Source organism: Amycolatopsis sp. NBC_01286 (genome assembly GCF_035982555.1).
In the GTDB taxonomy this organism is placed as follows: Bacteria; Actinomycetota; Actinomycetes; order Mycobacteriales; family Pseudonocardiaceae; genus Amycolatopsis.
In genome coordinates, this window is record NZ_CP108428.1 from 3,954,237 (window position 1) to 4,009,591 (window position 55,355).

The window sequence follows — 55,355 nt, forward strand, 5'->3', positions numbered from 1 at the left end:
CAGCCTGACAACGATGTCGGCCGCCTCCGGGCTGAGTCCCGCCGACTTCGTCGATCCCCTCATCGGCTCGGCCGGGGACGGGAACACCTACCCCGGCGCCACCGCGCCGTTCGGGATGGTCGCCTGGAGTCCCACCAGCACGCGCGGGGACCAGACCAGCACCGGGGCCGCCAACGGCTACCAGTACGACACGACCCGGATCCGCGGCCTCAGCCTCACCCACGTCAACGGCGCGGGCTGCAACCCGGGCGCCGCGGGGGACGTGCCGATCCTGCCGTTCGCCGGGGACGTCACCTCGTCGCCGACCGCCGACACCACCGACGCGATCTACGCGAGCAACTTCAGCCACGCCGACGAAGCCGCGACGCCGGGGCGCTACAAGCTCGGGCTCGCGAACGGCGTCACCACCGACGTCGCCGCCACCGAACGCACCGCGATCGGCGCCCTGCAGTACCCGGCGGGCAAACCCGCGAGCCTGCTCTTCCGGACGTCGAACTCGCTCAACGGCAGCGAGGACGCCGAGACGCACCTCGACCCGGCGAACCGCAAGGTCACCGGGTCCGTGCTCACCGGCGCGTTCTGCGGCCGCCGCGCGAACGGCGGCGTCAACAACCGCAAGTCCTACTACCGCCTGTACTTCACCGCGCAGTTCGACCAGCCGTTCGCCGGCACCGGGACGTGGAAGGACGCGACGCTGCAGCCGGGCGGCCTCGACCAGACCGGCGGCGAGGGTTACGCGACCGGCAGCGACCGCGCCGGCCGGGGCTCCGGCGGGTACGTCACCTTCGCGCCCGGCAGCAAGGTCACCATGCGGATCGCGATCTCGTACGTCTCGCTCGACGGCGCGGAGCGCAACCTGCGGGCCGAGCAGCCCGGTAAGTCCACTGTGGACAGCGTGGCCGCCGGGACGAAACGCGCGTGGAACACCGAGCTGAACCGCGTGGCCGTCAGCGGCGGCACGGCCAACCAGCAGGTCACCTTCTACACCGCGCTCTACCACGGCCTGCAGCAGCCGAACCTCGTGAGCGACGTCGACGGCCAGTACCTGGGGATGGACCAGAAGCCTCACCGCGTCGCCCGGGGGCAGGACGCGCAGTACTCCAACTTCTCCGGCTGGGACCAGTACCGCGCGCAGGTGCAGCTCCTGGCCCTGCTCGAACCCCGCGTCGCCGGGAACTTCGCGCAGTCGCTCTACAACTACGCGCAGCAGAACGACGGCGTCTGGGACCGCTGGGTGCACGTCAACGGCGCGACGCACGTCATGACCGGCGATCCGACGGCGGCGACGCTCGCGACGTTCTACGCGATGGGCGTCCGCAACTTCGACTACCGCGGCGCGTTCGATTCGCTCTACAAGCAGGCGACCGTGCCGCGGCCGGAAGGCCTGCAGGACGGCGGCTGCCCCGGCCAGTGCGTCGGCCAGCGCCCGAACCTCGCGCAGTACCTGACCTCGCACTACGCGCCCAACGACGTCTGCCACTGCTGGGGCGGCGCGGCGGAGACACTCGAAGACGCGGTCGCGGACTACGCAATCGGACATTTCGCAGAGCTGCTCGGACGCACTCACGAAGCCGCGGAGCTGCACGCCCGGGGTGCGTACTGGCGCAACGTCTTCAACCCGGGGACCGGTTACATGCAGGCCCGCAACGTCGACGGCAGCTGGTTGACGCCGTTCGACCCGGCGAGCGACCGCGGTTTCGCCCAGGGCAGCGCGGCGGCCTACACCTGGATGGTTCCGCAGGACGTCTCCGGCCTCGCCGACGCGATGGGCGGCAAGGCGACCGCCGTCACCCGCCTCGACGGCTTCTTCCACGACGCGAACGGGAACTGGCTGCTCAAGGGCGGCGGCCCGCTCAAGTACGACCCGACGAACGAACCCGACATTCACGCGCCCTGGTTGTACAACGAGCTCGGCCGGCCGTGGAAGACGCAGGAGACCGTCCGGCAGCTGGTGAACTCGGTGTACACGACCGGGCCGTCGGGCCTGCCCGGCAACGACGACCTCGGCACGATGTCCGCCTGGTACGTCTTCGCCGCGCTCGGCATCTACCCGCGCACGCCCGGCTCGGGCGAGCTGCTGCTGTCGAGCCCGCTGTTCCCGAGCGCCGTGATCCGGCCGGCGGCCGGGGCCCCGATCCGGATCACGACGTCGGGCAGCGGCAAGTACGTCGCGGACGTCCGCCGTGGTGGCCGGCCGCAGCGGGACTGGAAGCTCGACGCGTCCTTCCTGCGTACGGGCGGCGCCCTGGACTTCCGCCTGTCCGAGACGCCGACGACGTGGGGGAGCTGACCATCACCCGATCGGGCTGAATGCATCCAGCTCTCGTGTCGTGGCCGGTCTCCTCGCCGTGAAAACGGGTCTGTACCGGGCTTTGAAGGTGGCGTTCCGTGAATCCGGCGTGCGCTGGCGCAAACTGCGGTGCGAGGGGACCGGCGACGGCTTCTTCCTCCTCGCGCCCGCGTCGGTGCCCAAGTCGGTTTTCGTGGAGCGCGTTCCGCACGTCCTGGCGGAGCTGATTCGGCGGTACAACGCCGGTCAGCGGGAGCAGGCGCGGATGCGGATCCGGGCGGCGCTGCACGCCGGCGAGGTCGTCCACGACGCCCGCGGGGCGACCTCGCCGGCGATCACCAAGGCGTTCCGCCTGCTCGACGCGGCCGAGCTGAAGGCGGCGCTGGCCGGATCCGAAGGCGAACTCGCGCTCATCACGTCCGATTGGTTCTACGCCGAAGTGGTCCGGCACAGCATGGCAGCCGAGACCTACCGGCCGTGCCGGGTGCAGGTGAAGGAGACCTCGGAAGCCGCCTGGTTCGCGTTGCCGCGGGCGTCGTACCCGCCGAGGCCGGCGCGGACTCCGATGTGGCTGTGGGGCTCGGTGGCCGGCGCGGCCTCGGCGCTCGTCGTCGCCGGTGCGGTGTTCGCTCCCGCGCGTCCGGCGGCCGCGCCCGGCGAGTCGATCGTGGGCGCGCCGCGCACCGCGGACCCCTGCGCCGTGACCTTTCCCGACGCTCTCAGCGGCTACGGCGTGGTCGAGCAATCGGACGACTTCGGGAACTTCAACCGCTGCGACGCTCTCGTGTACCCGTCCGGGGACCGCGCGGACTACGTCGACGTCAGCGTCGAACTCGCCACCGGGACGCGAGAACCCATGCCGGTCCAGTGGGACGGCGAGTTCGGTGTCCAGTGGCCGCCCGCCGAACCGGGCCACTGCACCAGGATCCTGCTGCTGCCGGACGCCGGGACGCAGGTGGTTGTCGGCGCGGACGGCGACCCTGCGGCGAAGCACGACTTCTGCGGGATGGCCGAGGCGGTCGCCGCCCGCGCCCGGACGGCTTTGGGGCGCGGCCAGATCCCGCGGCGCCAGCTCCCCGCGGGCTCCTTGGCGAGCAAGGACGCCTGCGCGTTGCTGGACACCGCGGCGACCACCGAGGCGCTCGGCGCAGGCCCGGTGGAGCGGATTCCCGGGTTCGCGAACTGGGCGTGCGACTGGAGCTACCCCGACCGGCCCGGGCTGGTGAAGGTCCTGTTCGACCGGACCGCCGCCGAGATCCGGCAACCGGGGACGCCGGTGCAGCTGGGCCGCTACTCCGCCCGGGTGCAGGCGCGGGAGCGCGGTGACACCAGCTGCACCGTGACCATCGTCTACCGCACCTACGTCGACACCAAGCACCAGCAGACGGACGAGCTGGCGGTCGTCGACGTCGACAAGAGCGACGCGCGGCCGGAAGACCTGTGCGCCCCCGCCCGGAGCTTGGCCGCCGCGGTGGCGACGCGGCTCTGAGTCACGGTTCCAGCGCGACGTGCGGGAGCCGGCGGTCCAGCCCGCGCGGCAGCCACCAGGCCCGCGCGCCGAGCAAGCGCATGATCGCCGGGACGAGCAGGCAGCGGATCAGCAGCGCGTCCAGCAGCACCGCCACCGCCAGGCCGAGCCCGAACTGCGCCAGCATCCGCGACGGGTCGAGCAGGAACGCGCCGAACACCAGCACCATGATCGCGCCGGCGGCGGTAATCACGCCGCCGGTCGCGGCGAGCCCTTCGCGCACCGCGAGGCGCGCGTCGCCGGTGCGCCGCCACTCCTCGTGCATCCGCGACACCAGGAACACCTCGTAGTCCATCGACAGCCCGAAGACGATCGCGAAGATCATCACCGGCACGAACGCCTCGATCGGGCCGGACTGCGCGCCGAACCAGCCGTCGCCGAACACCAGCGTCATCACGCCGAGCGAGGCGCCGATGCTCAGCAGGTTCAGCAGCGCCGCTTTCAGCGGAATCAGGATCGAGCGGAACACGACCATCAGCAGCAACGCCGAGAGCCCGACGACGACCAGCACGAACAGCGGCAGCCGAGCGGCGACGGCGTCGGCGAAGTCCGTCGCGGCCGCGACCGAACCGCCGACCAGGTAGTGGCCCGGCAGGGACGGCAGGACCTCGGTCCGCAGGCGCGTCACCAGTTCGGCGGTCGCTTCGTCCTGGGGAGACGTCGTCGGGAACGCGAGCACGGTCAGGCCCGTCGGCGGCAGCGCGCGGGCGATCCCGGGGGTCGATGCGAGCCGTTGCTGCAGCGCGACGGGATCGCCGTCTTCGGTGACGACGGCGAGCGGTCCGCTGAAGCCCGGCCCGAACCCTTCGGCCATCAGGTCGTACGCCTCGCGCGTCGTCGATCCGGCCGGGTCCGTGCCCGAGTCGGCGAAGCCGAGCCGCATGCCCGCGGCCGGGATGGCCAGTCCGATGAGCACGATCAGGCCGATCGCCAGCGGGGCCAGCGGACGACGCTGGACGCCGTCGGCGAGCCGCCGCCAGGCGTTGCCGTGCTCGCGCGGTGCCGTCCGGAGCTTCGTCCCAGGCCCGGACCCCTTCGAGCGTTTCGCGGCGTGCTTGCGGATGCCGCGTTCGAGCCGCTTGCCGAACAGCGACAGCAGCGCGGGCAGCAGCGTCACCGACGCGAGCATCGTCATGAGGACGGTGAGCGCGACGGCCAGCGCGACGCCCCGCAGCCCGCCGAGTCCGAGAGCGAGCAGGCCGAGCAGCGCGATGATCACCGTCGTCCCGGCGAACAGCACCGACCGCCCGGCGGTGTCGAGCGCGCGGCGCGCCGCCGTGTCACGGTCGTGGCCGGCGAGGATCTCGCCGCGGTAGCGGGAGAAGATGAGCAGCGAGTAGTCGACGCCCACGCCGAACCCGACCAGCATCATCAGCGGCGACGTGTAGCTCGCGATGCCTACGTAGTGCGAGACGAGCGTGATCGCGCCGAGCGTGCTGCCGACCGCGAACACCGCGGTGATGACCGGCAGTCCCGCCGCGAGCAGCGAGCGGAACAGGAACACGAGCACGACCAGCGCGGCGAGCAGGCCGACGCCCTCCGCCGGGCCGCCGCCTTCGGAGACCCGCTTGATCGGGTCGCCGGCGAGCGCCACCTGGACGCCGTCGGCCGCCTTCGCGGTGTCGACGACCTTGACGATGTCGTCGTAGGGGAGGTCGGCCGACGCGGCGTCGAACGCGACGGTCGCGTAGCCGATCCGGCCGTCCCGCGAGAGGGTCGCCGGGCTGTCGAACGGGCCGGTCACCGACCGCACGTGCGGCTGCAATCGGACATTTGCCAGAGCGTTTTCGACCGCTGCACGCCTGGCGGCGAGCCCGCTGTCGGACTTGAAGACGATCTGCGCGTCCGCCCCGGACTGCGTGGTCGTCTTCAGGAGGTCGACGACCTGCTGCGACTCGGTGCCCGGCAGTGAGTTGTCGTCGTGGAAGGCGCTCCCGGTGAGCCGGGAGGTGAACGTGATAGCGAGGAGGACCAGGGCCCAGAGTGCGACGGCGAGCCACCGGTGGCGTTGCGCCCAGCCGGCCAGGCGCGCCAGCCGGCCGCCGGTGGTGCGGGTGATGGTGTCCATGGTGGACAAGAATCGCGAGTGCGGGCCTACTGCGCGTCGCGCTCCGGAGGGCACTTCACGTGCACCCAGCGGTGTCCCTTAAGGCCTTTCCCGTACTCCCGCGGGAGTACGGCTCAGGGGGTGAGCCAGCGCGGCGTCACCGCGCCGGACTCGTAGGCGAGGACGACGAGCTGGGCGCGGTCGTGCGCGCCGGTCTTGGTCATGATGCGGCTGACGTGCGTTTTCGCCGTCGCCGGGCTGAGCGTGAGTTCGCGCGCGATGTCGTCGTTCGACATGCCGGCGGCGACCAGGGAGAGCACCTCGCGTTCGCGGTCGGTGAGCCGGTCGAGCGCCGGTGACGGCGTCGGCCGGGTGACGCGCGCGGCGAACTCGGAGATCAGCCGCCGCGTGACGGACGGCGCGAGCAGCGCGTCCCCACGGGCGACCACGCGCACCGCGTGGATCAGTTCGGCGGGCTCGGTGTCCTTGACGAGGAACCCGCTCGCTCCCGCGCGAAGGGCGCCGTAGACGTCTTCGTCGAGGTCGAACGTGGTGAGGATGACGACCTTGGTGCCGGTCATCCCCGAGTCGGCCAGCAGGTGCCGGGTGGCGGCCAGGCCGTCGAGCACCGGCATCCGGATGTCCATCAGCACGACGTCCGGGCGGTGGTCGTGCGCGGCCTGCAGGGCTTCGCGCCCGTCGGCGGCTTCGGCGACGACGTCGATGTCGTCCTCGCCGTCCAAAATGGACCGGAAGCCGGCGCGGACGAGCCGCTGGTCGTCGACGAGCAGGACCCGGATCATCGGCCCATCATCGCACCGGAAGCCGGGCACGCACGCGGTAGCCGCCACCTTCACGGGGCGCGGCGGTCACTTCGCCGCCGAGCGCCCGCGCGCGCTCGGTCATGCCGCGGATGCCGTTGCCCGCCGGGGCGGTGCCGCCGCGCCCGTCGTCGTCGACCTGCACGGACAGCTCGGTTTCGCCGTAGCCCAGCCGGACGACGACGGTCTTCGCGGCGGCGTGCTTCGCGACGTTCGTCAGAGCTTCCTGGACGACGCGGAACGCGGCGTGCTCGACGTCCGGCGGCAGGTCCCGGGCGACGCCGTCGATCTCGGTGCGCACGGTCAGTCCGGACGCACCGGCGGATTCGGCCAGCTCCGCGACGCGGGAAAGCGCGGGCACGTTGTTCTGGCGCAGCATGCCGAGGGTCGCGCGCAGCTCCTGCAACGCCGTCTTGCTCGCGTCCTTGATCGCCGCGAGCGCTTCTTCCGCCTGCTCCGGATCACGGCGGTGCAGCGCGGCGCCGGCCTGGACGTTGATCAGCGCGAGGTGGTGGCCCAGCGCGTCGTGCAGCTCGCGCGCGATGCGGAGACGCTCGTCTGTCCGTGCCTCGGCCGCGCGAGTGCGCTCGGCCGCGGCGCGGAAGTGCGCGACCGCGCCGCCCGCGACCAGCGCGACGAACCAGCCCGTCATCAGGAAGAACGCGAAGTTGTCGACGTGCCGCCCGGACCGTGAGCTGATCTCGCCGACCACGACGCCGGCCATCGCCGCGACGACCAGCAGCGCGGCGCCGCGGATCCGCCCGGCCGCGGCGGCCGTGTAGAGCGTGTACGCGAAGGCCAGCAGCACCAGCCCGTCCGGGTCGGTGAGCGGGTAGTAGAGCGCGCAGCAGACCAGCGCGAACCCGGCGACGCCCAGCGGGTACCGGCGGCGCAGGAACAGCGCGGCGCAGCAGGCGATGGTCAGCACCCAGCCGAGCACGACGTGGTTCCCGGGCTCCGCGGTGTCGCTCAGGACGGCGAACAGCGAGCCCGCGAGCACAGCGACGGTGACCGCGAGTTCGGCGGCGTACCGCCGTAACCAGGACATCCGGCGAGTCTAGGACGGATTCAGGCCAGCCCGTCGAGAGCGGCGCGCAAGCGTTTGCCGGCGTGCTCGGTGAACGGATCCATGTGGCCGAAGCACGCGATGTCGACGTCCAGCGCGGCCAGCCTGCGGAACGACTCCAGCAGGCGCGGGCGATCCGTGTTGAACACGCCGGGGATGGCGACGCCGTCCATCTGCGAGACCGAGTCGCCGGTGAACAGGACGCCGTGCGCCGGGAGGTGGATCGCGATGCTGCCGTCGGTGTGCCCGGGGATCGCGAGGACCTTCGCGCCGCCGCCGAAGCCGAGTTCGTCGCCGTCGGCCAGTTCGCGGTCGACGACGCAGGGCGGCCCGGTGAGCCCCTTGGTCTCGGCGCCGGTCTGCTCGTACAGCGGACGCTCCCAGTCGAGCAGCACCGGCGGGGTGGCGGGCTGCTCGCCGCGCACCACCGGCGCGTCCGCCCCGTGCGCGAGCACCTCGATCCCGCCCGCGGCGCGGAGATCGGCGGCCGCGCCGGTGTGGTCGGAGTGGTAGTGGGTCAGCACGATCCGGCGCAGCTCACCGGGATCGCGGCCCGCGGAGCGGATCGCGGCGGTGATACCGGGCGCCCAGCCGGCGAGGCCGGTGTCGATCAGCGTCAGGCCGTCGTCGTCCTGCCAGAGGTAGGCCTGGACGAAGGCGTCCCGGATCAGGTGCAGCCGCGGGGTGATCTCGACGAGCTCCATGTCGCGAGATTAGAGGTGAGCACGTGGGTGCGGGGCGGGATTTGCTCACAGCGTAACGGACTTCGCGTGCGATTTTCGCTGTAACAAACGGTTTCCGGTCACCGACTAGGCGGCATTGATTCGCTTGGCTGAGGAGTGGCAGTGGGTAAGAAGCTCGGGTTGGTCCTGGCGGCGGGACTGCTGGTCGCGGGCTGCGGCGCGGGTCCGCAGCAGTACAAGGACACCGGCAACGTCGGGGTGATCGCGCCGACGACATCGAGCTATTCGACGCCGACGTATTCCGTTCCGGTCACGACCGAAGCGCCGGCCACCTCCGCATTGCCGACGACGTCCGACGTGCCGGTCGCCACGACGGTTCCGGCCGCGCCGAATACCGTCGCACCCAAGGCCGTCGCGCCGAAAGCCGTCGCGCCGAAGACGACCGCGGCGAAGGCCCAGGCGCCGAAGACCACGGCCAAGCCCGCGCCGCAACCGGCCGCGTGCGGTGCCGACTACTACCGGAACGTGGACGGCAACTGCGTGCACCGGCCCGGCAGCAGCCCCGCAGGCGCGACAGCCCTCTGCAAGGACGGCACCTACAGCTACAGCCAGAACCACTCCGGGACCTGCTCGGGGCACGGTGGAGTGCGCACCTGGCTGTGAGATGTGCGGCATCGAGCACGAATGGATCGGAATCCCCCAGCACGTAGGTACAGTGCATGAAGTTGCATGATGCGTACTAACTACACATCTGGGGGTGTGGTGTCCCGTCCCGAAGGGTCCGGCCGCGCGATCGTCGTCGTCCTCGCTTCGTGCGGGCTGGTGGCGTCGTTCATGCAGACCCTGGTCGTGCCGCTGATCCCGGTGTTCCCGAAGCTGCTGCACGCGTCGGCCGCCGACGCGTCGTGGGTGGTCACGGTGACGCTGCTCGCCGCGGCGGTGATCACGCCGGTCAGCGGCCGGCTCGGGGACCTCTACGGCAAGCGGCGGATGATCCTCATCAGCCTCGCCGTGCTCATCGCCGGTTCCGTCGTGTCCGCGACGACCAGCGCGCTCGCGTTCCAGATCCTCGGCCGCGGGCTCCAGGGCTGCGCGATGGGCGTGATCCCGCTCGGCATCAGCATCATGCGTGACGAGCTCCCGCCCGAACGCGTCGGCGGCGCGATCTCCCTGATGAGCGCGACGCTCGGGGTGGGCGGCGCGATCGGGCTGCCGGTCGCGGCGCTCGTCGCCGAGAACGCCGACTGGCACGTGCTGTTCTGGACGGCCGCCGGGCTCGGCCTGGCCTGCGCGCTGCTGATCCTCACGGTGGTGCCGGAGTCGTCGCTGCGCACGCCCGCGCCGTTCGACTACTTCGGCGCGTTCGGCCTGGCCGCAGGCCTGCTCTGCCTGCTGTTGCCAGTGGTGAAGGGCGGCACCTGGGGCTGGACCAGCGCGCCGACGCTCGGCCTGGCCGCGCTGGCCGTCGTCATCCTGGTCGGCTGGGGCGCCTACCAGCTGCGCCGCCGCGACCCGCTGGTCGACCTGCGAGTCTCGTCCCGCCGTCCGGTGCTGTTCACGAACCTGGCGTCGATCATGGTCGGCTTCGCGTTGTACGCCATGGCGTTGTCGTTCCCGCAGCTGCTGCAGGCTCCGTCGTCGACCGGTTACGGGCTCGGTCAGACCATGGTCGAGTCCGGGCTCACGCTCGCGCCGAACGGCCTGGTGATGATGCTGCTCTCGCCGGTGTCGGCGCGGCTCATCACCCGGTTCGGCCCGCGGCCGACGCTGATGAGCGGCGCGCTGGTGATCGCCGTCGGCTACGCGTTCGCGATCGTCCTGATGGACAACGCGCTCGAGCTCATCACGGCCTCGGTGATCATCGGCGCCGGCGTGGGGATCGCGTACGCGGCGATGCCCGCGCTGATCATGGGCTCGGTGCCGGTCACCGAAACGGCGTCCGCGAACGGCCTGAACGCCCTGATGCGTTCGGTCGGCACGGCGGTCTCGAGCGCGGTGATGGCCGCGATGCTGGCCCAGCTGACGATCAGCGTCGGCGGCCTGGCGGTGCCGTCGCTGGGTGGCTTCCGCGCGACGTTCGCGGTGGCGGCGTGCGCCGCACTGGCGGGCGTCGCGCTCGCCGCTTTGGTACCGAAGACGAAGGTGGCGCCGGTCCTGGTCGGCGTCGCGTAACCGCGGGTCCGGGTGGCGAAACCCGGACCCGCGGCGCACGCCGTCAGTTCTTGCGCGCCACCAGCGCCAGCCCGCCGCACTCCGTCGGGTCTTCCGGCATGTCGTCGGCGGCGTCCGGGCGCCACTGCGGGATGAACACGACGCCGGGGTCGACGATCTCGAAGCCGTCGACCAGGGCACGCAGCTCGTCGGCCGAGCGCGGGATCACCGGGTTGGAGCTCTTCTTGTACATCGCCACCGCGCGCGCGGTCTCGTCGCTCTGCCGCTCGTGCGTGGCCGACGACAGCGCCAGGTAGCTGCCGGGCGCGAGCGCGTCGCGGTAGGCCGCGAGCAGCCGGGCGGGTTCGCGCTCGTCCGGGATGAAGTGCACGAACAGCGCCATCACCACCATCACCGGCTGGTCCAGGTCCAGCATCATCTCGGTGGTGTCGTGCTCGAGGACGTCGTCCGGGAACTCGGCGTCGGCGTACACCATCGCCGCGTTCTCGTTGTCCTCCAGCACGATCTCGCTGTGCGCGACCGCGACCGGCTCGTTGTCCACGTAGACGACCCGGGACGTCGGGTCGGCGGCCTGCGCGACCTCGTGCACGTGCCCCACGGTCGGCATGCCCGAACCGATGTCGAGGAACTGCCGGATGCCCTGGTCCATCCCGAACCGGATCGCGCGGCGCAGCCACTGCCGGTTGAGCTGCGCGCGCTCCCGCGCGTTCGGCTGCGCCGTCAGCACCTGCTCGGCGAACATCCGGTCGACGGCGTAGTTCAGCTCGCCGCCGAGGATGTAGTCGTACACACGCGCGGCGTTCGGCTTGTCGAGGTCGATGCCGCGCCTAGCGAGTTCGTCTTCGGTCATCCGCCGCTCCCGGGCTCAGGTGTGACGCGAGAATAGCCCGGCCCGCGTCAGGCCTTGCGCGCCACCAGCGACAGACCGCCGGACAGCGCGGGCGGGTCTTCGAGCGGCCCGTCCGGGCGCCACTCCGGCGTGAACACGACACCCGGCGGCAGGACCTCGAACCCGTTCACCAGCGCGCGCATCTCGTCGGGGGAGCGCAGGGTCAGCGGCGTGCCGCTCTTCTCGTACAGCGCGACCGAGCGCTGCGACTCCTCGCCCTGGCCTTCCCACGTGCCCGACGACAACGCCAGGTAGCTGCCCGACGGGAACGCGTCGAAGTACTGCGCGATCAGGCCGGCCGGATCGCGGGAGTCGGGGATGAAGTGCACGAACGCGGCCATGATGATCATCACCGGCTGGTCGAAGTCCAGCATCGACTCGGTCGTCGGGTGCTCCAGCACGTCGTCCACGTACTCGGCGTCGGCCTGCACCATGGCCGCGTTGTCGTTGCCCTCCAGCACGATCTCGCTGTGCGCGACGGCGATCGGCTCGTTGTCGACGTACACGACCTGTGACTCCGGGTCGATCCCCTGGACGACCTCGTGCACGTGCCCGACCGTCGGCATGCCCGAGCCGATGTCGAGGAACTGCCGGATGCCCTGTTCCGCGCCGAACCGCACGGCCCGGCGCAGCCACGCCCGGTTGACCACCGCCATGTGCCGCGCGTTCGGCAGCACGCCCAGGACCTGGTCGGCGAACATCCGGTCGACGGCGTAGTTGAGCTTGCCGCCGATCATGTAGTCGTACACGCGTGCCGCGTTCGGGCGCTCGAGGTCGATGCCACGCTGCGCGTGCTGGTCGGTCATCGCCGCTCCTCGCCGTCGGTTCGACGGCGAGGATAGCCCGGTTCAGAGCAACGGCGGCACCGCGGCGTCGATAAGGTGCGGCCCGGGTTCGGCGAACGCGCGCTGCAGTTGCTCGGCGAGCTCCTCGGCGGTCGTCGCGCGGGTCGCGGGCACGCCCATGCCCTCCGCGATCTTCACGAAGTCCATGTCCGGCCGCGAAAGGTCGAGCAGCTCGTTCGCCTTCGGGCCGCCCTGCGCCCCGACGCGCTGCAGCTCCAGCCGCAGGATCGCGTACGCGCGGTTGTTGAGCAGCACCGTCGTCACGTTCAGGTTTTCGCGCGCCTGCGTCCACAGCGCGGAGATCGTGTAGAGCGCGCTGCCGTCGGACTGCAGGTTGAGCACGGGACGGTCCGGCGCCGCCACGGCCGCGCCGGTCGCCACCGGCATGCCGTAGCCGATCGCGCCGCCGGTCAGCGTCAGGACGTCGTGGCGCGGCGCGCCCGCCGTCGCCGTCGGCAGCATCAGGCCGGACGTGTTCGCCTCGTCGGCGATGATCGCGTTCTCCGGCAGCAGCGCGCCGATGACGTCGACCCAGTTCTGCGGGGTCAGCGGGCCGCTCGGCAGGGCGGGCCGGGACGCCTGCTGCAGCACCGGCTCGGTGTCCGCGGCGACGAGGTCGGCGACCTCGGTCAGCGCGCGCGTGACGTCCTGTCCGAGCGACGCAAGCGTGTGCACCTGGGCACCTTCCGGCACCAGGTCGCTCGGCTTGCCCGGGTAGGCGAAGAACGACACCGGCGCCTTCGTGCCGGCGACGACGATGTGCTTGATCCCGTCGAGCTGGTAGGTGACCTGCTCGGCGAGGTACCCGAGCCGCTCGATCGTCGGCAGTCCCTCGCCGCGCTCGAGCCGGGACGGGAACGTCTCGACGAACGCCTTCGCGCCGGTCGCGGCCGCGATCCGGCTGGCCGCGCGGAGTCCTTCTTCGTGGCACGCGGCGCCGCCGATCAGCAGGGCGACGGGCTCGCCGGTGCCGAACACCGCGGCGACGTCCTTGACCGTGGTCGCGTCCACCGCCTGCGGCACGCGCGGCGGGATCGGCGCGCACGTCTCGCCGCCTTCGCCCCACGAAGCGTCCGCGGGGAGGATCAGCGTGGCGACGCGGCCGGGCGCGTCCTGCGCCGCGGCGACCGCGGCGGCGGCGTCCGCCCCGACGTCCTTGGTGTGCTCCGAGCGGCGCACCCAGCCTTCGAGCGAGCTCGCGATGGACTCGATGTCCGATTCCAGCGGCGCGTCGTACTGCTTGTGGTAGGTCGCGTGGTCGCCGACGACGTTGACGATCGGCGTGTTCGCGCGGCGCGCGTTGTGCAGGTTCGCCAGGCCGTTGCCGAGGCCCGGGCCGAGGTGCAGCAGCGTCGCGGCGGGCTTGCCGGCGATCCGCGCGTAACCGTCGGCGGCACCGGTGACGACGCCCTCGAACAGCGCGAGCACGCCCCGCATCTCCGGGACGGTGTCGAGTGCGGCGACGAAGTGCATCTCCGACGTGCCGGGGTTCGCGAAGCACACTTCGACGTCGGCGTCGACCAGGGTGCGGATCAGGGACTGGGCGCCGTTCAGCTCGCTCATGCGGTTCCTTCGGTGAAGAGAACGCCGGGGTTGAGGATCCCGGCGGGGTCGAAGCTCTGCTTGATCCGGCGCATCAACGCGATCTTCGCCGGGTCTTCGAGTTCCTGGTAGTAGCTCGCCTTGGTGCGGCCGAGGCCGTGCTCGCCGGAGATCGCGCCGCCCAGTTCCATGGCGTGCGCGAAGATGTCGGTGAGCAGCTGCTTCCGCTTGTCGGTGTCTTTGCAGAAGATCCCGAGGTGCACGTTGCCGTCGCCGGCGTGCCCGCAGCCGATCGCGCCGCCGCCCGCGGCCATCGCGAGCTCCCGCGCCTTCTTGATGAACTCCGGCATCGCGGTGCGCGGCACGACGACGTCGATGACGTCGTCCGCGCCGGCCGCCTTCGCGGTCCAGAAGGCCTTCTCGCGCGCTTCGATGAGCTTGCGCGCGGCGGCGCCGTCGAGGACGTAGACGTCGGTCGCGCCGAGCTCGCCGAGCAGCTCGCCGACGGTCTCGACGTCCTGCTCCAGCCGCTGCGCCTCGCGGTTCTCCAGTGCGACGACGAGGTACGCCTCCGTCGTCTCGCGGATCTTGTCCGGTACGCCGAGCTCGAGCTTCTCGTTGTAGACGATCGCCGCCATCGTCAGGTTGTCGATGTATTCGAGGATGTGCGGCGCGAGCCCGCTGGAGAGGATCTCCGGCACGGCGGCCATGACCTGGTCGAAGTTGCCGAACGGCGCGAGCACCGTGGCGCCGTGCGTCAGCCGCGGGTGCAGCTTGACGATGACCTCGGTGGCCAGCGCGAGGGTGCCTTCGGAGCCGATGATCAGCTGGGTGAGGTCGTAGCCGGTCGACACCTTCGACGTCTTGCCGCCGGTGCGGAGGATCTCGCCGGTCGGCAGCACGGCCTGCAGGCCGAGGACGTTGTTGCGGGTGACGCCGTACTTCACCGCGCGCATCCCGCCGGCGTTGGTGCCGACGTTCCCGCCGACGCTCGCGCTCAGCTCGCCGGGGTAGACGGTGTAGCTGAGCCCGGCTTCGGCCGTCTTGACGTCGAGTTCGGCGAGCGTGACCCCGGGCTGTACGACGGCGACGTGGTTGCCGGTGTCGATCTCGAGCACGGAGTTCATCCGCTCGAAGGAGATGACGAGGCCGTCCTCGCGCGGCCGCGCGGCACCGGACAGCCCGCTGCCGGAGCCGCGTGCGGTCACCGGGATGCTGTGCTCTGTAGCCGCCTTCAGCAGCTCCGCGACTTCTTCTGCCGTTGCCGGCTTCGCGACGTACGCGGGCTTCTGCGGCTCCGCCGTCAGCGCTTCGTCGTGCGCGTAGTCCTCGGAGATCGCCTCGCCCGTGAGCAGGTTCTTGTCCCCGACGATCTCGGCCAGCTGTGCCGCCACGTCGCCCATCGAGAGTCTCTCCTCCGCGCCGTTGCTGTGGTTACCGCAGCGTAGTACGTACCGCCAGTACGCCGCTATGAAGATGTTTCACATTTGGCGGGTGGGTCAGAATTTAGCTCAGGCTAAATCTCTGGTGGGTGACGGCCGGCGGGGCGAGGCTTCCGGCATGACATCGACGTACACCTTCGACGACGGCTTTTCCGTGCGGCGCCTGGGGTTCGGCGCCATGAGGCTGACCGAGTGGGACCACGTTCCGCCGGGGAGTGCGGCCGTTGCGCGCCGGGCGGCGGAGCTCGGCGTGACGTTCTTCGACACCGCCGATGCCTACGACCTGGGGCGGAACGAGGAGCTGCTCGCCGAGGCGCTCCACCCGTACCCGGGGCTGCTCGTGGCGACGAAGTGCGGGCACGCGCGCCCGAGCCGCGGCGAGTGGGTCCCGCTCGGCCGGCCCGAGTACCTCCGGCAACAGGCGGAGCTCTCGCTGCGACGCCTGCGCGTCGACCGCCTGGACCTGCTGCAGCTGCACCGGCTCGACCCGCAGGTGCCGCTCGCGGACCAGGTTGGCGCGCTCGCGCGGCTGCGGGAGGAGGGCAAGGTCGCGCGGGTCGGGCTGTCCGAGGTGAGCGTCGCGCAGCTTGAGGAAGCCCGGGCCGTCACGCCCATCGCGAGCGTGCAGAACCGCTACAACCTGACCGACCGGGCGTCCGACGACGTCCTCGACCACTGCGCGCGCGAAGGGATCGCGTTCATCCCGTGGCTGCCGATCGCGAACGGTGGGCACGCGACGGCCGGCGGGGTGCTCGGAAAGGTCGCGGCCGATCTCGGCGCGACACCCGCTCAGGCGTCCCTCGCCTGGCTGCTGCGCCGGTCCCCGGTCGTCATCCCGATTCCCGGGACGTCGTCGCTCGAACACCTCGAAGAGAATTGCGGTGCGTCGAAAATCGAGCTTTCCGACGACGATTTCGTGCGGCTGTCCGCGAGCGCGTGAAACGGCCCGGCCGCGGTTTCCCGCGACCGGGCCGTTCGGTCGCCTAGGTCAGACCAGCCAGCCGAGGACGTGCGCCAGGTGCGCGAGAACGCCCGTGAGGATGTCGTGGGCGTGGTGCGCGTGCTGGGCGAACATCTGCATGGAAAGGCTCCTTAATGAATGATTCCTGATTCCCTGGAGTTGCTCTCGCGAGGAGCTGAATCAGGTTTTCACCGTGCTGGCGACCTGTCAAAGAGCCGAATTCCGGGAATCCTGCCGTCGCGGAATCTTCCCATGCTAAACACGTAATCCCTTCGTGTTTGCCGCCGGGGTGCCCTGGTCGGCGGTCAACCACTCTGGGTAGCAACTGGACCGATCATCACTGTCGGTGATGCCGGGCTTGATCCGGCAACCTGGGCTGTTGCGTAGCTCGATCTGGTGATCACCGGCCACGAAAGGTGAAACTCCGACGATCACCCTTTCGAGTGGCGGAAGGCGCAAAAAGGGAACGCCGGGTGCGGTATTCGCACCCGGCGTCCCCTTGGCGGGTAAGGGTTTCAGGCCCGCGCGAACGAGAGCGTCTCGCCCTCGACACCCCGTAGCCAGAGGTCCTGCGCGGCGGCCGCCATCTCGGCCAGACCCTCCTCGATCGTGGCGAACACGTTGCCCGGCACCCAGCCCGCATCGCCGTTGATCAGCAGGTTGTTCCGCCCGTAGAAGATCGCGAGGTCGGTCGCACCCTGGTCGCTGTGGGCCTCGCTGCCGTCGTCGTAGCCGTACGCGGGGTTGCCGATCTCCCACGCTTCGAAGCCGAAGTACAGGACGTCCCCGGGGATCGGCGTGATCGTCGGGTTCTCCCGCCCCGGCTTCGGCTCCGCGAACGGCGGCACGAGCGTGTAGACCTCGTTGCGCGCGTACTTCGCGTGGTAGGCGGAACCGCTCTGCGGCAACGCGTCCCACACCGCCTTGCACGTGCGCGGCGCCTCGTCGTCCAGCAGCCGGGCCCGGCAGGCGATCCCGCGTTTGTCGAGGGTGATCGTGACGTACCGGGCCATCCTCAGCTCCCCGTGACGGACGCGACGACCTCGCCCCAGATGCGCAGCGCGTCGTCGACCTGCTCGGCGGTGACCACCAGCGGCGGCACCATCCGGACCACGTTCATGTACGGCCCGCAGGTGAGCAGCAGCAGGTTGTTCTTGGCCGCGGCCTGCTGCGCGGCCGCCGCGGTCGCCGGGTCCGGCTCGCCGTCGGCGGTCGTGAACTCCGAGCCGACCAGCAGCCCGAGCCCGCGCACCTCGCCGATCGCCGGCGTCTTGTCCGCGACGAGCCGCGCGCCGTCGAGCAGCTGCTGCCCGCGCGTCGCGGCGTTCTCCACCAGGTTCTCCTGCTGGATCACCTCGAGCGTCGCGATCGCCGCAGCGCACGAAACGGCGTTGCCGCCGTACGTCCCGCCCTGCGAGCCCGGGAGCGCCTTCGCCATCAGCTCCTGCGAAGCGGCGATGCCGGAGAGCGGGAAGCCGCTCGCCAGGCCCTTCGCGATGAGCACGATGTCGGGGGAGACGTCGAAGTGGTCGTGCCCCCAGAACTTCCCGGTGCGGCCGAAGCCGGTCTGGATCTCGTCGACGACCAGCAGGATCCCGTGCCGGTCGGCGCGCTCGCGCAGCCCGGCCATGAACTCGGTGTTCGCCGGGACGTAACCGCCCTCGCCGAGCACCGGCTCGACGAAGATCGCGGCGGTCTCGTTGGGCGCGCTGACCGTCTGGAACAGGAAGTCCAGCTCACGCAGCGCGAACTTCGTCGCGGTCTGCTCGTCCCAGCCGTAGTGGAAGGCGTAGGGGAACGGCGCGACGTGCACGCCGGCCATCAGCGGGCCGATGCCGGCGCTGAACCGCGTCCCGGACGTCGTCATCGACGCCGCTGCGACGGTCCGGCCGTGGAAGCCGCCCTGCATGACGATGACGTTCGGGCGCTTCGTCGCTTGCCGCGAAAGCCGCAGCGCAGCTTCGACGGCTTCGCTGCCGGAGTTCGCGTAGAAGAGCGAGTCGAGGCCGCTCGGCAGGACGTCACCGAGGCGCTTGGTCAGTTCGAGCAGCGGCTGGTGCATCACCGTCGTGTACTGCCCGTGGACGAGCTTGCCGATCTGCTCCTGCGCTGCTCGTACGACGTGCGGGTGGCAGTGCCCGGTGCTCGTGACGCCGATCCCGGCGGTGAAGTCGAGGTGCCGGTTGCCGTCGACGTCGTAGAGGTAAACCCCTTCACCGTGGTCGACCACGACGGGCGTTGCCTGCTTGAGCAGCGGAGATAGCTGGGCCATGGCAGCGTGCTCCTCGGTCGGTCTGAGTGGGTTGTCGATTGTTGACAATATCCATAGCATGGCCCTCGGGACAACACGTGAGGAGCAGTCGGGATGAGCGTGAGCACCGAGTCCGGCGTCGTCGACGCGGTCGGCAAGGAACTGTTCATCGGCGGCAAGTGGGTCGCCGCCGAGACCGGGAAGTCCTTCCCGGTCGTGGATCCGGCGACCGGCCGGGAGCTGTGCCAGGTCGCCGACGCCTCCCCGGCGGACGGCGTCGCCGCCCTGGACGCCGCCGTCGCCGCGCAGGCGGACTTCGCGAAGATGGCGCCCCGCGAACGCGGCGAGATCCTGCGCCGGGCGTACGAGCTGCTGATGGCGCGCCAGGACGAGCTCGCCCTGCTCATGACGCTCGAGATGGGCAAACCGCTGGCGGAGTCGAAGGGCGAGATCGCCTACGCCGCCGAGTTCTTCCGCTGGTTCGCCGAGGAGGCCGTCCGGATCGAGGGCGGCTACGCGACCGCGCCCAACGGCTCCGGCCGCTTCCTCATCACCAAGCAGCCGGTCGGCCCGACGCTGCTGATCACGCCGTGGAACTTCCCGATGGCGATGGGCACCCGCAAGATCGGCCCGGCGATCGCCGCGGGCTGCACGTCGGTGATCAAGCCCGCCGCGCAGACGCCGCTGTCGATGCTCGCGCTGGCCGGCATCCTCGCCGAGGCCGGGCTGCCCGCCGGCGTCCTCAACGTCGTCACGACCAGCGACTCCGGCGGCGTGATGGAGCCGCTGATCCGCGACGGCCGCGCCCGCAAGCTCTCCTTCACCGGGTCCACCGGCGTCGGCCGCAAGCTGCTCGAACAGTGCGCCGACAAGGTGCTGCGGACGTCGATGGAGCTGGGCGGCAACGCGCCGTTCCTGGTCTTCGAGGACGCCGACATGGACGCGGCCATCGACGGCGCGATGCTCGCGAAGATGCGCAACATCGGCGAGGCGTGCACCGCTGCGAACCGGTTCTACGTGCAGCGCGGCGTCGTCGAGGAGTTCTCGCGACGGCTGACCGAGCGCATGCAGGCCCTGCCGATGGGCCGCGGCACCGAGAATGACGTCGTCGTCGGCCCGCTGATCGACGAAGCCGCCGTCACCAAGGTGACCGAGCTGGTCAAGGACGCCACCGACCGCGGCGCGAAGGTGCTCACCGGCGGCGCCGGCGTGGACGGTCCGGGCCACTTCTACCAGGCGACCGTGCTCACCGACGTCCCGCAGGAAGCGCGTCTGACGCACGAAGAGATCTTCGGGCCGGTCGCGCCGATCTCCGCGTTCGACACCGAGGAAGAAGTGGTGGCGAAGGCGAACGACACCGAGTTCGGGCTCGTCTCCTACGTCTACACCAGCGATCTCAAGCGGGCGCTGCGCGTCTCCGAGGCGCTCGAAGCCGGGATGATCGGGCTCAACCAGGGCATCGTGTCGAACCCGGCGGCGCCGTTCGGCGGAATCAAGGCGTCCGGGCTCGGCCGCGAGGGCGGCTCGTTCGGCATCGAAGAGTTCCTGGAGACCAAGTACATCGCGGTGGCCCTGTGAGCTCCTACCGCATCGCAAGCATCCCCGGCGACGGCATCGGCGTCGATGTCACCATCGAGGCCCGCAAAGTCCTCGACGCCGCTTCTTCGAAGTTCGGCTTCTCCCTGGAGTGGACCGAGTTCGACTGGAGCTGCGAGCGCTACGCCCAGCTCGGGTCGATGATGCCGGACGACGGCGTCGCGCAGCTCTCGGCGTTCGACGGGATCCTGCTCGGCGCGGTCGGCTTCCCCGGCGTGCCGGACCACGTTTCCCTGTGGGGCCTGCTGATCCCGCTGCGGCGCGCGTTCTCCCAGTACGTCAACCTGCGCCCGGTGCGGCTGCTGCCGGGTACGACGTCGGTGCTGGCCGGGCGGAAGGCCGAGGAGCTGGAGCTGGTGATCGTCCGGGAGAACTCCGAAGGGGAGTACTCCGCGATCGGCGGCCGGCACAACGCGGGCCGGCCGGACGAGTTCGTGCTGCAGGAGTCGGTGTTCACCCGCGTCGGCGTCGAACGGATCATCCGGTACGCCTTCGAACTCGCGCGGACGCGTTCTTCGCGTGTCTGCTCGGCGACGAAGTCCAACGGGCTCATCCACTCGATGCCGTTCTGGGACGAGATCTTCGCCGAGGTCGCGGCCGAGTACCCGGACGTCCACAGTGAACAGATGCACGTGGATGCCTTGGCCGCGCGCATGGTCCAGGCGCCGGACCGGCTCGACGTCATCGTGGGGTCGAACCTCTTCGGCGACATCCTGAGCGACCTCGCGGCCGCGATCACCGGCGGCCTCGGCATGGCACCGTCCGGCAACATCAACCCATCGGGTGAATCCCCGTCGATGTTCGAAGCGGTCCACGGGAGTGCTCCGGACATCGCCGGACAAGGCATCGCCAACCCCGTGGCGCAGATCCTGGCGGCCGCGATGCTGGTCGAACACCTGGGCGAAACCGTTGCCGCGCAAGCGATCCGCGCCGCGGTGGACCGGGTGCTCGACGAGGGCCGGGTGCGCACGCCGGACCTCGGCGGCAGCGATACCACAGAACGGCTCGGCACGGCAGTGGCCGAAGCACTGGGCTGAGTTTTTGTCGGTGCCCTCCGGCACGGTGGTCCCCAGTCCACCGAGGGGGAGGAGACACCGATGTGTCAGCAGTGCGAAGACCCGGACAGATCCGGGTACCTGGAACGGCTTCGCGATGGCGTGGCCGACCGGGGCTGGCTCGTGCAGGGCGTGGAAAGCGCCGGGCCGTACCCGCCGTGGGCCTACACGATCGGGCTCAGCGGATACGGCCTGCCCGAGCTGGTCGCCACCGGGCTTCCGTTGCGGGCAGCGGCAAACCTGCTCAACGACATGGCGAGCCATGCGCTGCACGCAGCGCCACTCGAGCCCGGTGAACGCATCCCGTTGCGCGGCGGCCCGCTGATCGAGGTCGTACCGCTCGCCGAGCCGTCGGCGCACCTGGTGTTCGCGGTCGCGTTGTACGGGCCGGAAATCCGGGCGCTGCAACTGGTCCACGCGGACGACCGGGGCCGCTGGCCCTGGTCGCCCGACTTCCGCGACGGCCACGGCGGCCAGCCGGTCCTGGGGGTCCGCCATGTCCGCTGACTGCGAGTGCGCGCTGCCGGTCGGCTGCTTCCCGGTCCCCGTGCGGTCCGTCCAGGTACGCCTGCCGCCTGCCCGGGTGCGCGAGCCGACCCCTCTGATGCCCGTGTCGACCTTGCGCTCACGCGTGCCGACGCTCCGATCACGCGTGTCGCGCCTGCGATCACACGTGTCGGATCTCCGATCACGGGCGTCCTCGTTGCGAGCGCGGGGAAGTCGCGTGATCGGGCCGGCGGCACGGGTGCTCGGCCGAGCGTCAGGGCACCGGTGGGGCGTGTCCCTCCACGAGGCTGGTGCCCGGTGCGAGGCGCTGCACCGCGTCCTCCATGTGCGCGTCCAGGAGGGCGAGCGCCGTCTCCTCGTCGCCCTCGCGGAGGGCCTGGATGAGCTTCGTGTGCTCGTCCACACGCTCTTCGACCCGTTGGTAGGTGCCCTGGAGCGCGGTCAGGCACATCCGGGTCTCGATGAGCAGGGTCCGGGCCATCCGGACGAGCCGCTTGCTGCCGGAAGCGTTGATCAGGGCCTCGTGGAACCTCAGGTCCGCCGTCGAAAGCGCGCTCGGGTCGTCGTCACTCGCGGCGGCCGCCATCTCGACGACAGTCCGCTCGAGCACCTCCGCGATCCGGTCGCGTTCGCCGCCGCGGATGGCGCGCAGCATCGCGGCGCGTTCGATCGCGGAGCGGGCGGCGTAGATGTCGTAGACGTCACCGGGCTCGAGGTCGATCACGAACAGGCCGCGGTGCCGTTCACTGCGCAGCAGTCCTTCGGACACGAGATGCTGCATGGCTTCCCGGAGCGGCCCCCGTGACACCTGGAACCGGGCGGCCAGGTCGGTCTCGCCGAGCTGGGTGCCCGGCGGCAGGGTGCCGGTCATGATCGCGTCACGCAGCTGGCGCGCGATGACGGCGGCCGTCGACTCGCGGCTGACCGGCTCGATCGCGGGGAGCATGCCCGGTGGGAGCGCCATGTCAGGCGCTCCGGTCCGGCACATGCCGGAAGAGTGCGCCGAGGGAGCGGACGAGGCGGTGCCGCCCGGTCAGGCGCAGGCCCTCCCAGACGGTGACCTGGTTGGCGGTCAGCACGGGCTTCTTCAGTGCGGCTTCGAGGGTGTTGATCTCCTGGAGGGTTCGCATCGCGGTGTCCGGCACCAGCACCGCGTCGGCGTCCGGGTGGTCGTGGCGCACGGCGAGCTCGACGACGGCCTCCGGGGGCAGCGCGCCGACCTCGGCCGCGGTGACGATGTCGGCGGCGGCCATCGAGACGACCTCGATGCCGCCGGCCTCGAGGAAGCCCGCGAACAGCCGGGCGATGTCGTCCGGGTAGGTGGCGGCGACGGCGACCCGCTTGACGCCGAGGGAGCGCGCGGCGTGCACGAACGCAAAGGAGGTACTGGAAGCGGGCACGCCGGCGACGGCTCTCAGCCGGTCGATCTGGTCCTGGGCGCCGTCCCAGCCGTAGACGAAGCTGCCGCTGGTGCAGGCCCAGATGACGGCGTCGGGCTCGTGTTTCTTGAGCAGGGCGGCACCGTCGGCGAGGCGGGTCTCGCTGCCGAGGTCCAGCAACTCGGCGACCGCGTGCTTGTCGGTGCCGTAGATGTGCTCGACCGCGAGCCGGATGCCGCCTTCGGCGGCGGCCGTCCCGCCGAGCAGCTGCTCGGCGAGCGGGTAGTCGTCTTCGGCCGCGTGGTCGGGGTAGATGAAGCCGATGGTGGTCACGGAACCTCCGGAGAGACGCAAATTGTCGACAATCCTAGAGGGATGGTCAAGGAAACCCTTCACGACACGTCACGAAGCCACTTCCCGGGGCCGACGATGGGCAGGTTCATGCGGCGCAGGCACGCCCACATGGTCAGCTGGTTGGCCGTGAGCACCGGTTTGCCGAGCGCGGTCTCGAGCGGCTCGATCAGGTCGTAGGTGGGGAGGTTGGTGCAGCTGACGAAGATCGCTTCGGCGTCACCGTGGTCGGCGGCGAGGATGCGCTCGGCGATGGTCCGGTAGCTGACCTTCCAGATCCCGCCGCCCAGCCCGAGGTGGTCACTGGCGACGGTCTCGACGTTCAGCTCGCCGAGGAAGTCGTGCAGCGCCCGGGTCAGGTCGGCATCGTACGGCGTGAGCACCGAGACGCGGTGCAGGTCGAGCTGGTGCAGCACCTCGGCCAGCGCGCCCGAGGTCGTGACGGCGTCCGGCGCGCCGGCGTCGCAGATCGCCTTGGTCAGCGAGCGCTCGTAGTCGACGCCGTTGACGAAGCTGCCCGACGTGCAGAGGTAGGCGACGACCTCGGGCTCGACGTGCAGCACGTCGCGGGTGGCGCTGGCCAGGTGGTGGCTGTCGCTGACGAGGCGCGCCATCTCCATGCTCACCGGCACGGGCTCGTACGGCGTGCGGGCGAGGTGCAGCGACACCTCCATCGGTACCCAGCGCCAGAGCTCGCGCTCGAGGGCGAGGTCGAAGGGCGCGATCACTCCGATGCCGCGCTGCGCCAGCGGGCCTTCGAACGCCAGGAAGTCAAAATCCAAGGCTCAGCCTCCGGAATACGTCTGAACTTGATGACACGTCCGGTGCTCCGGGGGTCGTTCCTCGGATTGTTGACAATCATACGAGCCGCTTTTACCGTGTCAACGTGATCGCCTCGGAAACCCGGGAAACTCCGGTCCTGGCCGTGCTCTGCGGCGAGCACCGCCCACCGGACATGCGTGCAGTCGAATCCGGGGCGGTCGTGCGTTACACGGACGCGGTGGGATTGCCCGAAGCGCTGTCCGGAGCGGACGCGCTGTTCATCTACGACTTCCTCTCGACGGCGGTGCCGGGCGCCTGGTACGCGGCCGACCGGCTGCGCTGGCTGCACATCGCCAGCGCCGGCGTCGACCCGGTGCTGTTCCCGGGGCTCGTCGAGAGCGACGTCGTCCTGACCAACTCGCGGGGCGTCTTCGACGACGCCATCGCGGAGTACGTCCTGGGCGTCGTGCTCGCCTTCGCCAAGGACTTCGCGCGCTCGCACGACCTGCAGCGCGAGAGCCGCTGGCTGCACCGCGAGAGCGAGCGGATCGCCGGGCGCACGGCGGTGGTCGTCGGCACCGGGCCGATTGGGCGGGCCATCGCGCGGCTGCTGCGTGCGGCCGGAATGCGGGTGAGCGGCGCCGGACGCCGCGCTCGTACCGGCGACCCCGACTTCGGAGTCGTGCACGACTCCGCGCAGCTCACCGAGTACTTGCCCGAGGCCGACTACGTCGTAGCAGTCGCACCGCTGACCGAAAACACCAAGGGAATGTTCGACGCGCGCGCGTTCGCCGCGATGAAGCCGTCGGCGCGGTTCGTGAACGTCGGGCGGGGCGAGCTGGTGGTCACGTCCGACCTGGTCGCGGCGCTGACGGATCGCGCCATCGCCGGAGCTGCGCTCGACGTGTTCGACACCGAGCCGCTGCCGCCCGAGAGTCCACTGTGGAACATGCCGGACGTGCTGCTCTCGCCGCACATGTCCGGGGACTTCATCGGCTGGCGGAACACGCTGGTCGAGGTGTTCGCCGAGAACTTCCGCCGCTGGCGCGCTGGGGAGCCGCTGCGCAACGTCGTCGACAAGACGCTCGGGTACGTGCCGTCGGGGAACCAGGGAGCCGGATGAACGACAGGATGCTGACCGCCAGCGAGCTCGTCGCCGCCTACTCGAGCGGTGAGCTCTCACCGGTCGAGGCGACGCAGAACGCGCTGCAGGCCATCGAGGCCCGGGACGGTGAGTGCAACGCCTACACCCTCGTCGACGCCGACGGGGCGCTGGAACAGGCCAAGGCGTCCGAGATCCGCTGGCGCGACGGCAACCCGATCGGCCTGCTCGACGGCGTGCCGTCCTCGATCAAGGACATGTTCCTGACGCAGGGCTGGCCGACCGTCCGGGGCTCGAAGAGCATCGATCCGGACCAGCCGTGGGACGTCGACAGCCCGGTCGCGGCGCGGATGCGCGAGGCCGGCCTCGTCCTGCTGGGCAAGACGACCACGCCGGAGATCGCCTGGAAGGGCGTCACCGACAGCCCGCTGCAGGGCATCACGCGCAACCCGGCCGACCCGACGAAGACCTCGGGCGGCTCCAGCGGCGGCAGCGCCGCGGCGGTCGCCGCCGGGATGGGTGAGCTGTCCGTCGGCACGGACGGCGGTGGCTCGGTGCGGATCCCGGCGTCGTTCTGCGGGATCGTCGGGCTGAAGCCGACCCACGGCCGGATCGCGCTTTACCCGGCGAGCCCGTTCGGGCCGCTGTCGCACGCCGGCCCGATGGCGCGGTCGGTCGACGACACCGCGCTGCTGATGGACGTGCTGTCGATCCCCGACCACCGCGACCCGGCCGCGCTGGCGCCGCCGGTGACGTCGTTCCGCGAGGCGGTCCGGCGGGACGTGCGCGGCCTGATCGCCGCGTTCTCGCCGACGCTCGGCTACGTCGACGTCGACCCGGAGGTGGCCGCGATCGTCGCGGCGGCCGTGCGCGCGCTCGGCGACGCCGGGCTGCACGTCGAAGAGACCGACCCCGGGTTCGCCGACCCGAAGCCGGCGTTCGACGTGCTGTGGTCCTCCGGCGCGGCGAAGCTGCTCGACAGCTTCCCGCCGGGGTCCGAGGACCGCACCGATCCCGGCCTGCGCAAGGTCTGGGAGCTGGGCAAGACGTGGTCGGCGAGCGACTACCTCGACGCGACCGCCGAGCGCGCCGCGCTGGGCATCCTGATGGGCGAGTTCCACACGCGCTACGACGTGCTGATCACGCCGACCGTCCCGATCCCCGCGTTCGAGGCGGGCCACAACGTGCCGCCGGGCAGCGGGCTGAGCGAGTGGCCGGAGTGGACGCCGTTCACGTACCCGTTCAACATGACCCAGCAGCCCGCGATCAGCGTGCCGGCCGGGAAGACGTCGGCGGGCTTGCCGGTCGGCCTGCAGATCGTCGGGCCGCGGCACTCGGACGACCTCGTGCTGGCCGTCGCGAAGCTGCTGGAGGAAGTGCGGCCGTGGGCGCCCGCCTGACCACGTAAGGGTGAAACCCCGGCCACGGCAGGGAAAGCTGTGCCACTGTCGGCCGGGTGAACGCTCAAGGCTGGCGGTACGAACGAGCTATTCCGACCGTCGACGTCACCGGGGAACCGACGCGGGTGGTCGTCGGGCTGATCGAGCAGGGCGACCGGCTGGCCGCGGGCTTGAGAGTCGGCGACGGCCCGGCCGCACTGGTCCCCTTGGAGACGGGCGGCGAGCTGCTCAAGGCGCTCCGCGAGACGCTCGAGAGCTGGTGGCGCCTGGACGGTCACCGCGACCTGACCCCGGAGCCCCGCGCAGGCCGGTAGCGCGAGCAACGGCCATCGCGGCCTGGTCTTGAGATCCGCGCCGGGCCGGTAGCGTGGCGGCCGTTGTGGCCTGACTATTGGCCGCGCGGGCGGCAGCGCGAGCAGGTCAAGTAGTGATGCGCGGGGCTGCGGCGCGGGAGCGGCAACCCCATTGCAGCCCGGCACTTATGCGCGGGACTGCGGCCGCGAGAGCGAAATCCACTGCGGCCCGACACTGATGCGCGGGCGTCAGCCGATGCCGAGTTCGGTGAAGCGGCGGCGTCCCGGTTCGGTGATCCGCAGGGCGCGACCACCGGGTCGGCGACGTACCCAGCCGTCGTCGAGCAACGCTGCGAACAGTGCTGCGCCCAACGCTCCGGCGAGGTGGACGGTGCCGTGCGACCAGTCGAGGCATGCCCGGACGCCGGGGCGCGAGTCCGGCAGTGCGGCGATGCCGAGGGCGGCCAGCAGCGGCTGGTCGAAGGTGCGGACCGTGCCGGATTCGCCGGGGGCCAGGTCGTCGATCACGCCGTCCTTGCGCAGCAGTGCCGCGATGTCGACGCCGAGCTGTCCGCCCACGTGGCCGTAGCAGGCCCGGGCCCGCAGCAACGGTCCCGTCGGTGGGTCGGGTTGGAGCCGCTCGGGCAACCGGGGCGGGGCGAGGGCGGCCAACGCTTCGACGAGCTGCGCGACCTCCGGGCCGGCCAGCCGGTGCAGGCGTTGGCGCCCCGCGTCGGTCGCACCAGTCCCGCGTCGCGGAGCCGGCGCAGGTGCGAACTCGCGGTGGACGGCGCGATCCCGGCCACGGTCGCCAAGGCCCGGGCGGAGTGCGCGGCGCCGTCCATCAGTTGCAGGAGCATCGCGGCCCGCGCCGGTTCGCCGATCGCCTGGGCGACCGAGGTGATGTCGGGTTCGCCGGGCATGGCGTCGAGCGTAGCCGGGGAACCGTTCGCTCCGGATCGAAGTGTTCTTGTGGCACCCTGCGGCCATGACGAGCGAGTTCGGCACCCCGATCGGCGACCGCTACTTCGCGGACTATGTTCCCGGCGCGACCTACGACTGCGGGAGCGTCGAGGTGACCGAGGCCGAGATCCTGGAGTTCGCCGAGCGGTACGACCCGCAGAGTTTCCACGTCGACCCGGCCGCGGCGGCGGCCGGCCCGTTCGGCGGGCTGATCGCGAGTGGCTGGCACACGGCGAGCCTGATGATGTGGCTCTACGCGGCGCACTACCTGTCCACTGTGGCCAGTCTGGGCAGTCCCGGGGTGGACGAGCTTCGCTGGCCGCGTCCCGTCCGGCCCGGGGCAGTGCTGCGGTTGCGCGCGACCGTGACCGAGGCCCGCGTCTCGCGGTCGAAGCCGGATCGGGGAGTGTTGCGCACGCAGGTCGAGTTCGTCGACGACGGCGGCGACGTGGTGTTCAGCGCGAGCCTGCTGAACCTCCTACTGGTGCGACCGGCGTCCGCCTGACCAGGCCGCGGATCTGCGGGCTGCACAACACGAGCGCGGTGGTGACGACGACCAGCACCGCGCCGCCGACCAGCGTCGTCTCGCGGCCGGCGTGCTCGGCCAGCGGGCCCGCGCTGATCTGGCCGAGCGGCAGCGCGAGGAACGAGCCGAGCATGTCGTAGGAGTACACGCGGGCGAGCTTCTCCGGCGGGATGTTCTCCTGCAGCGACACGTCCCACGCGACGGAGAACTGCTCGATCGCGATGCCGCCGAGGAACATCGCGAGCAGCAGCGGCGCCAGGTAGGGCGTCACGCCGAGTGCGATCATCGGGAGCGCGCCCGCCATGACCAGCGCGACGCCGAGGAACAGCATCCGCCGCGGTCGCCAGTGCGCCGCGAGGACGCCGCCGAGCAACGCCCCGGCCGTCTGGACCGCGAGGGCGAGGCCCCAGCCGGTGCGGCCGAACGTGTCGTCGGCGACCAGCGGGCCGAGCACCACGATCGCGCCCGAGTTGACCGCGTTGACCAGCATGAACTGCAGCACCACCAGCCACACCCACGACCGGGAGCGGAATTCGCGCCAGCCCTCGGCGAGTTCCGCGAGCGGGCGGCTGCCGGGGATGCGATCGCCGCTCGGCAGTCGGATCCGGTGGTAAGACAGCGCGGCGGCGACGAACAGCAGCGCGTTTCCGGCGAGTGCCCACCCGGAACCGGCGAAGGCGACCAGGACGCCGGCGAGACTGGCCCCGGCGATCCGGCCGATGTTCGACAGGAGGCGGAGCAGCGCGTTCGCCTGGGTGAGGAGCGTGCCGGGCACGGTCAACGGCGTGAGCGACGCGGCGGCGGGCAGCGAGATGGCCGAGACGGCGCCGTTGACGAGGCTGAGCCCGACCAGCAGCGGCACGGAGGCGAATCCACAGAGGACACTCGCGGCGATGGTGGCCTGCGTGAGCGCGGCGGCGGTTTCGGTGCCTTGCAGGATCACCGATCGCGGCAACCGGTCGGCGAGCATCCCGCCGAACAGCACGAGCAGGATGTTGGCGATCGATCGAGCCCCGACGACGATCCCGAGGTCCACGGCCGACCCGGTCAGGTCGACCACGGCGAAGGCCAGCGCGAAGGGCGCGACGGCGTTGCCGAAGTCGGCGAAGGTCCGCCCGGTGACGAGCGCCCGGAACCGGTGCTCCCGCAACGGAGCGAGCAACGGCAGGCTCATCGCGTCTCCTTCGCCGGCGTCGGGGCTGGTTCGGACACGGCGCTCGTCGGGAGCGCCTGCGGTGCACGGCCGGTGCCCGCCCGGACGACGTCGCGGCGGGCCGGCGCCGATCGGATGCGTCGCGCGAGGTCCGGCTGGGGAAGCAGGCCCGGTTCGACGCCGATGTCAAGTTCGCTGTCCACCGGGACGAAGTTGTCCACAGATTCCCGCACCCCCCGTTTTCGCAGGCAGGCGGCGGTACGCTGGGATCGGGGACGCCCCCCGGGAAGGGTGGGGGCTGCTCTTCGGGCCGGCTCGGATCCGGTGGTCACGGTGCTTCTCCCGGCTTCAGCTCGAAGAGCGCCATGCTGACGCTGACGCGGACCGTGCCCGGCGTTCTCGGGGCCTGCGCCGCGGTGTGGAGTTCGTGGCTCAGAGCCTTCGCGCGGGCCAGGAGGTCCGACCACACCTCCGGGGCCAGCCACAGGTCCGCGTCCGAGAGTGACGCTGGGCGGCCCGAGGCGCGCGACTCCGCTCGGCGGAGCAGCTCGCTCGCGATCGCCCTTGTCAGCATCTGCTCCTCGACGGGGTCCCGGGACGTGAGGCGCCGGCCGGAGTCGGGGTCGTGGCGGTAGCGCTTGGCCCGGCCGCCGCGGATGCGGACTTCTTCCGCGACCTCCAGCAGGCCCGCGTCGTGCAGGCGGCGGAAGTGGTAGCTGATGTTCGCCTGGGTTTCGCCCAGCTCGCGTGCTGCCTCCGCCGCGCTCATCGCCGTGCCCGTCAGCAGCGAGAGGATCCGCATGCGCAACGGGTGGGCCAGGACCCGGAGGTCGTCGAGGGACATGCTCCCGAGTTTCGGGGATGCGAGCGCAACTGTCAAAGAGTTATTTGGGGGTTTCGCTCGCCGGGAAGATCGGTGCAGTGGTCCGACGTCTGTGCTGTGCTGGACGCATGCGTACGACGATCTTGGGCCGCAGCGGCCTCGAAGTCTCGAAGATCGCCTTCGGGACGTGGCAGCTCGGCGGTGACTGGGGCGCCTTCGACGAGGACACCGCGATCGCGGCGATCCACCACGCCCGCGCGCTCGGCGTGAACTTCTTCGACACCGCGCAGGCCTACGGTCGCGGCCGGTCCGAAGTGCTGCTGGGGCGGGCGCTGCAAACGGAGAAAGACGTCGTCGTCGCCACCAAGGGCGGCATCTACCCGCGGGCGCAGCGGCCGCGCGACTCGCGGCGCGCGTGGCTCACCCAGGGGCTCGACGAGAGCCTGCGCAACCTCGGGCGTGACCACATCGACGTCTACCAGGTGCACTGGCCCGACCCCGACACCCCGGCGGCCGACGTCGCCGGACTGCTGCAGGAGTTCGTCGACGCCGGCAAGGTCCGGCACGTCGGCGTCTCCAACTACGACGCCGCGCAGCTGGCCGCGTTCGACGAGACGCGGCCGGTCGAGACGCTCCAGCCGCCGTACCACCTGTTCCGGCGCGGCATCGAGACCGATCCGCTGCCCTACGCCCGCGAGCACGACATCGGCGTGTTCGTCTACAGCCCGCTCGGCAGCGGCCTGCTCACCGGCGCGTTCACCCCGGACAGCACCTTCGAAACCACCGACTGGCGGTCACGTTCATCCGCGTTCCAGGGCGACAACCTGCGCCGCAACCTCAAGATCGTCGACGAACTCCAGGCCTTCGCCGCGCACCGGGACATCACCGTCAGTCAGCTCGCCATCGCCTGGACGCTCGCCCGGCCGGGAGTGCACGCCGCGATCGTCGGGGCGCGCCGGCCGCAGCACATCGAGGCGAGCCTCGCCGCCGCCGACATCACGCTGACGCCGGACGACTTGGCCGAGATCGACCGCATCGCCGCCGGCGCCGTGCAGATCGCCGGCGCCGCGCCGGAGGGCGTCGCCTAGTCCACTGTGGACAGATCTACTTGACGGCCGCTTCCAGCTCCACCAGCGCCGTGTCGAGGTGCGTGAGAATCCGCTGCAGGTGCGGCACGCTGCGGCGGCACCCCATGATGCCGAAGTCGAGGTTGTCGCCGTTGCTGGTCAACGTGATGTTCACGGCCTGGCCGTCGAGCAGCACCGACGCCGGGTAGATGCCGTCGAGCTGCGCGCCGTTCCAGTACATCTGCTTGCGCGGGCCGGGCACGTTCGAGATCACCAGGTTGAACGGCGGCCGCGTGTTGTTGACGACGCCGGGGATCGGCGAGACGCCCAGCTGCGCCACGTTGATCCCGGACAGCAGCAGCGTCTGCAACGGCGTCAGCTCCGAGAACAGCCGCTTGCCGTTGCGCATCGACTGGTGGATCGCGACGAGCCGCTTGCCGGCGTCCGGCAGGTCGGTGGCCAGGTTGCACAGCAGGGCGCCGATGTTGTTGCCCGTCGCCTCGCCCGGGTCGGTCTTGCGGCGCAGCGAAACCGGCACCATCGCGATCATCGGCGCGTCCGGCAGCGCGCGCTGCTCGATGAGGTAGTCCCGCAGCGCGCCCGAGCACATCGCGAGCACGACGTCGTTGCGCGACACCCCGGCCGCGTTGGCCACCTGCCGCACGCGGTCGAGTGACCACGACTGCGCCGCGAACCGGCGCGCGCCGCCGATCGGCACGTTGAACATCGTCCGCGGCGCCTGGCCCGGCAGGGTCACCGTGTGCTCGCTGAACGCTTCCCGCGCGACCTTCACCGCGGCCGGCGCCAGGCTCGCGATCTGGTTGACCGTCTTGCCGGCGCTGTCCAGCAGGGACCGGGGGCGCTTGGTGCGGCCTTCGCCCGGTTTGTGCCGCGTGCCCCACCAGGGCGGGCAGTCCATGTCCGACGGGTCGTCCGACAGCGTGCCCTGCAGGTGACGCAGCGCCGAGACGCCGTCCATCAGCGCGTGGTGGACCTTGGTGTAGACGGCGAACCGGCCGTCGGCCAGGCCTTCGACGAGGTGGATCTCCCACAGCGGCCGGTGCCGGTCGAGCAGCGTGCTGTGCCAGCGGCTGGTGAGCTCCAGCAGTTCGCGGATCCGGCCCGGCTGCGGCAGCGCGGAGTGCCGGAAGTGGTAGTCGAGCTCGAGGTCGGCGTCGGTCGACCAGGCGACGTGCCCGAGCGTGTTCACCGGGCGGGCCGGGCGGCGGCGGAAGACCGGCCGCATGTTGTCCGAGTCGAGCAGGTTCCGCCGGAGGCCGCTCAGGTAGTCGGGGCCCGCGCCCTCGGGCTTCTTGAACAGCTGCAGGCCGCCGACGTGCATCGGATGCTCGCGCGTCTCCACCAGGAGGAACATCGAGTCGGTCACCGGCATCATCGGCATCGGGCATCACCTTCCGCGCGCGGAGCGTCGCTGCCCCGGTGGGCCGACTCTACGCGTTCGGGTGCCACCGGTGGATCACGTTCTACATTGGCGAGTATGACCGTCCGCGGCGCCGGGGAAACGTCTCTGCCACAGTTCGCCGAAGTCGTCGTGATCGGCGGCGGGGTGATCGGGGTGAGCTGCGCGTTCCGGTTGGCCGAAGCCGGCGTCGACGTCCTGCTGCTGGAGCGCGACGGCCTGGGCGAGGGCTCGACGGCGAAGGCCGCGGGCGGCATCCGGTCGTCGTTCACCAAGCCTGTGAACGCCGAGCTCGGGCTGCGCGGGCTCGCGGAGTACAGCGCTTTCCGGGAGCGGTTCGGCGTCGAGATCGACTTCCGCCGCGACGGCTACCTCTACCTGATCACCGACCCGGCGGACGTGCCCGCAATCGGACATTGCGCGGAGCTGCAGCGCGCGCACGGCGTCCGGAGCTACCTGCTCGACCCCGCGGAAGTGCGGGACGTCCTCCCGCTGCTCGAGCCGGACGGCGTCGTCGCGGCGCTCTGGTCGCCGGACGACGCGAAGGCGACGCCGGACGCGGTCGTGCAGGGCTACGCGAGAGTTGCACGCGCGTGCGGCGCGCAGCTCCGGACCGGCGTCGAGGTCACCGGGATCGAACGGGACGGTGACGCTCTGACGGGCGTCCGCACGACGGCGGGGTTCGTGCGGACCGGCGCCGTCGTGTGCGCGGCGGGCGCGTGGTCGGGGCGGGTCGGCGAGCTGGCCGGGCTGGACCTGCCGGTGCGCCCGTTCCGGCGGCAGGTCGTCTTCACCGGTCCGGTGCCCGGATTGCCGGAGTCGGTGCCGCTGACCATCGAGCTGCCGTCGGCGTTCTACTTCCACCGCGAAGGTGCAGGCCTGGCGATGTCCTTTTGCGAGGACGACGGCTTCCCGGGCTTCGGCACCCGCTACGAGGCGGGCGAGTGGCTGCCGCGGCTGGCCGAGCTGGCCGGGCGCCGGATCCCCGCGGTGCTGGACGCCGGCATCCGCACGGCGTGGGCCGGGTTGTACGAGATGACGCCGGACCGCAACCAGATCATCGGGGAAAGCGTCCTTCTGTCGCGGTTCTTCTACGCGACCGGGTTCTCCGGCCACGGCTTCCAGATGGGCCCGGCCACCGGCGAGCTGGTCCGGGACCTCTACCTGGGGCGACCGACGGCGGTCGACGTCGCCGAGCTGGACGTCCGCCGGTTCGCGGCGGCCGGTACCGCACCGGCCGAGCACCACATCGTCTAGGGCCGATTGCCAGATCGTTCAACGATCTGGCAGTATCCGGGCCGTGGCTGTGAGTGGTGCGCGGGAGCTGGCGGACGCTTTGAAGGCGTTGGGCACGGAGATCGCCTTCGGCCTGCCGGGAGTGCACAACCTGCCGTTGTGGGAGGCGTTCGCCGAGGCCGGCATCAAGATCATCGGCGTCCGCCACGAGCAGACGGCCGGGTACGCCGCCGACGGGTACGCCCGCGCCACCGGGAAGCTCGGCGTCGCGCTGGTGACCACCGGGCCCGGCGCCGCCAACACGCTCGGCGCCGTCGGCGAGGCCATGGCTTCCGCCGCGCCGGTGCTGATCATCGCCACGGACATCCCCTCGACGCTGCGGCGGCCCGGCGTCGTCCGCGGCGTGCTGCACGAGACGTCGGACCAGCAGGCCATGTTCGCGCCGATCACCAAGGGCGGCTTCACCGTCCGCGCGGCCGACCAGATCGGCACCACCGTGCACCGCGCGGTCCGGCTCGCGCTGCAGCCGCAGAGCGGGCCGGTGTACTTCGGCGTGCCCACTGACTACCTGCGCGAGGCCGTGCCGCACCGGCGGTCGCCCGCGCCGCACCGCAAGCCCGACGGCGACGTCCCCGACCTCGCCCGGGCCGAAGCGCTGCTGTCCGACGCGCAGCGCCCGCTGATCTGGGCCGGCGGCGGCGCGCTGCGCTCGGGCGCGGGCGAGGCCATCGGCGCGCTCGCCGAAAAGCTGGCCGCGCCGGTGATCACCACCTTCGCCGCCCGCGGCCTGCTGCCGCTCGACCACCCGTGCCTGGCGCCGAACCCGGTGCACACGCCGGAGGTCGGCGAGCTGTGGGACGAGGCCGACGTCGTGCTCGCCATCGGCACCGACTTCGACGGCCTGATGACGCAGAACTGGCTGATGCCCCAGCCGCCCACGCTCATCGCGATCAACGTCGACGCCGACGACGCCGCCAAGAACTACCCGCCGGACCTGACGCTGGTCGGCGACGCGCGCGCGATCATCGAGCGGCTGCTGCCGAAGCAGCGCGACGGCCTCGACGACATCACGCTGCGGCTGGCCGGCATCGGCCGCCGGGTGCGCCAGCGGATCCGCGACGAGGAGCCGCAGGCCTACGACTTCCTGTCTACTTTGGACGAAGTGCTGCCGATGGACGCCGTGCTGGTGTCCGACATGTGCGTCGCCGGCTACTGGGTCGGCGGCTTCCACCGGGTGCGGGCGCCGCGCAAGCTCGCCTACCCGATGGGCTGGGGCACCCTCGGCTACGGCTTCCCCGCGTCGCTCGGCGCCGCCGCGGCGGGGGTCGGCCGCGCCATCTGCATCACCGGCGACGGCGGTTTCCTCTACGCCTGCGGTGATCTCGCGACGCTCGCGCAGGAACAGCTGCCGGTCACGGTCGTCCTGGTCGACGACGGCGGTTACGGCATGTTGCGTTACGACCAGGAGCAGGAAGGCGTGCCGCGTCGCGGGGTCGACTGGGACAGCCCGGACTTCGTCGGCCTGGCCCGCTCCTTCGGGGTGCACGCCGACCGCGTCTCCGGGTTCGGGCGCGCGTTCCGGCGGCTGCTCGGCGAGTTCGTCGAGTCGGACGAGCCGAACGTGCTGGTGGTGAAGGCCAAGCTGAAGCCGCCGCTGAACACGTCGCCGCGGTGGTACCGGAAGGCCGCCGGATGAAGGTCGGCAGATGAGGATCGGTGTCGACATCGGTGGCACGTTCACCGATCTCTGCGCGGTGGACGGCACCGGGATCGTCGCCGTCGGCAAGGTGCTGACCACGCACGACGAACCGGCCCGCGCGGTCGAGGAGGGCCTGGCCGCCCTCTTCGCCGACGCCGGGATCGCCGCGAGCGACGTCGAGCAGGTCGTGCACGGGACGACGCTGGTGACCAACGCGCTGATCGAGCGCAAGGGTTCGCGCACGGCGCTGCTCGCGACCGCCGGGTTCCGCGACGTCCTCGAAATGCGGCGCGAGCACCGGTACGAGCTGTACGACCTGCTCATCGAGCTGCCCGAGCCGCTGGTCCCGCGGCACCTGCGCTTCGACGTCCCGGAACGGATCCTCGCCGACGGGTCCGTCCACATCGGACTCGACGAGGTGTACGTGGAGAAGCTCGGCCGCGAGCTGGCCGCCCGGGGGATCGACGCCGTCGCGATCTGCTTCCTGCACGCGTTCACCAACCCGGTCCACGAGCGGCGCGCGGCCGAGGTCCTCGCCGACGTCGCGCCCGGCCTGCGGGTCGCGCTGTCGTCGGAGGTCGTGCCCGAGATCCGCGAGTTCGAGCGCGCGTCGACCACGGTCGCGAACGTCTACGTCCAGGACCTCACCGAACGGTACCTGCGCGATCTCGAACGCCGCCTGCGTCGGCTCGGCGTCGCCGGCGCACCGCACATCATGCTGTCCAACGGCGGTCTGGCCACTGTGGACACCGCGGCCCGGTACCCGATCCGGATCCTCGAGTCCGGCCCGGCCGGCGGTGCGATCGCCGCCGCGTCGATCGGCCTGGCGGACCTGCTGGCTTTCGACATGGGCGGCACGACGGCGAAACTCTGCCTGATCGCCGACGGCGCGCCGCTGGTGACGCACCAGTTCGAAGTGGACCGGAAGTACCGGCTGCTGCCCGGATCCGGCCTGCCCGTGCAGGTGCCGGTCATCGACATGATCGAGATCGGCGTCGGCGGCGGGTCGATCGCCCGGATCGACGCGCTGGGGCTGCTGACCGTCGGCCCCGATTCGGCCGGGTCCGAACCCGGCCCGGCCTGCTACGCCCGCGGCGGCACCGAACCCACGGTCACCGACGCCGACCTGGTGCTCGGCTACCTCGACCCGGATTACTTCCTGGGCGGCGGGATGACGCTCGACGCGTCGGCTGCGCGTGAAGCGATAGGCCGCATTGCCGAAAAGCTGGGCGTCAGCGTCGAAGAAGCCGCATGGGGCATTCACACCAGCGTCAACGAGGACATGGCGAACGCCGCGCGCGTGCACGCCGTCGAACGCGGGCAGGATCCCGCGAAGCTGCCGATGTACACCTTCGGCGGCGCGGGCCCGGTGCACGGCGTCGGGGTCGCCCGCGCGCTCGGGGCGCCGTCGATCGTCGCGCCGCCGGCCGCGGGGGTGCTCAGCGCGGCCGGGTTCCTGACCGCGCCGCTGGCGTTCGACTTCGTCCGGTCGGCCCGCGCGGCCGTGCTCGACCTGTCGTGGGACCAGGTCGACGCGCTGTTCGCCGAGATGGAGGCCGAGGGCGCGGCGCTGCTCGCGAAGTCCGGTGTGGACGGTGTGACGCACCGGCGGATCGCCGAAATGCGGTATGCCGGACAGGGGTACGAAATCCGCGTGCCGGTCCACGGCGGCAGCTGGCCCGACACCCTGATCGACGAGTTCACGCGCACCTACCGCGCGCTCTACCGGCGCTCCGGGCCCGACGTCGGCGTCGAGGTGCTGAACTGGCGGGTCGTCTCCAGCGGTCCGGCCCCGGACGTCAGCCTCCGGCTGGCCGGCTCGACGTCGCCGGGTGAGGCACGCAAAGGCACTCGTAAGGCCTACTTCCCGGTGAGTGGATTTGTCGACACGGACGTGTTCGACCGGTACCGGCTCGAACCCGGTGTCCGGGTCGACGGACCGGCCATTGTGGAGGAACGCGAGTCCACTGTGGTCGTCCCACCAGGCGCGCACTGCGTCGTTCGCGAGGACGCCGCGCTGGAGGTGACGGCGTGAGCCCCGCCGACGCACTCCCTCCCGCGGAGGCGGCGATGGGCACCGACCCGATCCTGGTCGGACTGTTCGCCAACCGGCTGCACTCGATCCTCGCCGAACAGCAGAACGCGCTGGTCAACACGGCCTTCTCTGCCGTCGTCCGTGAATCGCTCGACCTGGCGTGCGCGGTGTTCGACTCCCGCGGCGAGATGATCGGCCAGTCCGTCGGCGGCACGCCCGGGCACATCAACGCGATGGCCACCGGCATGCACCACTTCGTCGCCGCGTACCCGCCGGAGCAGCTCGAACCCGGCGATGTCCTGCTCACCAACGACCCGTGGCAGACCGCCGGGCAGATCAACGACATCACCGTCGCGACGCCGGTGTTCCGGGCCGGCCGGCTGGTCGCGTGGTTCGCGTCGTGCTGCCACGCGCCCGACATCGGCGGCCGGCTGGTGTCGGCCGAGGCGCACGAGGTCTTCGAGGAGGGCCTGCGGCTGCCGATCCTCAAGTTCCTGCGCGCAGGTGAGGTCAACACCGACCTGGAACGGCTGATCCGCGTCAACGTCCGCACGCCCGAGGAAACCATCGGCGACCTGTACGCGCAGGTCACCGGCAACGAGGTCGGGGCCGCGAGCCTGGTCCGGCTGCTGGACGAGTTCGGGCTCGGCACCCTCGACGACGTCGCCGCCGAGATCATGAACCGCTCCGAGAAAGCCCTGCGGGACGCGCTGCGGGAGCTGCCGGACGGGACCTACACCAACGAGATCGTCACCGACGGCTTCGACGACGAAGAGATCGTCCTGCGCGTTGCGGCCACTGTGGACGGTGACGAGATCCACCTCGACTTCGCGGGCTCGTCGCCGCAGAGCCGGCGCGGGATCAACGTCGTGCTGAACTACACCCGGGCGTACGCGTCGTTCGCGGTCAAGGCGGCGATCGCGCCGGAGGTGCCGCACAACGCCGGCTCGTTCCGGCCGGTGCACGTGACCGCGCCCGAGGGTTCGGTGCTGAACTGCCTGCCGCCGGCGCCGGTCGCGTCGCGGCACCTGATCGGGCACTTCCTGCCGTCGCTGCTGATCGGCGCGCTGCCCGGCGCGGCGATCGCGCCGAGCGCGGACGCGCTGTGGATGACCATCTGGCGCGGCCCCGGGTTCATGCTCAACGTCTTCCAGACCGGCGGCATGGGCGCGCGGGCGGCCAAGGACGGCCTGAACACCACCGGCTTCCCGAGCGGGCTGCGCTCGACGCCGACCGAGGTCATCGAGACCATGGCGCCGCTCGTGCAATGCTCCCGGGAACTGCGGGTGGACTCCGGCGGTGCGGGACGCCGGCGCGGTGGCCTCGGACAGGTGACCACGATGGTGGCACGCGACGTGGATTCGTGGAGCGTCAACGGGAACGTCGACCGCGTGCGCGCGGCGGCGTCCGGTGTGGACGGTGGCGGCGCGGGCTCACCCGGACGGTTCGGCTTGCGCGGCGGAGCCGACCTGCCGGCGAAGAGCCGCGTTACCCTCGCCGCGGAGTCCGTTGTGGACGTCACGCTCCCCGGCGGTGGCGGTTACGGGCCGCCGCGCGAACGGCCGGTGGCGGCGGTGCTCATGGACGTCGTCGAGGGGTACGTCTCGGCGGAAGCGGCGCGCGAGGTGTACGGCGTCGAAGTGCGGTACCTCGGGAACGCGGACACACTCGTCCGGCTGCCCGAGGACTACGTGGTGGACGAAGAGCAGACAGCACGACTGAGAGCGGGTAAGTGATGGGTCGGTTGGCCGGCAAGGTGGCGGTCGTCTTCGGCGGCGCGCGGGGTATCGGCCTCGCCTCGGTGAAGGAGTTCCTCGCCGAGGGCGCGACGGTGTTCGCGTCGGACATCCGCGAGCCCGCCGAGCCGCCGGCGGGTTATCGGCACTCCATAGTGGACGCGACCGACGAGGACCAGGTCGGCGCGTTCGTCGACGGCGTCATCGCCGAGACCGGCCGGATCGACGTGCTGTTCAACAACGTCGGCATCCACCTCGGCAAGCCGCTCGTCGACACGACGCTGGCCGACTTCGACCACATCTTCGCGCTCAACGTGCGCGCGGCGTTCCTCGGCACCCGCGCCGTGCTGCCGCACATGCTCGAGCGCAAGGCGGGCAGCATCGTCACGACGTCGTCGAACGGCGGCGTGATGGGCCGCCCGGGCGACCCGGTGTACAACGCCACCAAGCACGCGCTGGTCGGGCTGACCAAGTCGATCGCCGTCGCCCACGCGCACCAGGGCATCCGCGCCAACACGGTGAACCCGGGCGCGATCGACACCGACATGCTGCGCGGCACGCTCGCGTCGGCGGAGGAGTTCGAAGCCATGCAGCACCAGCTCGTCGCGAGCACCCCGGCGGCCCGCGTCGGCGAGGCGTGGGAGGTCGCGAAGGCCGTGGTGTTCCTGGCCAGCGACGAGTCGCGGTTCGTCAACGGCGTCGTGCTGCCGATCGACGGTGCGAAGGCCGCGGGGGCGATGCCGGGGAACCGGTACAGCCTCGACTTCGAACTCGGCGTCAGGTAGCGGAGTTTCGATGTCCACTGTGGACGCCTCGGGGCTGGAGCACGAGCGGCACCTGCTCGCGCGCAGCGGCACGGCCGAGCGGGTCGCCGCGATCCTGCGCCAGTACATCACGGACGGCGTTTTCGCCCCCGGTGAACGGCTTTCCGAGCCGGTGATCAGCTCGGCGCTGGGCGTCTCGCGCAACACGCTGCGCGAGTCGTTCCAGCTGCTGGCCCACGAACGGCTGGCCGTGCACGAGCTGAACCGCGGGGTGTTCGTGCGCGAACTGACCACAGAGGACATCGAAGACCTCTACGTCGTACGCCGGGCCACCGAATGCGGTGCCCTGCGTCGCGCGGCCGAAAGATCCACTGTGGACCTGACGGCGGCCGAGGGCGCGTTGCGGAGCGGCCGCGCGGCCGCGGCGGCCGAGGACTGGCCGGCGGTCGGTACCGCGAGCATCCACTTCCACCAGGCGCTGGCCGACCTCGCCGGCAGCGAGCGGATCTCCGCCACGATGCGCCAGGTGCTCGCCGAGACCCGGTTGTTCTTCGTGCTCAACGAGAACACCCGCGAGTTCTACGAGCCGTTCCTCGACTGCCACGAGCAGATCCTGGAAGACCTGCGGTGCGGCCGGTTCGACGTCGCGGAGGCCGCGTTGGACCGTTACCTCCGCGACGCCGAAGCCTGGCTCATCGACCTCAGCAGGTGACCGTGGCGTTCGCCCAGTCGACGTGGTCGTTGGTGTTGCCGTCGCCGCCGTCGTTGACCGACAGCTCCAGCACCTGAACGCCGGAGAGCTGCGCGGTCAGCGGCTGAGCCTTGTCTCCGGGGTGCATGACGCCGGTGGCGGCCAGCTCTTTGCCGTCACCGAGGAGGCGGAACCCGGCGCTGCCACCGGAATTCTCGTCGTCCAAGCCGACCAGCGTGCTGACCGACGTGCAGCCGGCGCCGACGTAGATCCGGACGCTCGACGGCGCGTGGGCGCCGATCCCGTCGTCGTAGCCGGTGCCGGCGATGGTGATCTTGTGGCCGTCGCCCGCTTGGGCCTCGCCGTTGCTCGTGCCGCGCTCGACCGGGCCCCAGCCGTTGTCCGACGACATCCACGGCGCCTTCGACAACGCCGTCGTCCCCGCCGCCGGTCGCGAGACGAGCGGTGACGTGCCTTCCGACGTCAGGTCGCGCTTGCCCCACAGGGTCAGGTAGCTCGCCTTCGCGGTGAGCGTGACGTGGTCGCCGGTGGGAGCGACGGGCTTGAAGGTGACCGCCTTCTGCCAGCTCTTGCCCGGCAGGACGACCGGCACCGTGAACGATCCGGGCCCGTCCAGCTTCCAGCCCGCGGGCGCCGTGACGCTGGTGCGGACGTCCGCGATCGGCGTGCTGCCGTCGTTGGTCACCTTCAGCGTCGTGGTCAGCGGCCGGTCGGCGGGCACGTAGTCCGGGCTCGGCAGCGCCAGCGTCGTCAGCGGCGCGGCCGCCGGGTGAGTGGCGGGCCAGACGCGGAACACGGCCGAGCCGTGGGAGGGGACGGCGGCCCGGAGAGTGCCGGCGGTCTCGGTTTCGGTGCCGCTCCAGAGGTCGCGGACGCGGTAGCCGCGCGCCTTGAGGCCGAGGTCCTTCGCCGTCGTGCTCATCGCCGCCGTCGCGGAACCGCGGTTGAACAGCACGACCGCGGCCGAGCCGTCGGACATCGGCTTGGCCCAGACTTCGGTGGCGCCGTCGTCGCGGATCTTGTGGCCCTGGGTGCCCGCCCAGTCCTGGTCGAGCGCGATGACGTCCTTGTTCTCCAGGATCTTCTTGTTCGCGGGCGACATCGCGGGCAGGTCGTTCCCGGCCAGCAGCGGTGCGTTCAGCAACGCCCAGAGCGAGAAGTGCGAGCGGTACTCGGCGTCGGTCATGCCGCCGTTGCCGACCTCGAGCATGTCCGGGTCGTTCCAGCCGCCGGGACCGGCGTACTTCTCCAGGCCGGCCTGCTGGTCGAGGATGCCGGTCATGCTGCCCCAGTTGTCGCTGATGTCGCCGGTGGTGCGCCACAGCTGCGCGCCGGCGTCGCGGCCCCAGGTCCACGGGTCGTTTTCGCCCCATTCGCAGAGCGCGTAGACCATCGGGTGACCGGTCTTCTTGATCGCGTCGCCCATCTTCGTGTAGCGCTCGATCGCGTCGCGGCCCTCGTTGTTGCAGTTGTCGTACTTGAGGTAGTCGACGCCCCAGTCGGCGAACGACTGCGCGTCCGCGTCCTCGTGGTCAAGGGCACCGGGCATGGTCTTCTGGCAGGTCAGCGTGCCGGCGCTGGTGTAGATGCCGAGCTTGAGGCCGAGCCCGTGGACGTAGTCGGCGAGCGCCTTGATGCCGTGCGGGAACTTCTCGTGGTTCGGCTCGAGCTTGCCGTCGGCCGTGCGGTTCTGTTCGGCCCAGCAGTCGTCGATGTTGACGTACTGGTAGCCCGCGTCCTTCATGCCGGACGACACGAGCGCGTCGGCGGCGCCGCGGATCAGGTCCTCGTTGATGGCGCAGCCGAACTTGTTCCAGCTGTTCCAGCCCATCGGCGGGCGGTCGCCGACGCGCTGGGCGGCGAAGTACTGGGGCTCCGCGGCCGCGGCTTGGGTGACCGTGACCAGCGTGGCGCAGACGGCCAGCGCGGCCGCCATTCCAACAAGACGACGCATCGTTCCCTCCCGGAGTGCGCAACTCTGCACAGACTCGCTCAACAATCAACACGATGGGAGTGATCGCCGTCTAGGTCCGTTGGTAGGAAATCCCTTCCCCGGGTGCGCGAGGTACAAAGGGGCGGACGCCGAGCCCGACGAGGAGCCGTTGATGCCCCCTGCCCCTGACGGATTCCGGCCGCTGGACGGGATCAAGGTCGTCGACCTCTCCCGCATCCTCGCCGGGCCGTACTGCACGCAGCACCTCGGCGAGATGGGCGCCGACGTGGTGAAGGTCGAGCCGCCGGGTCACGGCGACGACACCCGCGGCTGGGGCCCGCCGTTCGTCGGCGACGAGGCCGTCTACTACCTCGCGGCGAACCGGAACAAGCGCGGGATCGTCCTCGACCTCAAGAGCGACCGCGGGCGGGACGCGCTGCGCCGGCTGGTCGCCGACGCCGACGTGCTCGTCGAGAACTTCCGCCCGGGGACGCTGGAGAAGTGGGGGATCGGCTACGCCGCGTTGTCGGCGGTGAACCCGCGGCTGATCCACGTGTCGATCACCGGGTTCGGGCAGACCGGGCCCTACCGCGACCGCGCGGGTTACGACCTGGTCGCGCAGGCCCTCGGCGGCGTCATGTCGCTGACCGGCGAACCCGGCGGCGCGCCGGCGAAGGTCGGGCTGCCGGTGGCCGACCTCAACGCCGGGACGTGGGCGATCATCGGGGTGCTGATGGCGCTGCAGGCCCGTCACACCACCGGCCGCGGCCAGTACCTCGACGTGTCCCTTTTGGACAGTCAGCTGGCCTGGCACATCTACGCGGCGGGCGCGGTGTTCTACGACGCGCCACGCCCGCGCCGGATGGGCTCGGCGCACCCGAGCATCGTCCCGTACCAGGCGTACCCCGTGTCCGACGGCTGGCTGATCATCGCGGTGGGCAGCGAAAAGCTGTGGCACGCGTTCTGCGGTGTGCTCGGCTTGGACATCGCCGCGGACCCGCGGTTCTCGTCGAACGCCGCGCGCGCGGCGCACCGGGATCCGCTGAACGCGCTGCTGGAACCGGTGCTCCTGACCCGCGCGGCGGCGGACTGGCTGAAGGCGTTCGACGCGGCGGGCATCCCGGCGGCCCCGATCAACGAGCTCGACGACGTCTACGCGGACCCCTGGACGGCCGCGCGCGACCAGGTGGTGCGGCTGCCGCACCCGACGGTGGGCACGTACGTGGGCAACGGGTTCCCGGTGAAGGCGTCGGACACCCCCGCGCGGCCGACGTCCGCGCCGCCGACGTTGGGACAGCACACCGCGGAGGTACTGGCGGAGCTGGGCTATTCGGAGGCGGAGATCGCGGAGTTCCTGGAGTGAGGGGTCAGCCCGTGCCGGGCGGCGTCGTTGTCACAGGTTGTGGTGCCGTTCCGGCCACGTCCGGCCACCGAACTGTGCACTACGGAGTGTTCGCGTCGATTGCTTCGCCCTGGTAAGGATGGGGGCGGGACCTGAGGAGGACCGATGTCAGCACAACCGAAACACGCCCTCTGGCACCCGTTTGCCGATATGGGGGCCGTCGACGGGGATCGGATGGTCATCACCCGCGGCGAGGGCTCTTACGTCTGGGATGACGCCGGGCGGCGGTACTTCGATGCCACCGCGTCGCTCTGGTACGCCAACTTCGGGCACGGGCGGCCGGAGATCACCGAGGCCGTCGGCAAGCAGCTGCGGGCGCTCGACTCGTACAACCTGTTCGGCTACAACGCGAACGAGCCGGCGATCGAGCTGGCCGACCGCGTCGCCGAGCTGGCGCCGGCCCCCGGCTCGAAGGTGTTCTTCGGCTCGGGCGGCGGGGACGTCATCGACACCGCTGTGAAGCTCGCGCGCGCCTACTTCGCGCAGACCGGGCGGCCGGAGAAGGTGCACGTCATCGGCCGGACGCAGGGCTACCACGGCACGCACGGGTTCGGCACGGCCGTCGGCGGCATCCCGGCCAACGCGGCCGGCGTCGGCCCGCAGCCGCCGGAGTTCTCGCACGTCCCGTTCGACGACGCCGCCGCGCTCGAGGCCGAGATCCAGCGGGTGGGCGCGTCGCGGGTGGCGGCCTTCTTCTGCGAGCCGGTGATCGGCGCGGGCGGCGTGCTGCTGCCGCCGGAGGGGTACATCGAGGCCGTCGCGGAGATCTGCCGCCGCCACGACGTGCTGTTCGTCGCGGACTGCGTCATCGCCGCGTGGGGCCGGCTCGGCACGTGGTTCGGCATCGACCGGTGGTCGGTGCAACCCGACATGATCACGACGGCGAAGGGCATCACCGGCGGGACCATCCCGCTCGGCGCGCTGATCGTGGCGCCGCGCGTGGCGGAACCGTTCTTCACCGGCGAGCCGGGCGCCCCGATCTTCCGCCACGGCGCGACGTACGCCGGACACCCCGTCGCCTGCGCGGCCGGCCTGGCCACGCTGGACATCTACGAGCGCGACGGCCTGATCCCGCGCGGCCGCGAACTCGAGAAGCCACTCGCCGACGCCGTGTCGGGTGTCAGCGACCACCCGCTGGTGAAGGAGGTCCGCGCCGGGCTGGGCTTCCTCGCCGCGGTGGAGCTGACGGGCGACGTCATGGACGCCGACCCGGGCGCCCCGGTCAAGCTGCAGCGCGCGTGCCGGGACGAGGGCGTGATCGTGCGCAACCTCGGCCGCGGGATCGCCGTGTCACCGCCGCTGATCGCGGCGGAACCGGAGCTGGACCTGCTGGCCACGGCGCTGCCGAAGGCCCTGGACCGCCTGCGCTGACGCTGTTGAGCGGCGCATCCAAGGTCTCCGACACCCTGGATGCGCCCGCTCACGGTCGTGCGGGCCTGCCGCGCCGGCCCGCTGCTCATGATCGTGCGGGCTTGCCGTTGACCCTTGGCGAGCCGCAGTGGCCTGTCGCTCGTGATCGCGCGGGCGGGCCGGTCATGATCGCGGGCTGGCCAGGCCGCCGCTCAGGACACGCAGAACTCGTTGCCCTCCGGGTCTGCCACCGTCACCCAGCTGTGTGGTCCCTGCTGTCCGCGGTGCAGGAACTTCGCGCCCCGCGTGGTCAGCTTCTCCACCGTCGCGTCGACGTTGGCCGCGCCTACCCAGACGTCCAGGTGGAGCCGGTTCTTCACGGTCTTGGGTTCCGGGACCAGCTGGAACAGCACCCGCTTCGGCGGGCCTTCGGGCGGGGAATCCGGGTGCCGGATGGCGGCACCCGTCTTCCACACCAGCGCCCCGTTGTGCGTCTTCGTCTCCGCGTCGCTCGCGTAACCCTTCGCGATCATCTCGCGGATGAAGTCCTCATCGGTCGGTTCCACGGCCCAGCCGAGCGTCTCGGCCCACCAGTCGGCGAGCACGTGCGGGTCGGCTGAGTCGACGGTCACCTGGAAGTCATACGCCATACCGGCACGTTAACGACCGAGTCCGACATTTTCCGGAGCGCGAGGTCTTCGGGCACCACCGTGAACCGCCACTTGTCGACGCCTCCGCCCATGATCTCGGCGTAGCGGCGGGCGCCGTCCGCGTTCGCGAAACGCACTTGCTGGCCGTTCGTCAGGTGGGTGATCTTGACCGCCACGCTGCCTCCTCAGAACTCCCCGAAAAGATTGGGCCGGCCCGCGGAGCTTCCCCCTCCGGGACCGGCCCGCACAGTAGAACACATGTTCGACTGGTCGCGCCAGTGGATCCCCCAGGTAGGGGAGAAAAGGGCATTTGCGCAGGTCAGAGCGGACGGATCATCGCGGCGCGCGGCCAGGTGTCCAGGCCGCGGGCGGCTTCGGAGCGGCGGATGTCACGCAGCCCGTCGCCGATTTCGGCGTCCTCGACGATCCGGAACCGCAGCCGTTCGTAGTAGGGCGCGTTCCACGGCACCTCGGTGAACGTCGTGAGCGTGAGCGCCGGCAGACCGCGCTCGGCCGCCCATTCGGCGAGCGTCTCGATCAGCGCGCTGCCCAGGCCGCGCCGCGCGTGGCTGGGCCGGACCGAGACCTGCTCGATGTGCGCGCGTCCGTCGACGACTTCCGCGATGAGGTAGGCGACCGGGCGGTCGTCGGCGTCGACGCTCACCCAGGCGCGGCCGTCGGCCTGGTAGACCGACAGCTCCGCGACCGAGCCCGGGTCGTCGTCGGCGATCGCGGCCATGTCGAGGTCGCGGAAGAGCCGCCCGGCCTCGCGTTCGACGTCGATCAGGGCGGGCAGGTCGTCGGGGCGCGCGAGCCGGATCACCCGCGCATTCCTACTCGCGCGCCGGCTCCGGCGCGCGGCATTTTTACAGCGAGTACGACGAAATCGTCCGCTGGATGCGGTCGGCGTAGCCCCGCAACGCCGTGATCGCGTCGTCGCGGGCGCCTTCGGAGATCCGGGCGGCGGGACCGGCCACGGTCAGCACGGTCGGCCGCCTGCCCATCGTCGGCACCGGGACCGAACAAGCCCAGACGCCTTCGTCGATTTCCCCGGAGCTGACCGAGAACCTGTTCTCCTGCGCGAACTTCAGCTCGTCGCGCACGCCGGTGCCGTACTGGTCGATGATCGGCGGCAGCCGTCGGTCGCGTTCGATCTCCGGCAGCAGCGCGAGCAGCATCTTGCCGGACGCGCCGAGCCCGAGCGGCACCGAATGCCCGGGCTCGAAGGTGAACCGCATGGCGCGGTCGCACTCGACGCGGTCCGCGCACACGGCGGCGTCACCGAACTGCTGGAACAGCATCACGGTCTCGCCGAGTTCGCGAGCCGCTTCCTCCATGGCCGGCTTCGCCAGCCGGACGAGGTCGTTCGCCAGCTGCGCGGCCCGCGCGAGCGGCATCACCTGACTGGTCAGGTGGTAGTGCCCGGCAGTGCCCTCTTCGAGCAACTGCAACTCCTTGAGTAGGGCGACGTAGCGGTAGGTCGTCGCGACCGGGGTGCCGATCGTGGCGGCGAGCTCGGCCACACTGGCCTCCCACCGGCGCTCGGAGAACGCGAGCAGCAGCTGCAGGACCTTCCGGGAACTGCTGGCCCCGGGGGTACGGCGGGGGGAAGTGGTGGCGGAACCGTCGACGGCACTGACGGCAGGCGTCATCATGACCTCTCGGTGAGACAAAAACGACCTTCGCTATCACACGGGGTGAATAAATTAGCACGTTGCGTGAAACGAAAGCCAGCATTTCCGAATCCCGGTCAGATTCCCACTTGCGCTCGCCGAAGTGATTTTTGTTGTAGCACAACGGTGTTCAACGACGCTCCAGGAACGGCGTCAGCAGCCCCGGAAGTGCCTCGTCGGCCAGTGTCAGCCCGTCCGTCTCCCCGACGTCCAGCACTTTGTAGTGGCCCTTGCCCGCGGCGACCGGGGCGATCACCGTGACCAAGCCCGCGCGGCGCTGGAAGAACGAACGCTCGACGACGACGCCCGTCATGCCGTCGCACCGGACCACCGCCGTGCCGCGGTCCAGTGAGCCCGACCGCGTCACCAGGTAGCGGCCCGTCAGCGCGTGGCCCAGGCCGCGGTAGCGGTCCCAGCCCACCAACGCCGCGAACGGGAGCAGCACCACGGCCACCTGCCACGGCCAGTCCGGCCAGCCGGCGAGCCACGCCAGGGCGTAGAGCGCCGCTCCCAGCAGGAGCACGCCGATCACCGCGCGGGTCAGCCTGCGGTAGAGCGCCCGGCGGGGGTGCCGCACCAACGGCGTCGCCGCGGGGTCTTCACCGAGGACCGCCGCGACGACCTCGTGGACGCGGGCGACCGGCGCGGGGGGCAGCAGGAGGCCGCCGCTCTTGTCCGCGCCCTTGCCCTCGCGCAGGCCGCCCGCGATGGCGACGCAGCGGGCGCCACCCGCCAGGCGCAGCGGCAGCGGCTCGCGGACCTCGACGCCGCGCAGCCGGTCCTCCTCGATCGACACCGACCGCGTCGTGATCAGGCCGCGCCGGATGTGCAGCGTGCCGGCGGGCTCGCGGGTGAGCCGGAAGTTCCAGAACGACAGGATGTAGCCGCCGACCGACAGCACCGACACGAGCAGCAGCAGCCCGACGGCGGCGAGCACCACGCTCACCCACGCCGGGGTGTCGGCGAAGTGCCCGACGACCGTCCGGACCAGCGAGAACTGGACCGGGTCGAAGTGCAGTTCGTGCGCGAAGTGGTAGACGGTGCCGACGGCCGCGCCCACCACCGCCAGCCCGGACAGCGTGAACGGCGCGTACCGCAGCCACCGCTTGTCGACGGCGGCGACGAGTTGCTCCGTCGGCGCGGCGGGCTCGGCTTCCGTCGAAGACGGAGCGGCCACGGCCTTCCGGTGCAGCAGCAGCGTCCGCAGCCGCTGGGCCTCGGCGACCGTGACGGCGTCGAGCACCAGCTCGTCCTTGTTCGGCCCCTTGCCGTGGTTGTGCCGTCCGGTGCCGATCCGCGCCGCGGCCAGCGAGAACAGCCGGTGCTTGGGCTCGGAGGTGACGTCGACCGTGCGGATCCGGTCGCGCGGGATGGCCCGCTGCTTGCGCAGCAGCAGCCCGGTGTGCCACTCGACCTGCGACTCGGTGATCCGGTAACGCGACGTCAGGACGTGCGAGACGCCGGTGAAGACGGCGATGGCGGTGAAGGCCAGGCCGATCCACTGCCACGGCTCGCCGTGCCCGAACAGCAGCGCGCCCAGCAGCACCGGCAGGGACTTCACCAGGTCCAGCACCGGCCGGATGAGCAGCATGCGCCGGTCGAGGTGGTGCCACGGCGCGTCCTGCGTGCCCTCGGCGGGCCGGACCACGGCCGTCTCGGTGTCGGCGCTGCTGCTCATGTCGCGTCCCCCCGGATCGCCTGGGTCGTCTTCGTCAGCTCGTCGGCCAGCTCCAGCGCGCGGTCGTGCCGCAGGCCCGAGATGCGCAGCGGGCCGGCCGCGGACGCCGTCGTCACCGTGAGCTTCGCCAGCCCGAAGAGCTGCTCGAACGGGTCGCGCTCGATGTCGACGGTCTGGATCCGCGAGATCGGCGCGATCCGCCACTGCTGCTTCAGCCAGCCCGCCTGCGTGTAGACGGCCTCCCCGGTGACCTCCCAGCGGTGCACGCGGTAGCGCCACTGCGGCATCACGATCAGGTGCAGCGGACCGAGCACGCACGAGATCACCAGCGTCACGCTGAGGAACGCGGGCGCGTCGTCGCTGGTCGCCACGATGAGCGTCTGCACCCCGATCAGCACGATCCAGAGGATCGCGGCGGTCGTCGTCCAGTAGCCGATGGCCCGGCGGCTGACCCGGTGTGCCGGCGGCCGCAGCCGCAGGGCCGTACTCGTGGTGTGTTCGCTCACCGCTTCAGCGTGCCCGATCGGTGGCTTGCGCGCCCACGACAAGTGTCACGATGCCGATCCGGTCCGGCCTCGATCGCATGGCGTTACGATCCCCGGCACAGCCGGTGGAATGGAATCCCCGTCGGGGTGTGTTGTGCTTGAAGGATTCGCATACGTGTCGGCGAACAGTGAGCAGGAGGATCCGGTGGGATTCGATCCCGACGACCTGTACGAGGTGGACTCGGACGTCCCCGACCTGACCGGGGCGGTGTTGCTGCACCACTTCGAGGGGTTCATGGACGCGGGTTCGGCGGGTCGTCTGCTGGCCGAGCACCTGCTGAGCGGGGAGCACCGGGTGGTCGCGCGCTTCGACGTCGACCGCCTCATCGACTACCGCTCGCGGCGCCCGACGATGACCTACGCGGTGGACCACTGGGAGGACTACGACGCGCCGGAACTGGTCGTCCACCTGCTGCACGACGCCGACGAGACGCCGTTCCTGCTGCTGGCGGGCCCGGAGCCGGACCACGACTGGGAGCGGTTCTGCGCCGCGGTCCGGAACCTGGTCGAGCGCTGGGGCGTCCGGCTGACCGCCGGCTTCCACGGCATCCCGATGGGCGCGCCGCACACCCGCCCGCTCGGCGTCACCGCGCACGCCACCCGTCAGGACCTGGTCGGCGAGCACCAGCCGCTGCCCAACCGGCTGCAGGTGCCGGGCAGCGCCGCCGCGCTGCTGGAGTACCGCTTCGGCGAGTGGGGACACGACGCGGTCGGTTTCGCCGCGCACGTGCCCCACTACCTCGCCCAGCTGGCTTACCCGACCGCGTCGCTCAACCTGCTCGACGCGCTGGGCCGCGCGACCGGGCTGAACCTGACCGTCGGCGAGCTGCGCGGGGCCGCGGACCTCGCCGCCGCCGAGATCGAACGGCAGATCGCCGCGTCCGACGAGAACGCCGGCGACGTCGTCCGCGCGCTGGAGCGGCAGTACGACGCGTTCGTCGAGGCGTCCGAGAAGGGCAGCCTGCTCGCCGAGTCCGTCGAGCACATGCCGACCGCCGAGGAGCTCGGGACGCAGTTCGAGCGGTTCCTCGCCGAGCAGAACGGCGGCGAGACCCCGGAGCGTTAGGCCACGGCCAGCAGCACCCGCGAGTGCTTCGGCGTCGTCGCCTCGTCGACCAGCGCGAGCGCGAAGTCCGCGTAGGCGAACGTCTCCGCGGGGATGAGCGTCGTGACGGCCGTGCGGTAGGAGCCCGTGCCGTCGCCTTCACCCAGCACGACCGGTGGCGGCGCGACGACCAGCCAGTCCAGGCCGCTCTCGCGCAGCACCGCCAGCTCGGCCGCGTGCCCCAGCGAGAACGCGCGGTGCTCGGCCGGGAAGTCCGGCGCGTCGTGCACCGCGACGCCGGGCGCCGTCTCGAGCGTCGTCCCGATCCCGGCGACGACCAGGCGGCTCACCCCGGCCCGTTTCAGGCCGTCCACCAGCGCGCGGGCGGCGGCCGGGAAGAACTCGCCCGACGCGACCCCGGTGGCGTAGGCGACGCTGATGACCGCGTCGTGCCCGGCCACCACCTCCGCGACGCTGTCCGCGTCGGTGACGTCGGCCGCGACCCCCTCGTGGCGACTCGGGTCGCGCACCGCCGCGGTGACCTGGTGGCCTCTCGCTGTCGCCTCGGCGACGACACGCTGCCCGGCCCGGCCGCCGGCGCCGAACACGATGATCCTGCTCATGGAATCCCCTTCCGTCGCCGGTGAAACTAGGCTCGGGGGTGCCGGTTACCGCAACGAAATCGGCTTCGACCTGGGGGTGTGCGATGACGACCTACGACCGCATCGGCGTCGGTTACGCGCTGGGCCGGCGGACCGACCCGCGTTGGCTCGCGCCGCTGCTCGACGCGTTGGGAGACGCGGGCACGGTGCTCGACGTCGGCTCCGGCACGGGCTCCTACGAGCCGCCCGTGCGGCGGGTCACCGCGGTCGAGCCGTCCGCGGAGATGATCCGGCAACGCCCTCCCGGCGCCGCGCCGGTGGTGCGCGCGGTCGCGGAGGCCCTGCCGTTCGCCGCGGGCACGTTCGACGCCGCGCTCGCGGTGCTGACCGTGCACCACTGGCCCGAGTGGCGGCGCGGCCTCGCCGAACTGCGCCGGGTGGCGCGGCGGCAGGTCGTCCTGGCCTACGAAACCGGGCGCCACAACGACTTCTGGCTGGTGCGCGAGTACGTGCCGGAGGTGGCGGAGCTGGAGCGGTCGCGTCCGTCGGCGTCGGACATCGCGGCTTTCCTGGGAGCGCGGAGCGTCGTCCCGCTGCCGGTGCCGTGGGACTTCACCGACGGCGTCTTCCCGGCCCACTGGCGGCGTCCGGAGGCCTACCTCGACCCGGCGGTGCGGCAGGCGTGCTCGGCCCTGGCCCAGACGGCACCCGACGCCGTGGCGCGCGGCATCGCCCGGCTGCGCGCGGACCTGGCGTCCGGTCGCTGGCACGAGGAGCACCGGGACCTGCTGGACCTCCCGGAGTGGGACGCGGGCTTCCGGCTCGTCGTCGCTTGAGTGGGCGCGAAGTCCGTGAATGCCACATTGAGGGACACTAGGTCCCTCAATGTGGCATTCACGGACTTCCGAACTACCTCGGTGGGATGGGGGCCGTGTCGGGTACCGTCCCGGGATGAACCAGACGGAAAGCCCTTCGTCCGCAGCGAAAGCCCTGAGGCGCACGCTGGGCAGGCTGTTGTTCCGGGTGGCCTCGAAAGTGCACGACCCGTACACCGATCAGCTGAACCGGATGAGCGCGGAACTGCGCGAGGAGATCGTCCGCCAGGGTGACCGGCTCCTCGATCGGGTGGTGGAGTTCGAGATCCGCAGCCGCCGCGACATCGTCTACGCCGGCGACCAGGACGCCGCGCTGGAGAGCAACGTCTTCGCCCGCGAGCACCTGGTCGGCGCCCCGCACTTCGGCCGTCCGAAGCAGACACTCGAGTACGCGCTTTCCCTGGCGCCGCAAGGCGGGATGGCGCTGGAGTTCGGCGTCGCGTCCGGCAACACGCTGCGCACGATCACCCGCGCTCGCAACAGCGAGCAGGTCTACGGCTTCGACTCGTTCGACGGCCTGCCCGAGGCGTGGCTCAACGGCATGCCCGCCGGCGCGTTCGCCCGCGACGACCTGCCGGACGTCCCGGGCGCCGAGCTGGTCGTCGGCCTGTTCGCCGACAGCCTCCCCGGGTTCCTGGACGGGCACCCGGGGCACGTCGACTTCCTGCACGTGGACGGCGATCTCTACAGCTCCGCCAAGACCGTTCTCGACCTCTGCGGGCCGCGGCTGCGCGCCGGCAGCATCGTGCACTTCGACGAGTTCTTCAACTTCCCCGGCTGGAAGCGGCACGAGTACCGCGCCTGGACGGAGTACGTCGAGCGCACCGGCGTCGAGTTCGAGTACGTCGCCTACACCTACAACGACAACCAGGTCACGGTGAAGATCACGAAGGTGTAGGCGGTCCGTCGGCGATCTGGCGCAGCTCGAGCGCGCCGGCCTCGGCCCACGGGTGCCGCGACGCGACCTCGACGGCCGTCTCGTGGTCGGGGCAGTCGAGGATGACGTAGCCGCCGATCTGCTCCTTGGTCTCGGCGAACGGGCCGTCGGTGAGCAGGACGTCGCCGTCGCGCACCCGCAGCGTCTTCGCCTCGGACGGCGGACGCAGGCCGGTGCCGGTCTGCTGGATCCCGCGCCGCGCCAGCTCGGTGCCCCATTCGTGGCAGCGCCGGGCCATCTCGGGGCCGGCGGCCGCCTCCGCGGATTCGTCACCGGCGAGCAGGAGCAGGTATCGCATGCGGTCAGCATGCCACGCGGCTCAGCCGAAGCAACTTTCCTGATTCAGCGGCCCGAACGACGGCAGCAGCAGCCCGCACAGGTAACCGTCGACCCGCCGGCCGTTGCCGGTGAGGTTGACGCCGAGGCGGACCAGCGGCGCGAACCCGCGGATCCCGGCCGCGAGCGCGTCCTGGTCGCGCTGCAGCATGGACGTCAGCTGATCGAGCTGGGTGAGCAGCGGCCCGAGCTGGGTGTTGGCGAGCAACGTGGACAGCTGCCCGTCGCACGAGGCGAGCGTGTCCGAGAGCCGCGACAGTCCCGTGAGCGCGGCGCGGACGTCCTGCGGGGGATCGGCTCGTTCGGGTCGAGCGTGGCGTCGCCCTGCGGGTCGAGCGCCAGGAACTTCTGGCCCAGCACGGTTTCAGCCGGATCGCCGGGCTCGTCGCAGGGACTCGGCGTTCATCGCGGTCATCACGCCCAGGCTCAGCACCGCCAGGCCGACGAGCGCCGTCCGGACCGGGGCGTCATCGGCCCGGCGTATTGACATGGCGTCAAGAATGACGCACGTCACGCCGGGCCGCCACCGGCGTCCCCCGAGGAGACGAAGATCCCCGCGTCACGCCGACGTGAGCAGCGGGTATTCACGGTACTCCAGCGCGTTGGCCGCCCGGTCGGTCATCCGCAGGAAGATACCGCCGAACAACCGCGTGCTCAGCATCTTGTAGGCGCGGTTGCGGTTGCGGATCTTCTTGGCCGTGCGCGGCGCGAGGAAGTTGCCCGAGCCCTTGCCGTTCTTCTGCCCGACCGCGGCCGGTTTGCGCAGCCGCTCCTCGTACTTCGCGAACGCCGTCACGTGGTCGCCGCCGGCCGCCGCGAGCTCCCCGGCCAGCACCTGGGCGCCCATCATCGCCAGCCCGGTGCCGGACCCGCCCGGCCCGGCGCACCACGCGGCGTCGCCGAGCAGCACGACCCGGCCCGTCGACCAGCGGTCGAGGTGGATCTGGCTGATCGAGTCGATGTAGAGGTCGTCGGCCGCGGGCAGTGCTTCGAGCAGCTTCGCCGTCTCCCAGCCGGTGTCCGCGAACAGCCGCGCGACCAGCGCCCGCTGCTCGTCGGTGCTGCGGCGGCGGAACTCGACGTCGTCGGCGGCGAAGACCAGCCCGACGTGCAGCCGGTCGGCGTGCCGGTGGCTGCCGACCATCAGGCCGCGGCCGGGCTCGTTGTAGAGCACACTCGTGTGGTCGAGCCCGAGGTGGTTGGGCGCGGTGAA

General features: G+C 71.3%; 55 protein-coding genes (2 of these 55 cut by a window edge). 24 read left to right on the top strand and 31 right to left on the bottom strand.

The features are described from left to right. Together OG570_RS19095 and OG570_RS19100 are read left to right on the top strand one after the other, a co-directional pair. Positions 1–2,290: the 3' portion of a GH92 family glycosyl hydrolase gene (locus OG570_RS19095; RefSeq protein ID WP_326958060.1), read on the top strand. Its footprint begins 47 nt before the window's first position; the window shows 2,290 of its 2,337 coding nt (coding positions 48–2,337); the start codon falls outside the window, past its left edge; it ends in the stop codon at positions 2,288–2,290. Positions 2,291–2,378: 88 nt separating this feature from the next. Further along, positions 2,379–3,779, top strand: coding sequence for a hypothetical protein (locus tag OG570_RS19100; RefSeq protein ID WP_326958062.1), 1,401 nt, complete (start codon positions 2,379–2,381; stop codon positions 3,777–3,779). A gap of 1 nt (position 3,780) precedes the next feature. Here OG570_RS19100 and OG570_RS19105 read toward each other — a convergent pair whose 3' ends face one another. From OG570_RS19105 to OG570_RS19120, 4 genes are all read right to left on the bottom strand, one after another. Next, positions 3,781–5,886: an MMPL family transporter gene (locus OG570_RS19105; protein ID WP_326958064.1), complete on the bottom strand. Its 2,106-nt coding sequence runs from the start codon at positions 5,884–5,886 to the stop codon at positions 3,781–3,783. Positions 5,887–5,999: 113 nt separating this feature from the next. Then, positions 6,000–6,668, bottom strand: coding sequence for a response regulator transcription factor (locus OG570_RS19110; RefSeq protein WP_326958067.1), 669 nt, complete (start codon positions 6,666–6,668; stop codon positions 6,000–6,002). Between the two features lie 7 nt (positions 6,669–6,675). Continuing rightward, positions 6,676–7,734 (bottom strand): sensor histidine kinase, encoded by a 1,059-nt coding sequence (locus OG570_RS19115; protein WP_326958069.1) that lies wholly within the window; start codon positions 7,732–7,734, stop codon positions 6,676–6,678. A 20-nt stretch (positions 7,735–7,754) separates the two neighbouring features. Then, positions 7,755–8,456, bottom strand: a complete 702-nt coding sequence (locus tag OG570_RS19120; protein ID WP_326958071.1) for an MBL fold metallo-hydrolase — start codon at positions 8,454–8,456, stop codon at positions 7,755–7,757. 141 nt (positions 8,457–8,597) lie between these two features. Between OG570_RS19120 and OG570_RS19125 the strand changes: the two genes are divergently transcribed. Together OG570_RS19125 and OG570_RS19130 are read left to right on the top strand one after the other, a co-directional pair. After that, on the top strand, positions 8,598–9,098 hold the full coding sequence (locus OG570_RS19125) for a DUF3761 domain-containing protein (protein ID WP_326958073.1): 501 nt from the start codon (positions 8,598–8,600) through the stop codon (positions 9,096–9,098). A gap of 69 nt (positions 9,099–9,167) precedes the next feature. Beyond that, complete coding sequence (locus OG570_RS19130) at positions 9,168–10,607, top strand: MFS transporter (RefSeq protein ID WP_442788322.1); 1,440 nt, start codon at positions 9,168–9,170, stop codon at positions 10,605–10,607. 43 nt (positions 10,608–10,650) lie between these two features. Here the strand turns inward: OG570_RS19130 and OG570_RS19135 are convergent, their stop codons facing one another. The 4 genes from OG570_RS19135 to OG570_RS19150 are packed head-to-tail and all read right to left on the bottom strand — an operon-like array spanning position 10,651 to position 15,286. Continuing rightward, positions 10,651–11,457 carry an SAM-dependent methyltransferase gene (locus OG570_RS19135; protein WP_247057299.1) on the bottom strand — a complete coding sequence of 269 codons (807 nt, stop codon included), beginning with the start codon at positions 11,455–11,457 and terminating at the stop codon, positions 10,651–10,653. 47 nt (positions 11,458–11,504) lie between these two features. Beyond that, on the bottom strand, positions 11,505–12,302 hold the full coding sequence (locus OG570_RS19140; protein WP_326958076.1) for an SAM-dependent methyltransferase: 798 nt from the start codon (positions 12,300–12,302) through the stop codon (positions 11,505–11,507). Positions 12,303–12,344: 42 nt separating this feature from the next. Then, positions 12,345–13,904 (bottom strand): acetolactate synthase large subunit, encoded by a 1,560-nt coding sequence (locus tag OG570_RS19145; protein ID WP_326944200.1) that lies wholly within the window; start codon positions 13,902–13,904, stop codon positions 12,345–12,347. Further along, positions 13,901–15,286, bottom strand: a complete 1,386-nt coding sequence (locus OG570_RS19150; RefSeq protein ID WP_326958078.1) for an FAD-binding oxidoreductase — start codon at positions 15,284–15,286, stop codon at positions 13,901–13,903. Before OG570_RS19150 ends, OG570_RS19145 begins: the two co-directional genes overlap by 4 nt. Positions 15,287–15,443: 157 nt before the next feature. Here OG570_RS19150 and OG570_RS19155 point away from each other — a divergent pair, with 157 nt between their 5' ends. After that, positions 15,444–16,265 carry an aldo/keto reductase gene (locus OG570_RS19155; RefSeq protein WP_326958080.1) on the top strand — a complete coding sequence of 274 codons (822 nt, stop codon included), beginning with the start codon at positions 15,444–15,446 and terminating at the stop codon, positions 16,263–16,265. Positions 16,266–16,801: 536 nt separating this feature from the next. Here the strand turns inward: OG570_RS19155 and OG570_RS19160 are convergent. Then, the gene (locus OG570_RS19160) at positions 16,802–17,299 is read right to left on the bottom strand and encodes a DUF3830 family protein (RefSeq protein ID WP_247057290.1); all 498 of its coding nucleotides are present in this window, start codon (positions 17,297–17,299) and stop codon (positions 16,802–16,804) included. A 2-nt stretch (positions 17,300–17,301) separates the two neighbouring features. Further along, on the bottom strand, positions 17,302–18,558 hold the full coding sequence (locus OG570_RS19165; protein WP_326958082.1) for an aspartate aminotransferase family protein: 1,257 nt from the start codon (positions 18,556–18,558) through the stop codon (positions 17,302–17,304). Between the two features lie 93 nt (positions 18,559–18,651). On the opposite strand from OG570_RS19165, the gene OG570_RS19170 reads away from it, so the two are divergent. Genes OG570_RS19170 through OG570_RS19180 form a run of 3 tightly spaced genes read left to right on the top strand, consistent with a single transcriptional unit; the run spans position 18,652 to position 21,695 of the window. Beyond that, entirely contained in the window at positions 18,652–20,115 is a 1,464-nt protein-coding gene (locus tag OG570_RS19170) for an NAD-dependent succinate-semialdehyde dehydrogenase (protein ID WP_326958084.1), read from the top strand. Next, the gene (locus tag OG570_RS19175) at positions 20,112–21,170 is read left to right on the top strand and encodes a tartrate dehydrogenase (protein WP_326958086.1); all 1,059 of its coding nucleotides are present in this window, start codon (positions 20,112–20,114) and stop codon (positions 21,168–21,170) included. Before OG570_RS19170 ends, OG570_RS19175 begins: the two co-directional genes overlap by 4 nt. 60 nt (positions 21,171–21,230) lie before the next feature. Further along, complete coding sequence (locus OG570_RS19180) at positions 21,231–21,695, top strand: DUF4262 domain-containing protein (RefSeq protein ID WP_326958088.1); 465 nt, start codon at positions 21,231–21,233, stop codon at positions 21,693–21,695. Positions 21,696–21,948: 253 nt separating this feature from the next. Here OG570_RS19180 and OG570_RS19185 read toward each other — a convergent pair whose 3' ends face one another. From OG570_RS19185 to OG570_RS19195, 3 genes are read right to left on the bottom strand one after another with little or no spacing between them, the layout of a single operon-like run. Then, a complete protein-coding gene (locus OG570_RS19185) occupies positions 21,949–22,659 on the bottom strand; it encodes a GntR family transcriptional regulator (protein WP_326958090.1) in 711 nt (236 codons plus the stop codon). A gap of 1 nt (position 22,660) precedes the next feature. Continuing rightward, a complete protein-coding gene (locus OG570_RS19190; protein ID WP_326958092.1) occupies positions 22,661–23,407 on the bottom strand; it encodes a maleate cis-trans isomerase family protein in 747 nt (248 codons plus the stop codon). A 59-nt stretch (positions 23,408–23,466) separates the two neighbouring features. Beyond that, positions 23,467–24,207: a maleate cis-trans isomerase family protein gene (locus OG570_RS19195; protein ID WP_326958094.1), complete on the bottom strand. Its 741-nt coding sequence runs from the start codon at positions 24,205–24,207 to the stop codon at positions 23,467–23,469. 104 nt (positions 24,208–24,311) lie between these two features. On the opposite strand from OG570_RS19195, the gene OG570_RS19200 reads away from it, so the two are divergent. From OG570_RS19200 to OG570_RS19210, 3 genes are read left to right on the top strand one after another with little or no spacing between them, the layout of a single operon-like run. Then, the gene (locus OG570_RS19200; RefSeq protein ID WP_326958096.1) at positions 24,312–25,310 is read left to right on the top strand and encodes a D-2-hydroxyacid dehydrogenase; all 999 of its coding nucleotides are present in this window, start codon (positions 24,312–24,314) and stop codon (positions 25,308–25,310) included. Continuing rightward, positions 25,307–26,689, top strand: a complete 1,383-nt coding sequence (locus tag OG570_RS19205) for an amidase (RefSeq protein WP_326944189.1) — start codon at positions 25,307–25,309, stop codon at positions 26,687–26,689. Before OG570_RS19200 ends, OG570_RS19205 begins: the two co-directional genes overlap by 4 nt. Positions 26,690–26,745: 56 nt before the next feature. Beyond that, positions 26,746–27,003, top strand: coding sequence for a hypothetical protein (locus OG570_RS19210; RefSeq protein ID WP_326944188.1), 258 nt, complete (start codon positions 26,746–26,748; stop codon positions 27,001–27,003). 228 nt (positions 27,004–27,231) lie between these two features. Here the strand turns inward: OG570_RS19210 and OG570_RS19215 are convergent, their stop codons facing one another. Together OG570_RS19215 and OG570_RS48290 are read right to left on the bottom strand one after the other, a co-directional pair. Further along, positions 27,232–27,561, bottom strand: a complete 330-nt coding sequence (locus OG570_RS19215; RefSeq protein ID WP_326958098.1) for a hypothetical protein — start codon at positions 27,559–27,561, stop codon at positions 27,232–27,234. Beyond that, positions 27,507–27,905 (bottom strand): ArsR/SmtB family transcription factor, encoded by a 399-nt coding sequence (locus OG570_RS48290; RefSeq protein ID WP_442788280.1) that lies wholly within the window; start codon positions 27,903–27,905, stop codon positions 27,507–27,509. The genes OG570_RS19215 and OG570_RS48290 overlap by 55 nt, the downstream gene beginning before the upstream one ends. A 65-nt stretch (positions 27,906–27,970) precedes the next feature. On the opposite strand from OG570_RS48290, the gene OG570_RS19220 reads away from it, so the two are divergent. Beyond that, positions 27,971–28,450, top strand: coding sequence for a MaoC family dehydratase (locus OG570_RS19220; protein WP_326958100.1), 480 nt, complete (start codon positions 27,971–27,973; stop codon positions 28,448–28,450). Here OG570_RS19220 and OG570_RS19225 read toward each other — a convergent pair. From OG570_RS19225 to OG570_RS19235, 3 genes are all read right to left on the bottom strand, one after another. Further along, positions 28,401–29,645 carry an MFS transporter gene (locus tag OG570_RS19225; protein ID WP_326958103.1) on the bottom strand — a complete coding sequence of 415 codons (1,245 nt, stop codon included), beginning with the start codon at positions 29,643–29,645 and terminating at the stop codon, positions 28,401–28,403. The genes OG570_RS19220 and OG570_RS19225 overlap by 50 nt on opposite strands. Next, positions 29,642–29,827: a hypothetical protein gene (locus OG570_RS19230; RefSeq protein ID WP_326958106.1), complete on the bottom strand. Its 186-nt coding sequence runs from the start codon at positions 29,825–29,827 to the stop codon at positions 29,642–29,644. Before OG570_RS19230 ends, OG570_RS19225 begins: the two co-directional genes overlap by 4 nt. A gap of 125 nt (positions 29,828–29,952) precedes the next feature. Continuing rightward, on the bottom strand, positions 29,953–30,468 hold the full coding sequence (locus OG570_RS19235; RefSeq protein ID WP_326958108.1) for an ArsR/SmtB family transcription factor: 516 nt from the start codon (positions 30,466–30,468) through the stop codon (positions 29,953–29,955). 107 nt (positions 30,469–30,575) lie between these two features. Here OG570_RS19235 and OG570_RS19240 point away from each other — a divergent pair, with 107 nt between their 5' ends. Then, the gene (locus tag OG570_RS19240) at positions 30,576–31,535 is read left to right on the top strand and encodes an aldo/keto reductase (RefSeq protein ID WP_326958110.1); all 960 of its coding nucleotides are present in this window, start codon (positions 30,576–30,578) and stop codon (positions 31,533–31,535) included. Positions 31,536–31,551: 16 nt separating this feature from the next. Here OG570_RS19240 and OG570_RS19245 read toward each other — a convergent pair whose 3' ends face one another. Further along, the gene (locus OG570_RS19245) at positions 31,552–32,916 is read right to left on the bottom strand and encodes a WS/DGAT/MGAT family O-acyltransferase (RefSeq protein ID WP_326958113.1); all 1,365 of its coding nucleotides are present in this window, start codon (positions 32,914–32,916) and stop codon (positions 31,552–31,554) included. 96 nt (positions 32,917–33,012) lie between these two features. On the opposite strand from OG570_RS19245, the gene OG570_RS19250 reads away from it, so the two are divergent. Genes OG570_RS19250 through OG570_RS19275 form a run of 6 tightly spaced genes read left to right on the top strand, consistent with a single transcriptional unit; the run spans position 33,013 to position 41,116 of the window. Then, on the top strand, positions 33,013–34,191 hold the full coding sequence (locus OG570_RS19250) for an NAD(P)/FAD-dependent oxidoreductase (RefSeq protein WP_326958115.1): 1,179 nt from the start codon (positions 33,013–33,015) through the stop codon (positions 34,189–34,191). 43 nt (positions 34,192–34,234) lie between these two features. Further along, complete coding sequence (locus OG570_RS19255) at positions 34,235–35,866, top strand: thiamine pyrophosphate-binding protein (RefSeq protein WP_326944181.1); 1,632 nt, start codon at positions 34,235–34,237, stop codon at positions 35,864–35,866. A 10-nt stretch (positions 35,867–35,876) separates the two neighbouring features. Beyond that, positions 35,877–37,904, top strand: coding sequence for a hydantoinase/oxoprolinase family protein (locus tag OG570_RS19260; protein ID WP_326958117.1), 2,028 nt, complete (start codon positions 35,877–35,879; stop codon positions 37,902–37,904). A 35-nt stretch (positions 37,905–37,939) separates the two neighbouring features. Beyond that, positions 37,940–39,640 carry a hydantoinase B/oxoprolinase family protein gene (locus OG570_RS19265; RefSeq protein ID WP_326960086.1) on the top strand — a complete coding sequence of 567 codons (1,701 nt, stop codon included), beginning with the start codon at positions 37,940–37,942 and terminating at the stop codon, positions 39,638–39,640. Beyond that, a complete protein-coding gene (locus OG570_RS19270) occupies positions 39,640–40,425 on the top strand; it encodes an SDR family NAD(P)-dependent oxidoreductase (protein WP_326958119.1) in 786 nt (261 codons plus the stop codon). Before OG570_RS19265 ends, OG570_RS19270 begins: the two co-directional genes overlap by 1 nt. A 10-nt stretch (positions 40,426–40,435) precedes the next feature. Continuing rightward, positions 40,436–41,116, top strand: a complete 681-nt coding sequence (locus OG570_RS19275; protein WP_326944177.1) for a GntR family transcriptional regulator — start codon at positions 40,436–40,438, stop codon at positions 41,114–41,116. Here the strand turns inward: OG570_RS19275 and OG570_RS19280 are convergent. After that, the gene (locus tag OG570_RS19280; RefSeq protein ID WP_442788281.1) at positions 41,106–43,070 is read right to left on the bottom strand and encodes an NPCBM/NEW2 domain-containing protein; all 1,965 of its coding nucleotides are present in this window, start codon (positions 43,068–43,070) and stop codon (positions 41,106–41,108) included. The genes OG570_RS19275 and OG570_RS19280 overlap by 11 nt on opposite strands. 151 nt (positions 43,071–43,221) lie before the next feature. Here OG570_RS19280 and OG570_RS19285 point away from each other — a divergent pair, with 151 nt between their 5' ends. After that, on the top strand, positions 43,222–44,412 hold the full coding sequence (locus OG570_RS19285) for a CaiB/BaiF CoA transferase family protein (RefSeq protein WP_326958121.1): 1,191 nt from the start codon (positions 43,222–43,224) through the stop codon (positions 44,410–44,412). 144 nt (positions 44,413–44,556) lie between these two features. Beyond that, positions 44,557–45,822 (top strand): aminotransferase family protein, encoded by a 1,266-nt coding sequence (locus OG570_RS19290; RefSeq protein WP_326958123.1) that lies wholly within the window; start codon positions 44,557–44,559, stop codon positions 45,820–45,822. 191 nt (positions 45,823–46,013) lie between these two features. Here the strand turns inward: OG570_RS19290 and OG570_RS19295 are convergent, their stop codons facing one another. The 6 genes from OG570_RS19295 to OG570_RS19320 all read right to left on the bottom strand — a co-directional run bounded on the left by OG570_RS19295 (position 46,014) and on the right by OG570_RS19320 (position 50,350). Beyond that, entirely contained in the window at positions 46,014–46,451 is a 438-nt protein-coding gene (locus OG570_RS19295; RefSeq protein WP_326944174.1) for a VOC family protein, read from the bottom strand. Next, complete coding sequence (locus OG570_RS19300) at positions 46,430–46,627, bottom strand: hypothetical protein (protein WP_323323023.1); 198 nt, start codon at positions 46,625–46,627, stop codon at positions 46,430–46,432. Before OG570_RS19300 ends, OG570_RS19295 begins: the two co-directional genes overlap by 22 nt. A gap of 143 nt (positions 46,628–46,770) precedes the next feature. Further along, positions 46,771–47,274, bottom strand: a complete 504-nt coding sequence (locus OG570_RS19305) for a GNAT family N-acetyltransferase (protein WP_326958125.1) — start codon at positions 47,272–47,274, stop codon at positions 46,771–46,773. A gap of 43 nt (positions 47,275–47,317) precedes the next feature. After that, positions 47,318–48,103, bottom strand: coding sequence for an IclR family transcriptional regulator (locus OG570_RS19310; protein WP_326951649.1), 786 nt, complete (start codon positions 48,101–48,103; stop codon positions 47,318–47,320). 151 nt (positions 48,104–48,254) lie between these two features. Then, the gene (locus OG570_RS19315) at positions 48,255–49,802 is read right to left on the bottom strand and encodes a PH domain-containing protein (protein WP_326944172.1); all 1,548 of its coding nucleotides are present in this window, start codon (positions 49,800–49,802) and stop codon (positions 48,255–48,257) included. Further along, positions 49,799–50,350: a PH domain-containing protein gene (locus tag OG570_RS19320; protein WP_442788282.1), complete on the bottom strand. Its 552-nt coding sequence runs from the start codon at positions 50,348–50,350 to the stop codon at positions 49,799–49,801. The genes OG570_RS19315 and OG570_RS19320 overlap by 4 nt, the downstream gene beginning before the upstream one ends. A 142-nt stretch (positions 50,351–50,492) precedes the next feature. Between OG570_RS19320 and OG570_RS19325 the strand changes: the two genes are divergently transcribed. Then, complete coding sequence (locus OG570_RS19325; protein ID WP_247057202.1) at positions 50,493–51,413, top strand: proteasome assembly chaperone family protein; 921 nt, start codon at positions 50,493–50,495, stop codon at positions 51,411–51,413. Here the strand turns inward: OG570_RS19325 and OG570_RS19330 are convergent. Beyond that, the gene (locus OG570_RS19330) at positions 51,410–52,015 is read right to left on the bottom strand and encodes an NAD(P)-dependent oxidoreductase (RefSeq protein ID WP_326958129.1); all 606 of its coding nucleotides are present in this window, start codon (positions 52,013–52,015) and stop codon (positions 51,410–51,412) included. The two genes, OG570_RS19325 and OG570_RS19330, sit on opposite strands and share 4 nt — an antisense overlap. An 83-nt stretch (positions 52,016–52,098) precedes the next feature. On the opposite strand from OG570_RS19330, the gene OG570_RS19335 reads away from it, so the two are divergent. Continuing rightward, on the top strand, positions 52,099–52,830 hold the full coding sequence (locus OG570_RS19335) for a class I SAM-dependent methyltransferase (protein ID WP_326958131.1): 732 nt from the start codon (positions 52,099–52,101) through the stop codon (positions 52,828–52,830). Positions 52,831–52,945: 115 nt separating this feature from the next. Beyond that, entirely contained in the window at positions 52,946–53,767 is an 822-nt protein-coding gene (locus OG570_RS19340; RefSeq protein ID WP_326958133.1) for a class I SAM-dependent methyltransferase, read from the top strand. Here OG570_RS19340 and OG570_RS19345 read toward each other — a convergent pair. From OG570_RS19345 to OG570_RS19355, 4 genes are all read right to left on the bottom strand, one after another. Then, the gene (locus tag OG570_RS19345; protein ID WP_326958135.1) at positions 53,754–54,104 is read right to left on the bottom strand and encodes a YciI family protein; all 351 of its coding nucleotides are present in this window, start codon (positions 54,102–54,104) and stop codon (positions 53,754–53,756) included. The genes OG570_RS19340 and OG570_RS19345 overlap by 14 nt on opposite strands. Positions 54,105–54,125: 21 nt before the next feature. Further along, positions 54,126–54,350 (bottom strand): hypothetical protein, encoded by a 225-nt coding sequence (locus OG570_RS48295; protein WP_442788283.1) that lies wholly within the window; start codon positions 54,348–54,350, stop codon positions 54,126–54,128. Between the two features lie 156 nt (positions 54,351–54,506). Beyond that, on the bottom strand, positions 54,507–54,632 hold the full coding sequence (locus tag OG570_RS48300) for a hypothetical protein (protein ID WP_442788284.1): 126 nt from the start codon (positions 54,630–54,632) through the stop codon (positions 54,507–54,509). Positions 54,633–54,701: 69 nt separating this feature from the next. Further along, positions 54,702–55,355: the 3' portion of an FAD-dependent monooxygenase gene (locus tag OG570_RS19355; protein WP_326958137.1), read on the bottom strand. 537 nt of this gene lie beyond the right edge of the window; 654 of the gene's 1,191 nt are visible here — the last part of the coding sequence; its start codon lies beyond the right edge, outside the window — the gene reads right to left on this strand; its stop codon occupies positions 54,702–54,704.

Bases quoted from the DNA above. Each gene is read 5' to 3' on its own strand.
- OG570_RS19105 (WP_326958064.1), bottom strand. From the start codon at position 5,886: ATGGACACCATCACCCGCACCACCGGCGGCCGGCTGGCGCGCCTGGCC.
- OG570_RS19110 (WP_326958067.1), bottom strand. From the start codon at position 6,668: ATGATCCGGGTCCTGCTCGTCGACGACCAGCGGCTCGTCCGCGCCGGC.
- OG570_RS19115 (WP_326958069.1), bottom strand. From the start codon at position 7,734: ATGTCCTGGTTACGGCGGTACGCCGCCGAACTCGCGGTCACCGTCGCT.
- OG570_RS19120 (WP_326958071.1), bottom strand. From the start codon at position 8,456: ATGGAGCTCGTCGAGATCACCCCGCGGCTGCACCTGATCCGGGACGCC.
- OG570_RS19130 (WP_442788322.1), top strand. From the start codon at position 9,168: ATGCGTACTAACTACACATCTGGGGGTGTGGTGTCCCGTCCCGAAGGG.
- OG570_RS19135 (WP_247057299.1), bottom strand. From the start codon at position 11,457: ATGACCGAAGACGAACTCGCTAGGCGCGGCATCGACCTCGACAAGCCG.
- OG570_RS19140 (WP_326958076.1), bottom strand. From the start codon at position 12,302: ATGACCGACCAGCACGCGCAGCGTGGCATCGACCTCGAGCGCCCGAAC.
- OG570_RS19145 (WP_326944200.1), bottom strand. From the start codon at position 13,904: ATGAGCGAGCTGAACGGCGCCCAGTCCCTGATCCGCACCCTGGTCGAC.
- OG570_RS19150 (WP_326958078.1), bottom strand. From the start codon at position 15,286: ATGGGCGACGTGGCGGCACAGCTGGCCGAGATCGTCGGGGACAAGAAC.
- OG570_RS19155 (WP_326958080.1), top strand. From the start codon at position 15,444: ATGACATCGACGTACACCTTCGACGACGGCTTTTCCGTGCGGCGCCTG.
- OG570_RS19160 (WP_247057290.1), bottom strand. From the start codon at position 17,299: ATGGCCCGGTACGTCACGATCACCCTCGACAAACGCGGGATCGCCTGC.
- OG570_RS19165 (WP_326958082.1), bottom strand. From the start codon at position 18,558: ATGGCCCAGCTATCTCCGCTGCTCAAGCAGGCAACGCCCGTCGTGGTC.
- OG570_RS19170 (WP_326958084.1), top strand. From the start codon at position 18,652: ATGAGCGTGAGCACCGAGTCCGGCGTCGTCGACGCGGTCGGCAAGGAA.
- OG570_RS19180 (WP_326958088.1), top strand. From the start codon at position 21,231: ATGTGTCAGCAGTGCGAAGACCCGGACAGATCCGGGTACCTGGAACGG.
- OG570_RS19185 (WP_326958090.1), bottom strand. From the start codon at position 22,659: ATGGCGCTCCCACCGGGCATGCTCCCCGCGATCGAGCCGGTCAGCCGC.
- OG570_RS19205 (WP_326944189.1), top strand. From the start codon at position 25,307: ATGAACGACAGGATGCTGACCGCCAGCGAGCTCGTCGCCGCCTACTCG.
- OG570_RS48290 (WP_442788280.1), bottom strand. From the start codon at position 27,905: ATGCCCGGCGAACCCGACATCACCTCGGTCGCCCAGGCGATCGGCGAA.
- OG570_RS19220 (WP_326958100.1), top strand. From the start codon at position 27,971: ATGACGAGCGAGTTCGGCACCCCGATCGGCGACCGCTACTTCGCGGAC.
- OG570_RS19225 (WP_326958103.1), bottom strand. From the start codon at position 29,645: ATGAGCCTGCCGTTGCTCGCTCCGTTGCGGGAGCACCGGTTCCGGGCG.
- OG570_RS19235 (WP_326958108.1), bottom strand. From the start codon at position 30,468: ATGTCCCTCGACGACCTCCGGGTCCTGGCCCACCCGTTGCGCATGCGG.
- OG570_RS19240 (WP_326958110.1), top strand. From the start codon at position 30,576: ATGCGTACGACGATCTTGGGCCGCAGCGGCCTCGAAGTCTCGAAGATC.
- OG570_RS19245 (WP_326958113.1), bottom strand. From the start codon at position 32,916: ATGCCGATGATGCCGGTGACCGACTCGATGTTCCTCCTGGTGGAGACG.
- OG570_RS19250 (WP_326958115.1), top strand. From the start codon at position 33,013: ATGACCGTCCGCGGCGCCGGGGAAACGTCTCTGCCACAGTTCGCCGAA.
- OG570_RS19260 (WP_326958117.1), top strand. From the start codon at position 35,877: ATGAGGATCGGTGTCGACATCGGTGGCACGTTCACCGATCTCTGCGCG.
- OG570_RS19265 (WP_326960086.1), top strand. From the start codon at position 37,940: ATGGGCACCGACCCGATCCTGGTCGGACTGTTCGCCAACCGGCTGCAC.
- OG570_RS19270 (WP_326958119.1), top strand. From the start codon at position 39,640: ATGGGTCGGTTGGCCGGCAAGGTGGCGGTCGTCTTCGGCGGCGCGCGG.
- OG570_RS19275 (WP_326944177.1), top strand. From the start codon at position 40,436: ATGTCCACTGTGGACGCCTCGGGGCTGGAGCACGAGCGGCACCTGCTC.
- OG570_RS19280 (WP_442788281.1), bottom strand. From the start codon at position 43,070: ATGCGTCGTCTTGTTGGAATGGCGGCCGCGCTGGCCGTCTGCGCCACG.
- OG570_RS19285 (WP_326958121.1), top strand. From the start codon at position 43,222: ATGCCCCCTGCCCCTGACGGATTCCGGCCGCTGGACGGGATCAAGGTC.
- OG570_RS19290 (WP_326958123.1), top strand. From the start codon at position 44,557: ATGTCAGCACAACCGAAACACGCCCTCTGGCACCCGTTTGCCGATATG.
- OG570_RS19295 (WP_326944174.1), bottom strand. From the start codon at position 46,451: ATGGCGTATGACTTCCAGGTGACCGTCGACTCAGCCGACCCGCACGTG.
- OG570_RS19310 (WP_326951649.1), bottom strand. From the start codon at position 48,103: ATGACGCCTGCCGTCAGTGCCGTCGACGGTTCCGCCACCACTTCCCCC.
- OG570_RS19315 (WP_326944172.1), bottom strand. From the start codon at position 49,802: ATGAGCAGCAGCGCCGACACCGAGACGGCCGTGGTCCGGCCCGCCGAG.
- OG570_RS19330 (WP_326958129.1), bottom strand. From the start codon at position 52,015: ATGAGCAGGATCATCGTGTTCGGCGCCGGCGGCCGGGCCGGGCAGCGT.
- OG570_RS19335 (WP_326958131.1), top strand. From the start codon at position 52,099: ATGACGACCTACGACCGCATCGGCGTCGGTTACGCGCTGGGCCGGCGG.
- OG570_RS19340 (WP_326958133.1), top strand. From the start codon at position 52,946: ATGAACCAGACGGAAAGCCCTTCGTCCGCAGCGAAAGCCCTGAGGCGC.
- OG570_RS19345 (WP_326958135.1), bottom strand. From the start codon at position 54,104: ATGCGATACCTGCTCCTGCTCGCCGGTGACGAATCCGCGGAGGCGGCC.
- OG570_RS48300 (WP_442788284.1), bottom strand. From the start codon at position 54,632: ATGTCAATACGCCGGGCCGATGACGCCCCGGTCCGGACGGCGCTCGTC.